Genomic DNA, 57,671 nt, shown 5'->3' with positions numbered 1-57,671 from the left:
TTGTTTGAGTTTTATACTCAGTAAACCATTTTGATCAACAACCGCATCGAGCTCAGTCCCACCTAATAATGCCTCTAGAGCATCTAGCTGAGTATAAAATCCATAAACTGAATTTGCGTCATACTGCTTTGCCAACTCATAAGAAAACACCACGGTTTGCTCTGTTTGTTTAGCATATTCAATTAAGGCTTTGTCTGCTCGCTGCGCTTTTATATCAAATTGCACCATTTGCCCAGTGGTTTGTGTTGCTGCTTGTACACTTAAACTAAAAATAGCCGGTGCAAGCACACTAAATCCACTCAATAAATGCGTTTGGTTACTGCGCAACTTATATAAACAGCTGACAAACAAAAATCCTCTATGGTTTCGTTTCTTTTTTTTAATGTTTTTTTTACGTTCAATCTTTATTGATGCAACTTTATCTAACATTAGTTTGATTTGCATAACGTCTACTTATGATTCTGTATGGTGTTTTAGCGTTACTACATGCTCACCTAAACGCTCATGATCAATCGAAAAGTTAGTTTGTAAACTTTCTAGTAAACCTTCAACGTCACCGGCTTTGAATACTCCAGCCACTTTAATACTGGCAAGCTCAGCTGATGAAAGCTCAAAACGTGTGGCTGTATAGCGGCTTACTTCATTTAAAGCATCGCTTAGCTCTTCTCCATTAAAAATAAGCATCCCGTTTTGCCATGCCAAATCGCGTTGTACGTCGTTCATTGAAAGCTGCGTAATTGGCTTTGTAACACTTTGCTCAATAACTGCTTTTTCGCCTGAGGTAACAATATTGGCATTAATTTGACGAATTTTTTTCGTGCTATTATCTGCAAGTTGATAATCTTTAAAGTCATTAGCATCAACCGCTACACTTGGATCGGTGATCATCACTTTGCCTTCAGTAACCACCAGTTCTAAATCTGATGAAGTATTGCGTTGTACATTAAATACCGTGCCTAACGCGGTAAAACTTTTATCACCGGCCATAACACTAAATGGACGCGTGGCATCTTTTGCTACATTAAAGCGCCCTTCTCCACGACTAAGTAATAACTGCCTGCGACCTTTGCTATAAGCAACTTCTAGTAAGCTATTAGTATTAAGCTGCACTATGGTGCCATCTGGCAACACATACGTTGCTTGCTCGCCTACTTTTGTTTTGTAAATTTTAGTGTAATTAACTTTTGCAAGCTCTTGGTTGTAGCCATTTTCTAAGTTAATTAATAAGTAGCTGCATACCATTAACGCTGCAAACAAACTCGCTGCAATTGAGTAAGAAAACATCCACTTGTTTTTTGATGTTTTAGTATTGTTGCGCTGAGGAAATAAATGACTTAATTCGTTTAATACTGAAAGCTCATCCCAAAGCTGAGCAAGCTCGTATATAGACTCTTGATGTGCGGTGCTTTGCATCATCCATAATTTAAATTGCTCTTTTTCATCATCAGTTAAACCACGATCAATCGCGCTTATCCAATCACATGACTTTTCTAAGATTAAATCTTTTGAATTAAATTGATGAACATTACTCATTCTGCGACCCTCTTAACTGATATAGGATGTGCCTGAGCTTTAGGGTTCGTTTGAGGGCTTTGCTCATGTTCACGCATGTACAACATGGTTTGTAACAATCCTTTGGCAATGTGTTTTTCAACAGTGCTTTGGCTTAACTGCATTTGGTCTGCTATCTCTTTTTGGCTCATACCGTAAACTTTTTTTAATATAAAGCATTTACGAATCGATGAGCTTAGTTGCTCAGTAGCTCTACAAAAAAGTAAAAAACGCTCTTTAGATGTGTATTCGTCTTCGAGCTTCATTGATTTGAGTAATACGGGCAATTCGTTATCATCTTCTAACGAATCATTAAATTTATTGTCCCACTTAGCTATATGGTTGAGTGCTAGATGTTTTGCTGTTTTTAGCATATAACTGCGGGTAAACTGGATGTCTTGTTTTAAATCAGCTTCATAGCTTTTTACAAAAGTTTCTTGCACAATATCTTCTACATCGTCGGGTTGAACAATGCGCGATACAAAACGTTTGAGCTGTTTAGAAATATCAACAAATGTTGACGTGAACTTTACTTTTTTCGTCATCCTTAACATCCACCTGTTGTTATTTTTATTATTAGGGCGTGTTGGCCTTTCGTGGTTGAATTTGCAGCAGTACGTTTGATATTTAGGCAAGGCAGAGCCTATGTAGTGTGGTTATTCCCCATAAATAGGTGATAACGCAGCATAAATACCATACATGCGCTGCCCTTTGGGTTCAATCCTCAAAGGTTAACACGCCCCAATAGATTACGAGTTTTTGACATAAAAACAAGCTCAAATGTTAATTCTGGGTTATTTAAATGCATAGGAAGATAAATGAGTAAACTTTTAGATTATATACGACTTAGTTTCTTTGCATTCGGTTTACTACTTGGAGTGCAAATACCTGCATTTGTAAGTGACTTTGGCCAAGCATTATCAGCCCAGTTAATTGAAGCTAATAATGCCGTTGCGCCTTTTAAAAGCGATGCAGCTAAGTATTTCAATAATGATTTAAATAAGCTAATAAAACACTATCAAAATATTGATGATGAAATTGTGAACAAAGGGGCAAGTAATATCAGTACTCTTTACGAGCGGCAGCAAGATTTACAGATAGCCGTAAATAGGTTTGAGAAATCTCCGTATATATTTACTATGATCAGTGGCATGAGCGATATAAAGCAACAAGTATGGCAACGCTTTGAAGGTCAAATCATTTTGAAAAAAGACTCTATTATAGCCGCCATTGTTGCAGCCATAATTGTTGCCTTGCTTGCAGAGCTTACTGGTTATTTGTTTTTAACTGGAGTAAAACGCTCATTTAAACGCTTATTCGCAGCTCAAAAATAGTGATTTCATAAAATCATAAAATACATCGGTTTTGCGGGTTGTTAAACTATTTTGCGGACGTAAAAACCAAACCGGTGCATCATTTTGTGCCATTACCCCAGGCATAACTTCAACCAAAATACCGTTTTTAAGATCTTCATTAATCGCTATTTTTGACTTAATAGCAATACCATGACCTGCAATAGCAGCTTGTGTCATATTATCGGAGTTTGAAATAGTAAAACGAGTTTTAGCATTAAAAGTATGTATTTTTTTTTGTTCGTCAAAAAGCTTTAACTGGCGTTGCCACGGCAGGCAAACCCAATAATGCTCACTCAATTGCGTTAAATTTTCAGGCATACCGTACTTTTCTATATAGCTAGGGGCTGCACACAGTATGCGACTATTGTTTACGATTTTACGAGAAAGTAATCCTGAGTCATTTAATTTTCCCACCCTAATTGCAACATCTTGCGCATCATCAACCACATTTACAAAATGATCCGTTATTAAAAAATCAAGCTTTAGTTCAGGGTAAGCTTGCTCAAACTCATTGAGTTTAGGCATTACGTATTTTGAAAAAACCCAAGGCGGCATGGTCACGCGTAGTAAACCACTCACCGATGAGCTGCGCGCGCCAATACTATGTTCAGCATCGTGAAGGGCTTCTATTATAGCCCCCACACGCGTATAAAATATTTCACCTGCGGGAGATAACCGTACTCGCCTGCTATCTCTGAAAACAAGTACTGTAGCAAGCTCACGCTCTAGTTTACTTAAGCGATGGCTCACCGTTGCAGGCGATAAACGCTGCTCGCGGGCAGCAGCAAGCACGCCCTTATTTTCAACTACAGCTATAAATGTTTCTAGGTCGCTTAAATTATACATAAAGATGCCATTGTGCACTTTTCAATGTTTAATATTTTCGAATGAAGCTTTCAGTATTGCAATGTTTATTTAAATATCTAAAACACTATAATTGCAAATAGTCTAATTATTGAGGTTCAATCATGAGTTTAAAAGCGCAAATAGATGCCTATAACGTACAAAAAGATGCCAAATTACCGGCTGACGTTTTGGCACTAATGAACACTACAAACGAAGAGCTAATTGCACAGCATATTAAAGATAATGCATTGCAAATTGGTCAAAAAGTAGAAATCTTTAGCTTAGCCAACCATAACGGCGAAAACATTGAGCTTGCAGATTTATTAAAAAAAGGCCCGGTAATCATTAGCTTTTACCGTGGTGGCTGGTGCCCATATTGTAATTTAGAACTAAAAGCACTTAACGACTACTTACCACAATTTAAAACTCAAAGTGCTCAGTTAATCGCAATATCACCACAACTACCTGATGAAACTCTCTCAACTGCACAAAAAAACGACCTTGAATTTGACGTGCTTTGCGATATGAGCAATAAAGTAGCTGAGCAATTTGGTTTATTGTTTACACTTGATGAGCGTATTCAAGCGTTATACACACAATTTGGTATTGATTTTGAACACTACTACGGCGATAAAAGCTTTAAATTACCGCTACCGGCCACCTATGTGATAAACCAAGAAGGTGTTATCACATACGCATTTTTAAGCGAAGATTACACCCTACGCGCAGAACCTATTGATGTTATGACAGCACTTGAATCGGAGAATAATTAATGTCTATTTTAAAATCGTTAAAAACACTTACTCTTTCGCTACTTGTGGGCACAAGCCTTGTATCTGGTTATGCAGTCGCTGATGAAACAAAAGAACAAGCAAAACCTAAAGTGCTTATTTTTGATGTAAACGAAACCCTACTTGATTTAACGTCAATGCGTACCTCTATTGGTAAAGCGCTAGGCGGACGTGAAGATTTATTACCACTGTGGTTTTCGACTATGCTGCACCATTCATTAGTAGGTACTGTAAGCGGTAGTTATCACGACTTTGGGCAAATCGGTGTGGCGTCACTCCTTATGGTTGCTCAAAACAACAACATTAATATTACAAGTGAACAAGCTAAAACAGCTATCGTTACGCCTCTTTTAACGCTTCCTCCACACAGCGATGTTAAAGAAGGACTGGCAAAACTCAAAGCACAGGGCTATAAGTTAGTAAGCCTTACAAATTCTTCAAACAAAGGTGTAAAGGCACAGTTTGAAAGCGCTGGTTTAATGTCTTACTTTGATGCGCGTTACAGCATTGAAGATATAAAAATTTACAAACCAGACTTACGTGCGTATGAGTGGGTACTTAAAAAGCTAAACGTAGCACCAAATGAAGCAATGATGGTTGCAGCCCATGGTTGGGATGTTGCTGGTGCAAAAGAAGCTGGCTTACAAACCACTTTTATAGCACGCCCAGGTAAGGCACTTTACCCACTAGCTAAAAAACCAGATCACGTTGTGAAAGATTTACATGAATTAGCCGCTCTACTTAAATAAGTACACGCTGATGAATCAATACCCAAGCGGCCAATGTTAGGATGACATTGGCCGCTTTTTTATAACTAACCCTAAATATGTCTTAGTGTATTTATTTTCATAATTAGTATGTTAAAAATTGAATGTAAACAAAGCATTTAGCCCGCTATGCGTTATTTTATCTGCTAGCAATTTAGTACTCACAACGCTACTATTAAATAAATACGTGGTGGAGAACATAATGAATAGTGAAAGATTAGGTGAGTTTGAGCAGTACTTTCAAATTAATGAAAGTATAAGAGTAAATTTATTCCCCGTATCAACCGGACAAGTTCCTAAATCGCAGCTTGAGCTTGAAGACGACATTCCCCCACTATTTAGATTAGCAAATGAAGTAAGTGAGCTTGAGCAAAGCTCGTTACGCCCACTGCGTAACTTAGGCGATATAGCACAAGAGCTAGCTACATTTTTACAAGCGCAGTCACGTAAAATAGATTTAATAATGAGCCATATTTTGGCCTCAGAACAAGCCCAAGATAACGCAATACAATGTGATAGCTACGGCGGTGGCGGTATTCGTTTTACATCACCTGAAGTACACTCAATTGGCCAAGCATTTAGAACCAAACTATTTTTGCACCACGAGGCCTCTGCGGTTTATTGTTACACCGAAGTTGTAGCAGTAGAAAAACAAGATAGCGAACACTACCAATACACTATGCTCTTTACCGCAATTAGAACTACTGACCAAGAACTTATTGTTAGAGCGAGTTTACATGCTCAAACCCGCCAACTTAAAAAACGTCAAGAACTTGATCAAAACCAAGGCGACCTAAACAGTGATAATTAGCTGACATCTTTATGTAAAATGCTAAACTAGCGCCATCTTAATTAGTATATAGAATTCATGAACTTTAGACTTTTACCAGAATGGGCCGAGCAAGACGCTGTTATGCTTACATGGCCTCACAAAGACACCGATTGGGCCGACAACTTAGCGCGTGTAGAACCTGTATATATTGAACTTGCTAAACACATAACAACGCAGCAACAGCTTGTTATTGTGGCGCATAACAGTGCCTTAAAAGTGCATATTACAGCATTACTAAATAGTGCTAACGTCTCTCTTAATCGTGTTCATTTTGTAATAACGCCTACTAACGATACATGGGCGCGCGATCATGGTCCGCTTACTTGCGCCGCTATTGATTCACCAAAGCAATTAAAAGTATATGATTTTACTTTTAATGGTTGGGGCAATAAGTTTGAAAGCGCATTAGACAATCAAATTAATCGCACTTTGGTAAAAGAGCTAAGTAGTACAAACAACCAATATCAAGCGCTCGATATGGTACTTGAAGGTGGCGGTATTGAAATAAACGAGCACGGTGTGTTGCTAACAACCAGCGAATGTTTGCTTAATAAAAACCGTAACCCTGATTTAAACCCAAATGATATTGAAGCACTTTTAAAAGAGCACTTAGGCGCGACGAGTTTTTTATGGGTTGAACATGGCTATTTAGCGGGCGATGACACCGACAGCCACATTGATACTTTAGTGCGTTTTGCTCCAAATAATACCCTTGTATATGTGCAGTGTGACGATAAAACTGATGAGCACTTTAGCGCACTTGATGCGATGGAAAAACAACTAAAAACCTTTAAAACTGCCGATAACACCCCATATAACTTAATTGAGTTACCGTGGCCAAAAGCCGCTTATGACGATGAGCAAACACGCTTACCGGCTACCTACGCTAACTACTTAATTATTAATAATGCTGTGCTTGTGCCAACGTATAATGATGCCAATGATGAGCGTGCTCTTGCGCAAGTTCAAAAAGCATACCCACAACACACTATTATTGGCGTAAATTGCCAACCAATTATTGAACAATTTGGCAGCCTGCACTGTATTACAATGCAATTACCTCGTGGATTTTTAGCTGGAGCAGCACAATGACAAGCCCTGCAAAATTAACCGTTGCGTTAGTGCAACAAAGCAATACCGATAACGCTCAGGACAATATGGCAAAATCAATGAGTGCCATTCGTGAAGCCGCTCAAAAAGGTGCAAAACTGGTTGTACTCCAAGAGCTACACCGAAGCCTCTATTTTTGCCAAACCGAAAATGTTGACGTATTTGATTTAGCCGAAACCATTCCAGGCCCTAGCAGTAATGCCTTAGGTGAGCTTGCTAAAGAGCTAAGCATTGTTATTGTCGCGTCTTTATTTGAAAAGCGCGCTACGGGCCTTTATCACAATACTGCAGTTGTATTAGAGCAAGACGGCAGTATTGCAGGTAAATACCGCAAAATGCATATTCCTGATGATCCAGGTTTTTACGAAAAATTTTACTTTACCCCAGGTGATATCGGTTTTGAGCCTATTCAAACCTCGGTGGGTAAATTAGGCGTGCTAGTATGTTGGGATCAATGGTTTCCTGAAGCTGCACGTTTAATGGCAATGGCTGGCGCTGAGGTATTAATTTACCCAACCGCTATCGGTTGGGATCCTAACGACGACATTGCTGAGCAAACTCGTCAAAAAGATGCGTGGGTTATTAGCCAGCGTGCCCATGCTGTTGCCAATGGCGTACCGGTAATTAGCTGTAACCGCGTTGGCCATGAAAGTGACCCAAGCGGGCAAAGCGATGGTATTTCATTTTGGGGAAATTCGTTCATTGCAGGCCCACAAGGTGAACTATTAGCAGAGGCGAATAATACTGATGAGCAAATTTTAGTAGTAGAAATTGATCAAAAACGCTCAGAAAACGTAAGACGTATCTGGCCTTTCTTACGTGACCGAAGAATTGATCACTATAAAGACCTAACAAAAATATACCGAGACTAAGTAACCTTAACTCAAGATGGCTCTTACTTGCTAAGAGCCAACTATAAATGGAGTAATAAATGGCGTTTGAGCAATGGGCAGCCTTGCCTTGGGTAAAATCTCATAAAGATAAAATTCAATGGGGCCAGCTAAGCGGAAGTGGTTTAAGTATTGCTATTGCTGAAGGCGTTAAACAACAAGATAACTTAGTCTTAATTGTTACGCCTGATACACCAAGTGCACTGCGCCTTGAAACAGAATTAGAATATTTATTACCCGATAACCCAGTCATGGTATTTCCTGATTGGGAAACTCTGCCATACGATCATTTTTCTCCCCATCAAGATATTATTTCAGCCCGTTTGGCCACTTTAAACACCTTAAAAAAAGAACAACAAAGTGTGTTAATTGTTCCTGTATCTACTTTAATGTTGCGCACAGCCCCGGCCTCATTTATTTACGGTTCAACAATAAACTTTAAAGTAGGCGACAAACTAGACACACATAACTTTCGTGACAACTTAGAGCAAGCTGGTTATTTAAATGTTCAACAAGTAATGGAGCACGGCGAATACGCTATACGCGGCTCTATCGTTGACTTATACCCAATGGGTAGCCCACACCCATTTAGACTCGACTTTTTTGATGACGAACTCGATAGCATTCGCTTATTTGATGTAGAAACACAGCGCTCTGATGAAAAAGTAGATAAAATTGAGCTACTTCCAGCGCATGAATTTCCTACTAACGACGCTGATATTGAACGTTTTAGAATAAGCTACCGTGAAAAGTTTGGCGCAAGCTCGCAGCAAGATTCAGTATACATGCAAGTAAGCAAAGGTAACTGGCCTGCAGGTATTGAATACTACATGCCGTTGTTTTTTGAAAAGCTCGCGACTATTTTTGACTACCTGCCAGATACAACAACCGTTATGCAGCTGGGTGATTTAGAGCACGCGGCAGATAACTTTTGGCACGATGTAAATGTACGCTATGAAAACCGCAGAGTTGACCCACTTCGTCCATTACTTGAACCTAATGCGCTTTATCAGCCAATTGAAGAGCTGTTTTCTAATTTAGGCAATTTTGCACGTATTAGATTATCCCTTGCAAAGCTTGGCACTAAAGCGGGTAATAAAAACTTAAGCGTTAGCGAGTTGCCAGCCATTCGAATTGATCATAAACAGCATGAACCTTATGGCGCGTTTATAAATTATGTAGCAGAGCAAAAAAAGAAAAAAGGCCGCATATTACTCAGTGTTGAATCGGACGGTCGTCGCGAATCATTGCTGAGCATTTTAAAGCCAAGCGGTTTAAAATTTAAAGAATTTGAAACACTCGAACAATTTATAAAAAGTGCAAGTGACGTAGGCTTAATAGTAAGTCCGCTCGAGCAAAGTGTCGTACTTGGCACTAAACCAAGCCTTTCTATTATTACCGAGCAAGAACTGCTTGGTATAAAAGTATCTCAGCGCAGACGCCGCAAGCACAAGTACGAAGCCAGCCAAGATGCACTAATCCGTAACTTAGCCGAACTTAAAGAAGGTCAACCTGTCGTGCATCTCGATCACGGTGTTGGCCGTTATCAAGGTTTGCAAACCATTGATGCTGCAGGTGTAGTTACAGAGTTTGTGACAATTACTTACGCAAGTGAAGCTAAATTATACGTGCCAGTGTCTGCATTGCATATGCTTAGTCGTTACTCTGGTGGTGAAGAAGCCAGCGCCCCACTGCATAAGCTTGGCTCAGATGCATGGGAAAAAGCAAAAAAACGTGCGGCTGAAAAAGTTCGCGATGTCGCCGCTGAATTACTCGACATTTATGCTCAGCGCCAAGCAAAGCCTGGTAATAAATTTACTCTAGATGCCCCCGCATATCGTCAATTTAGCGATAGCTTTCCGTTTGAAGAAACTGACGATCAGCGTAACGCCATAGAAGCCGTATTAGGTGATATGCAATCAAAACAAGCCATGGATCGCTTAGTGTGTGGTGACGTAGGCTTTGGTAAAACAGAAGTGGCCATGCGCGCTGCTTTTGTAGCAGTTAACGATGATAAACAGGTAGCCATTTTAGTACCAACTACCCTGCTGGCTCAACAACACTATGAAAACTTTAAAGACCGTTTTGCTGATTTTCCTATTGAAGTAGGTGTGCTTTCGCGCTTTAACTCCACTAAAGAGCAAAAAGACACACTTGAAAAAATGGCCAACGGTAAGCTCGATATAGTTATTGGCACGCATAAACTTATTCAACAAGACATTAAATTTAACGATTTAGGCTTGCTCATTGTTGATGAAGAACATCGCTTTGGTGTTCGCCAAAAAGAGAAAATTAAAGCACTGCGCGCCGATGTAGACATACTCACACTGACTGCAACGCCAATACCTCGTACACTCAACATGGCCATGAGCGGCATGCGCGATTTATCGATAATCGCAACGCCACCGGCGAAACGTTTAGCGGTAAAAACCTTTGTACGCCAACGCGATGTAGAACTTGTACGCGAAGCAGTACTGCGAGAAATTAAACGCGGTGGCCAAGTTTACTTTTTACATAACAACGTAGAAACTATTGAGCGTGTTGCACAAGAAATTAGTGAATGGGTACCTGAAGCTAGTGTGACTACAGCCCATGGCCAAATGCGCGAGCAAGAGCTTGAGCAGATAATGACTGACTTTTATCATCAAAAATACAACGTACTGGTATGTACCACGATTATCGAAACCGGTATTGATGTGCCTACGGCTAACACCATTATCATGGACAGAGCAGATAAACTCGGCCTTGCCCAGTTACACCAATTACGTGGACGAGTTGGTCGAAGCCACCATCAAGCGTATGCCTATTTACTAACAGGTGACCCTAAAGCCCTTTCTAAAGATGCGAGTAAACGCTTACAAGCAATTGAATCATTAGAGGACTTAGGTGCAGGTTTTGCCCTCGCTACACACGACTTAGAAATTCGTGGTGCGGGTGAGCTACTTGGCGATGATCAATCAGGCCAAATGCAAACCATCGGCTTTAGTTTGTATATGGAAATGCTCGAACAAGCCGTAAATGCGCTGCGCGAGGGTAAAGAGCCAACGCTTGAAAACCTACTTCAAAAACAAACCGAAGTAGATTTAAAGCTAGCTGCATTACTACCTGATGACTACATACACGATGTTAATGCACGCTTGGGTATGTATAAGCGAATTGCAAGTTGTGCTAACCTTGATGATATAGATGAACTACAGGTGGAACTAATAGACCGCTTTGGTTTACTACCTGATGCTGCTAAAAACCTATTTAGCCTACAATTATTAAAAATGAAAGCTAGTAGTTTAGGTATAACTAAAATTGAGGCAAACCCAAAAGGTGGTTACTTTGAGTTTAGCCAAGATACCAAGGTTAACCCTAGCTTCATCATTGGCTTGATACAAAGTGCGCCTAAGGTGTACAAAATGGATGGCGCAAATAAACTGCGCTTTGCAATTAGTGAGGCAAATGCCCGCGAACGCTTAAAAATGGTCACTGCAATGATTGCAGATTTCGAAAAAAAGGTTAGCCATTAATGTTGCTAAAAAAATCGCTTATTGTTTTATGCTGCTTATTTAGCAGCACTGCATTTGCAGAACGCTGGTTTGAGGTTGAGGTGCTTGTATTTAAACAGCGCCCTGCCCCGTATTTACAAGAAGACTTTAGCCTTAAGCACAAAGCTATTGAAGATAAAAATACGCTAGACTTACTGACCCCTCTTTACACTGAACAAGCAATGCAGGCCTGCATAGATGGCGATGAGCGTTTTCAAAAACGCACTTTTACTGATTCATTAGTTAATTCAAACCCGCAATCGGGTGTATGTGACAACAGTATTAACTACCTACAAAGCTACGATGAGCTACCTGTAACGCCTTTAGCACCCGCTAAAGATGATATGCAGCAAACCTATTTATTAGCGCCGCAACAGCTGCAATTTAAAGCGCAATATAGGCAACTAGACCGCAAAGGCTTAACACCTATTCTACATACTGGCTGGCGCTTTGAAGGCGCAAGCAAGTCACGCGCCCCAAGCATGCATTTAATAGCGGGTAAGCATCTTAAAAATGAACCCAATGTAACACCTAGCTATTCAAACCCTGATTTTGTAAGTTTATTGAATTCACAACCGGCGCTATTTAACGACCCAGATCAATCAAAAGCAGAATGGGAACTAGACGGTTTATTTAAAATACATTTACGACATTATTTATACATAACAGCTAATTTTGATATTAGCCAAAAGCTAGAAAACGGCGATATAGAGTCAGCCCGTTTCTCTCAGTTTAGACGTGTAATTAGTGGTGAAGTACATTACTTTGACCATCCACGAATGGGCATGATTGTCCAGATCAGAAAATTCAAACATTAATATTAAGTAGGATATAACAATGAAAAAACTCCTTATCATCGCAGCTACATTAAGCCTTGCGGCTTGTTCTAAGGTAAGTCTTGAAAATTATGAAAAAATTAAAGTAGGCATGGATAAGACTGAAGTTGAAACTATTTTAGGCAGTGCTGATAACTGTGTTGAAAAAACACTACATACTAACTGCGTATGGGGCGATGAAGCAAAAAATATCGAGATCACGCTAGTATCGGACAAAGTAACTTTGTATAGCAAACATGGCTTGGCTAATAAATAAAGTGACCAAATATTAGGGGCTGATTGTATCAGCCCCTTTTAAAATTAATTAAACTCATTTTTTGGAGTAGATAAGCTCAATATTAACGATTTTACTGCGATTTAACGTTATTTTATAGCGTTGATAAAGTGTTTTATCTTCCTCAGTTAGAACAAGTACCATGTTTAATTGATAACGCCTTTCTACAGCCTGCTTAGAAATTTTATTACTGTCTAAATGATATAGCTTCCCTTCACCACGTTTTAAATAACGTGCAAATGGTGCAAGATTAAATTGTAGCGTGTGCTGTAGTGTATCGTAGCCGGGCAAAAATTCTTTCGCACTAACACGTGTCTCACTTGCAAAGTGTAACCACTGCGCAGCTTGTTTATTTTGTTGACGACGTTTTGAAAAAATAGATTTCACTTCTTTAGGTATTTTCTTAAAGCGCATGTATTCGAGCCAAATTAGCTGACTCGCTACTTTGTCTTTGGTAATACTATTTTTAAAACTAAATCGCCACTTAGGTCGCCCTTGTACAATGGCTCGCCAAATCATACGTGTAATATCCTCTTTAAATATTTCACGTAGCCCGTAAATAACCCCTAAAATTAAAATAAGCGTCGCGGTGACTTCAGTAAACGTTGAGCGAGCATTGAGTATTACAACCATCACAAATGCCATGATAACGGCTGTAACAGTGCCTTTAACTAATCGCTTAAGGTAGCTGTTAAGAAACCGCGTTTGACGCTGTAATATTACGCCGTGCTCAATTAAGCGTTGTAACAAGCGCATTTTATTTGTTATTCGATTTGCGTCTTGCATGGTTGTTTCAGAGTTGTAGCTTTTCTCTGCTCGATACGTATTTTCGCTTTTACAAAACTGCAGTAAATCGTTACGCTCTTTTGCATAATCGCTACTACGTGGGCCTTCATCTAAAAGCTTTAAAAAAGATTGCTCAACATGCCAACTTAAATAGTTATCAGCATTGGTAAAAAATGGCAGTAGTTTTTCGTCATCTGGTGTGTAGCGACGCAGCTTTTTTAAAAGCCCTTCGCTTTGCTCATATACCTCGTTAGCACGTTTATAAAAATCTTCTGCCTCATCAATTTTTAACGCGTCTTTTATATCGGCATCAAGGGCTAAACGTACTTGATAACAAAATAAATTAAGATTTTGCCGGTAATCTTGTTGCTCACCTTTGTTTTTACTAACAAAACGGCTTCTCACTAAAGGCAAATGTATATTGTTAGCGTTATACGCTAGGTGTGATTTAAAGTGGTTATTAAAGTAAGATTCTTCGGTAAGTGTTTGCGGATTAATCCCCATTTCATTAGGGATAGAAAAATACAGATCTATGCGCTGTTCAGAACGAGGAGTTAGTTCTGGTTCAATGACAAAAGATAAGTTTTCATCTTGTTTTAACAATCAGTTCTCCTTCTAAGATATCGTTTTAGTGTACTTGTCTCCTTTATTTTGTTCAATAAAAAAGGCTCAGTAAATACTGAGCCTTAATAAGATTAATGTGCTAGTTAAAATTTAACGTTTACACCAGCAAATACACGACGGCCAAGTACATCATATGTGTACGGGTCAGTATTAGAATCGTTGTTACCTGAGTAGTATGGTGGTTGCTTATCGAATAAGTTATTTACACCTGCAGTTAACGAAACCATGTCACTAATAAAGTAAGAACCGCTCACATCATGGTAAACAACAGATGGTGTTGTTGGTGCATAACATGTAGATTCTTTACCTAAACAGCTGTAGCTATCCATTCCTGCAATGTAACGTGCTTTGTAGTTAGCAGACCAAGCATCACCTTTAACATCTAGCTCAAAGTTTGCTTTTACGTCAGCATAACCACCTATACCAGAAGTAATTAAACCAGCGTAATCAATGCTTGATTCAATAACATCAACAGTGTACTCGTCAAGGTAAGTAACATCTAATGACGTATTCCAAGCAAGGCCAGCTAAATCAAATTTGTAATTTAAGTTTAAGTCATAACCTTTTGTTTGCTCATAACCTACATTTTGTAGTTGGTTATTAAACGCGATACGACCTGTGCTTTGGTTAAAATCGATATTTGCTGAACTACAAAGTGCTGTTGATTGATTCGCTAAAGAGCCATCTGTTGCAAGACATGAATCAACAATGTATTGGTTGTTTACTGTAGCAATAGCGTTTTCGATTTCAATGTCGTAGTAATCTAACGTCATTGAGAAACCTTCGAACCATTCTGGTTCGTAAACTACACCAACGGTAACTGTATCAGCTAATTCAGGTGTTAATTGGTCATTACCACCAACGGTTACTTCAGCCTGATCTTGTGCACCGGTGAAGCTAACTTGCTCATAAGATGGAGAATCACCTGAGTATAGCTCAGCAACTGTAGGAGCACGGAAAGCTGTAGAACGAACACCACGAAGCATTAATTCGTCGTTTACACGCCAAGTTAAACCAAGTTTCCACGTTTCATCAGAACCAAATGTGCTGTAATCAAAAGCACGGATCGCAGCGCTTAATTCTACATTTTGTGCAAGATAAGCATCTGCAACTAAAGGAATAGCCAGCTCAAGGTATGCTTCGTTTACATCAAAACGACCGCTTGTTGCATCAACGCGTGGATCATTTGCAAGACCTTGTGAAGTGATCGAATCTGGTGTGTACCACGCTTTTTCTTCACGGCGTTCAAGACCTGCAGCAAAACCTACAAAGCCCGCAGGTACTTCCATTAACTCACCAGAAAGCGCAGCTGTAATCATAAATAATTGACTGCCGCCTGAGTTTTGCTCAGTGTAAACATAATCACTAAAGCTACTGCTTGACCATGAAGCTTGTGAAAGTGGGTTAAAGTTACCAGCTTCAATTTCGCTTTGAATTGAACCCATATTGTGAAGGTTGCTTAAGCGATCTACTGAGTCATTACGACCAAAAATTACTGATGTATCCCACTCTAAACCGTTATCTAAATAACCTGCAGCACCGATAACAGAACGAACTGTATCAACTACTTGAGATGAATCACGTGTACCAGTGTCAACCATACGACGGCCGTAAGAAACTTCATCACCGTAATTAATATTTTGGTCGATTAAAGAATCACCCATCCACTCAGCGTAGTCAAAGTCGAACCATACTGGTTGAGGTGCTAATTGCTGCTCTGACCAACGTTTTGAGTATGTAAATTCAGAGTATAAACGCGTGTCATCAGTTAAATCAAAACTACCAATACCTGTAAGGTTTAAACGACGCATTGGCGTGTATAAGTAGCTAGATTGCGAATAGTTGTAAGCATCACTAGTACCAAAGTCGTGCCAACCATTATCAGCTTGACCTTGTAAAGATTCATCACCTGACCAAACATGGCCATTAGGAGTATAAGAAGAACCAGAACAGTACGGAGCACTGCCATCGCCATCTTCAGTTAATGGACAATCAGAAAAGCTACGATCAGCCTGAGAAGCATCGCCACGGTCTGTGTACTGCAAACCGATTACAACGTTACCACGACCGAAGTTACCACCCATTGTAATATCAAAAGACGTTTCATCTGCGTCACCTTCAGTAGTGATTGCTGATTTAACATTAAGGTCTAGGCCTTCAAAGTTATCTTTTAAGATAATATTTACAACACCCGCAACAGCATCAGTACCATAAACAGCAGATGCGCCATCTTTAAGTACTTCAATATGCTTGATCATAGATACTGGGATAGTATTTAAATCAACTGTAGAAGCTGCGCCTGTACCTGAGTTGATCATACGGCGGCCGTTTACAAGTACTAAAGTACGTTGTGAACCTAAACCACGTAAATCAATTGATGCATTACCACCAGAACCATTATTGATACCTGGGTTTGTCATTGCGCCGCCTGTAGCGGTCATTTTTTGTAGTACAGAATCTACTGATACTGCGCCTGAAGCAGCAATATCATCAGCACCGATAATAGTAACTGGGCTAGCGGTTTCCATATCTGCGCGCTTAATGCGAGAACCCGTTACTTGAATTTTTTCGATTGCTTGTGCTGAGTCTTCAGCAGCAAGAACTTGCACACTTGAGAACATTGGAAATGCTGCGATTACAGCTAAACCAAGAGTTGATTTTTTCATGAAAGAACCCTACTTGTTGGAAATTTACCTTTATTGGTAATGCTCACTTTTTATTAGAATAGTGAGTCAGGTGGGCAACTTAGGCGCCTTTAACTGAACGAAAACTTAACGACAGCTCAATTTATATCAAGAAATAAAATGGAATAACTATAGTAGGTACATAGGTTACATTATGTTTCAGTGTTAATTAATAAATACACTTTAAAAACAATGCCTTGAGAAAACAGGGAAACATTAGAAACACACCTGAAACCAAAGTGATTCACTTTGTAATCAAATGTAATTAACTGAGCTACGTACCAAAAACAGACAAATTAACAACTTAATCACAGCAAATTATTAAAACCGCAAAACTAAATGTTAATTAATAACCATATTTATGCATACTTGGTGCTTAAACAGTCTTATTTAGCCCCTTTGGAAGGTTTTTTGATTAGATTTTTTATTCAGTCGTAATTAAAGTTGAACTTTTAGAGAGCACTTATTCACTATTGAAGTTTTGTCAGTATTAAAACCTAAAAAGGTAATTTTATTGATCTTGTCACTCAAATAATCGTATGTATAAGAAAACGAACTCACATCAAAAATGTAAGCTGTATACAAGAGCTTGTAGTCGCGACTTTAATACGTTACGTAAAAAGAGTAATTGAGTGTTTGTATTACAGAGGTGGCATTATCTTTAACGGTTAGTTCTAAATTCCAAAGCATATTTTGCTCTGAACAAATACCAACCATAGTATTACTTTGCCAAAGATCATTATTTTTTTTAAAATTTTGGGGAATGTACCCCATGTACATAGTGATGGCTTTAAGCTTGGCATCTTCAATTGTAACGTTTGCAGGTAAGTCACTAAAGATAGTAAATGGGGTTTCGGGGGAAAGGGTTTTCTCGCTTAACCATACTTTAACATCATTTGAAAAAGTACAAGGCAAATTGGCTTCGCACTGGGCATTCTTAAGAAATTTTTCATCTGTATTTTTAGAAAAATCACACGCTGTTAATAAAAAAAACACCACAGTGAATAAACTTAACCTATATATAAGCATAACAATTTCGCACTAAAGAAAAGCAAATACTAATAATCGTGACTGTAAATAACAAGTGCGAGTGTTACTATTAGGCCAAATTAGGCACAAACTGTATCAAAAAATAAACAACAAGCTCACAAAGTTTGATTGATGTCATAATTTTATGTAATTGACCTATCTTTTTTAGGCCAAAAAATTTATCATTTCACCCGCAAAAAATAAGGGTTTCTCAAGTTTTTTTTCTGAAGTTTTCATGTATTGAAAGTTTTAGGTAACACGCTTGAGAAAAATAGTAGGCCCCACTTTTAATAGTGGGTAATTCATTTCTAAACGCATTTATTGCAGCGGAAGCCAGAAAATGAGCCAAACAGTAGCATCACAAACTGAGTATAACTATAAGGTTGTACGCCAATTCGCTATTATGACAGTGATTTGGGGCATCGTTGGCATGAGTATTGGGGTTCTGATTGCTGCCCAATTAGCTTGGCCAGCACTTAACTTTGATACACCATGGTTAACTTACTCTCGACTACGTCCGTTACACACGAACGCAGTAATTTTCGCATTTGGTACTAGTGCACTGTTTGCGACGTCTTATTACGTCGTACAACGTACTTGTCAAACGCGTCTTTTCTCAGACAAACTCGCCGCCTTTTCATTTTGGGGCTGGCAGCTAGTTATTGTATTAGCAGTAATTACATTACCACTTGGTATTACTAGCTCAAAAGAATACGCAGAACTTGAATGGCCAATCGATATTTTAATCGCTGTGGTTTGGATTGTTTACGCTATTGTATTCTTTGGTACTTTAATCAAGCGTAAAGTGTCGCACATTTATGTTGCTAACTGGTTCTATGCTGGTTTTATTATTACTGTTGCAGTACTACACATTGTAAACAGCATGGCAGTGCCTGTGTCGTTAACTAAATCATACTCAATCTACGCAGGCGCAGTAGATGCTATGGTTCAGTGGTGGTACGGTCATAACGCTGTAGGTTTCCTATTAACTGCAGGTTTCTTGGGTATGATGTATTACTTTGTACCAAAACAAGCAGGTCGCCCAGTTTACTCATACCGTTTATCGGTAGTTCACTTTTGGGCATTAATTTCATTATATATTTGGGCTGGTCCTCACCACCTTCACTACACTGCGCTTCCTGATTGGACGCAAAGTTTAGGTATGGTTATGTCTATTATCCTATTCGTACCGTCTTGGGGTGGTATGATTAACGGTATTATGACCCTATCAGGCGCATGGCATAAACTACGTACTGATCCAGTACTACGCTTCTTAGTTGTTTCATTGTCTTTCTACGGTATGTCTACGTTCGAAGGCCCTATGATGGCAATTAAATCTGTAAATGCGTTATCTCACTACACAGATTGGACAATCGGCCACGTACACTCAGGTGCACTAGGTTGGGTTGCTATGATTTCAATTGGTGCTATTTACCACTTAATTCCTGCGTTATTTGCGCAAGGTCGTATGTATAGCGTTAAATTGGTTAACACCCACTTCTGGTTACACACTGTAGGTGTTGTTTTATACATTGTTGCAATGTGGATCTCTGGTGTAATGCAAGGTCTAATGTGGCGTGCGGTAAATGCCGACGGTACATTAATGTACAGCTTTGTGCAGTCTTTAGAAGCATCGCATCCTTTCTACATTATGCGTTTTGTAGGCGGTGTATTCATCGTAACAGGCATGTTAGTTATGGCTTATAACGTTTTCCGTACAATTTCAGCTGAGAAAGAATCTCTGAAGTTAGACGCGCAAGCACAATTAGCATAACGGAGTGAGATGATGAGCAATAAAAATTCACAAAACAAACATGAAATAGTAGAAAAGAACGTTGGCCTTATGGCTATTCTGACTGTTTTTGCTATCAGCTTTGGTGCATTAGTTGAAATTACTCCGCTAATGTTCCAAGACGACACAACTAAACCAGTAGAAGGCCTACGCCCTCTTAATGCTTTAGAAATGGAAGGCCGTGACATATATGTACGTGAAGGTTGTTATAACTGTCACTCACAAATGATCCGCCCTTTTCGTGATGAAGTTGAGCGTTACGGTCACTACTCTGTAGCAGGCGAATCAGTATGGGATCACCCTTTCCAATGGGGTTCTAAACGTACTGGTCCTGATCTTGCTCGCGTTGGTAAACGTTACTCGGACGACTGGCATTATGCTCACTTAGTTGACCCACGTGCTGTGGTTCCTGAGTCGAATATGCCAGGTTTTCCTTGGTTAGCAGAGGATAAGGTAGATACAAGCCTGACTCTGAAAAAACTACAAATTTTCCGTGATACTTTTGCTATTAACCCAGAAAACCCTAAACACCCGGGCCTAGGTTATGGCAGCGACGAAGAACTTAAAGCTGATGTTGAAAAAGTTAACGCTATGAATAACGGCGAAGGCGCAACAGAAATCCAAGCTCTAATCGCGTATTTACAGCAACTTGGTACCCACTTGAAGTAAATTATTATGGATTACGGAACATACAGAGGCATTTTGACTCTGGTAATTTTAGTATTGTTTATTGTGATTGTTGTATGGGCATACAGCAAGCGTAGCAAAAATCGTTTTGATAGCGCTGCTAATGCCATTTTCGAAGATGAAAAAAAACATAACAACACACTCTCTAACGAGGAAAAGGAGTCTGAAAAATGACTAGCTTTTGGAGTATTTGGGTTATTGTATTAACCCTTGCATGCTTATGCATCATCTTTGGCCTATTAGTTTGGAACTTAAAAAACTATGCTGGCGTAAAAGAAGGTGAAAGCTGTGGACATGAATTTGACGGCATTGAAGAGCTAAATAATCCACTACCAAAATGGTGGACTTACATGTTTTTCGCAACTTTTATTTGGTCAGTATATTATCTTGCAGCTTACCCAGGTTTAGGCAACTGGGAAGGTTTAGGTAAATGGACTAGCTCTAATCAAGGTATTACGTCTTTAGCTGAATCTAAAAAAGCAGTTGCAGATGCAAAAGCAGAAGGTCGCTTTGTTAAACTTGATAAAGAGTATGAAGCTGCAGAAGAACGCTTTGGTCCTATTTTTAATCGACTTGCACAAGTGCCGGTTTTAGATTTAGTTAATTCTAAGTTTGAAGGTGACGCAGCGCAGCAAGTTGCTCTTGAAAATGGTGACAAACATGAACAAACAGATGGTCAATTAGCCATCGAAATTGGTCAGCGTTTATTCTCACAAAACTGTGCGCAATGTCACGGCTCTGATGCACGTGGTGGAACAGGCTTCCCTAACCTAACTGATAAAGATTGGTTATATGGCGGTACACCAGACAAAATTAGAGAAACACTGCTTAATGGTCGTATAGCTGCAATGCCAGCTTGGGGCGATGCTCTTGGTGAGCAAGGCGTTAAAGAAATGACAGCACATGTGTTGAGCCTTTCTGGTCGTACTGTTAACCAAAAAGATGCAGCCGCAGGTAAAGCTAAGTTTGCTATGTGTGCCGCATGTCACGGTGCTGACGGTAAAGGGTCGGTTGCACATAACCTACCATTTGGCGCGCCTAACCTGACTGATAACATTTGGTTATACGGTGGTTCTCAACGTGCTGTTGAAGAAACGCTTAACCATGGCCGTGCTGGTGTAATGCCTGCTTGGAAAGACATTTTAGGTGAAGATAAAATTCACTTATTAACAGCCTACGTTTACAGTTTATCGCAAGATAAATAAGCACGCGGTTAATAAAATGTTTATAAATTAATTTATTTAATTCAATAGATTAATCCAGATCAAAAAAGCCTCCAGTCGGAGGCTTTTTTTTAGTCTTTTACGTATAATTCCTATAAAATAACGCTTCCTAAACTAATTTTAGAGACACTATGCAACCTACTCCGTGGTATAAAAATTTTTGGCCTTGGTTTTTAATCTTTTTTCCGTTAGTTGCCATTATTGGCTGTATTAGCTTATTTATTACGGCAATAGGTAACGGCCCAGATATGGTTGTTGACGACTACTACAAAAAAGGCAAAGCAATAAACTTAGAACTGACTAAGTTTGAAAAAGCAAAAGCACTTTACTTACATGGCGAATTAAATGTAACCAACGAGCGTGTAAGCTTTAAGTTTACAAAAGGTGACAGTAGCAACGTACATGTTTTAAAACTTTCGTTTTACCACCGTACTATTAAAGCGCATGACTTTGAGGCCACACTTACACCTAATGCCAATCAAGAATTTACTGCATTACTTGATAAGTATACGCCAGGTGCATATTCTGTATTTATTGAGCCAATTGATGGCAGCTGGAAACTAAAAGAAAACATTGTTCTACCGACGGCTGAAACCGTTTTAGTTACTCCTAACTATAAGTAATCATCACTATGTCTCACTCTTGCTTTCATTGCCTTGAAAGTGTGCCAAACGGATTTAGCGCAAACGTTATAATTGACGATATAGCCCAGCCAATGTGTTGCATTGGCTGCCAAGCAGTTGCGCAAAATATTGTTGAACAAGGTATGACTGATTATTATAAATACCGAACTGTTCGCGCAGGCAAGGTTGAGCAACTGGTACCTGAGCAACTCGCATTTATAAAAAGTTATGACAACGAAGACATTCAAGACGAATTTATAGCTACTAACGATAATATCTCAGAGGTATTGTTGAGTGTTGAAGGTATAACCTGCGCAGCGTGTGCATGGCTTATCGAAAAACAACTCTTAAACTTAAATACTGTAAAACGGGTTGATGTAAATACTTCCACCAACCGCGCGATGATCCAATGGGATAAAACCAGCACCCCATTGAGTGAAATTATTACTTCCTTAGCCAAAATTGGTTATAAAGCCTACCCATTTCAATCAGATATTGAAGCTCAACAAAAGCAACAAACTGCCAAAGCCTATATTCGCCGCTTAGGTGTTGCAGGCTTAATGACCATGCAAGTTATGATGTTTGCGTTTGCCATGTACTTTGGCATGTTTTCAGGCATGGATAGTAATTTTGAGCAGTATTTTAGATGGATCAGCTTAGTACTTGCCTCTCCGGTTATTTTATATAGCGCACTGCCTTTTTTAACCAACGCCATAAATGGCTTAAAAGCAAAACAGCTCAATATGGACTTACCCGTATCGCTGGCTATTTTTGGTGCGTTTGGCGCAAGTTGTTACGCCACATTTATGCAAGTCGGCGAAGTATATTTTGAATCTGTGTGCATGTTTACCTTTTTACTTTTATTAGGTAAGTATCTTGAATTTAGAGCGCGTTTAAAAGCGAGCGAATTTACTGCCAACTTACAAAAATTATTGCCATTAACAGCCCGCACCATTAACGACAGTGGTGAAGAACTTATAATTGCAGCCAAAAAACTAAAACTTCATGACGTAGTACTCATTAAAGCGGGTGAAACAATCCCTGCCGACGGCGAGCTTATTAGGGGTAAAACTACGGTTGATGAATCAATGATGACGGGCGAACACCAACCCGTTACAAAATTTATCGGTCACAATGTCTACGCCGGTTGCGTTAACCACGACGGTGTTATTGAAATAAAAATCAATAAAATTGGCCAAAATACCCTTTTAAATCAAATTATCCGCTTGCAACACAACGCATTAACTAAACGCCCTAAACTGGTTGAAATTACAGATAAAGTTGCGCAATGGTTTATAGCGTGCCTGCTTATATTTGCTTCACTTACAGCTATTGGCTGGTACCAAATTGACCCTGAACACGCATTTTGGATCACCATTTCGGTTTTAGTTGCTACCTGCCCATGTGCCCTGAGTTTAGCCATACCAACCGCACTTACATGCGCGGTTGCAACCTTGACCCGTAAAGGCGTATTAATAAAACAAGCGCATGTGCTCGAAACACTCTCACAAATTACGTTATTTGCGTTTGATAAAACAGGCACACTCACCCAAGGTAAATTTAGCCTTGATGAAGTAGATATACTCGATAAGCAATACACAAAAGCGCAAGTGCTAGATATAGCAGCTATGTTAGAGCGTTATTCTGAACACCCTATAGCCAGCGCATTTGATGAAATTACTCCTGCTCACCACAATCTTAATAACGTTGAAGTGCATCCAGGTCTGGGAATTAGCGCACAAGATGCAACTAATCATTATGCAATTGGTAAAAGTGGTTGGTTTAATAGCAAAAAATCAAATGCACAAGCAAGCTTGTATATAAATAAGCAGGTTGTTGCACGTTTTTACTTTATTGATAAAGTAAAAAACGATGCTAAAAAGCTTATAGACTCACTTCAATCGCAAAATTTAACGTGCCATATGTTAACCGGTGACGCATCAGATGCAGGGCAAAAAGTAGCTAAACAACTCAACCTTGAAAGTGTGCAATCTGGGTGTTCGCCACAAGATAAACAAACAGCCGTTGAACAATGGGCGTCACAAAACGAAGTTGTAGCAATGGTCGGCGATGGCGTAAACGACAGCCCTGTATTTGCCAGTGCGCATTTATCCATTGCAATGGAAACCGGTGCTGACATATCAAAAAATAGCGCCGATGTAGTGCTCCTTAATAGCGATTTAGCGTCAATTGATCATTTACTCAATGTGGCAAAACAAACCAGACGTATTATTAAGCAAAACCTTGCGCTGTCTTTATTGTATAATGCGTCCATATTACCATTGGCAGCACTGGGCTTAGTTGCTCCGTGGATGGCTGTTATTGGCATGTCTGCCAGCTCAATTATTGTGATTAGTAATTCACTAAGGCTATTAAAGTTATGAGCATAATTTACATTTTGATCCCCATTGCCATTTTGTTTGTCATTATTGCTATAGGCGTTTTCTTTTGGGCCGTAAAGAGTGAGCAGTTTTCTGATTTAAATAAGCAAGGTCATAGTATTTTGTTTGAAGATGACAAAGAGCAACATAACAAAAGTAATGATTGATCCTCTTTACACCAGCGCATTTTTAATGGGGCTAATAGGTAGCGGTCATTGCATTGCCATGTGCGGCGGTATTGCAAGCTCATTACAACTGGCAAGTGATAAACGCAAAACATTCACCTATTCATTTGCCTATAATACCGGGCGTGCACTGAGCTACATGGCAGCAGGTGCACTTGTTGCTGGTATTAGCAGCCAATTTGCTAGGCAAAACACATCTTTTTCTTTAGCACTTTCATTCATTGCAGCTATTTTTATGCTCCTAGTCGGCGTGTATATAATGCGCTTGGGTCCTACGTTGCAATGGTTAGAGAAAATAGGTAAAACCTTAGTGTGGCAACACATTGTTAAGCTAAATAAATACTTAATGCCTATTAACTCGCCTTTTAAAGCTCTAGGTTACGGTGCTTTGTGGGGATGGCTTCCATGTGGACTTGTTTACTCAGCACTTACATGGGCGATGACTAGCCCAAGTGCCCTAGACGGTGCTTTAGTGATGCTTTGTTTTGCTTTGGGTACTTTTCCCGCAATGATCACGTTAGGCGTTACCGCACAAAAACTAAATAGTATTATTAACCACCCTTGGACCCGAATTGGATTGGGCAATGTTACAATCTGGTATGGTATCTACTTATTGATAATTGCAACTGACAAGCTGATACAATAACCTATTCGCAGTATTAACCTTTTATGGTTATTTTGCAGTCGTGTGTATAAAAATTTAAACGGATTAAATTATGGATTTCTCTCAAAGTCGCGCTAAAAGTAATTGTGCTATTAGCTGTAATAACTGCAGTATTAGTCAATTGTGCTTGCCATTTTCACTCAATGGCCAAGAAATGGATAAGCTAGACGAAATTATTGAGCGAAAAAAACCACTCCATAAAGGCGATTATCTATTTGAATCAGGCGCGCCTTTACAGGCTATTTATGCTGTACGTTCTGGCTCATTTAAATCGTACACATTATCAGAGCAAGGTGATGAGCAAATAACCGGGTTTCATTTAGCGGGTGACTTAGTAGGCTTTGACGCAATAAGCAAAATGGCGCACCAGAGTTTTTCGCAAGCACTCGAAACGTCAATGGTATGCGAAATTCCATTTGATACCCTTGACGAACTTGCTGGTAAATTACCAAAACTTCGTCAACAAATAATGCGCTTGATGAGCAGCGAAATTACATACGATCAAGAAATGCTGTTATTACTTAATAAAAAATCAGCAGAAGAACGCTTAGCTAGTTTTATTTATAACTTATCAGAGCGTTTTGGTGAACGTGGTTTTTCGCGTAAAGAATTTAGATTTACCATGACTCGCGGTGAAATAGGTAACTACTTAGGCCTTACCGTAGAGACCATTAGCCGTTTATTAAGCCGTTTTCAAAAAGCGCACTTAATTAAAGTAGAAGGTAAATTTATTACTATTTTAGATAACGATGCCTTAGCTAAAACGGCAGCAATCGTTAAGCCTCGCTAAATTAAATAGTTTGATTTAGAACAACAATTTATATGCTACCCCTTTAACTGTTTTATATTTGCGTTACACTAATTGTACACCCGTTAGGCAAATGGAGTAGCATATGAACACTATTAAACGCATTATTGCGGTTATTGACCCTACCAAAGACGATCAACACGGTTTATCACGTTCAATAGACTTAGCCAAAAAATCTGGCGCAAGTATTACCGCCTTTATGACGGTTTACGACTTCTCTTATGAAATGACAACGATGCTATCTGGTGATGAACGCGAAGCAATGCGTGATGCCGTACTAAAAGATCGCCAGCTATGGCTAAACGATTTAGTTTCCCCTTACAAAGATATAAATATTGAAACCCAAGTGGTTTGGCATAACCGTCCTTATGAAGCCATAATCGATACTGTAATTGATCAAAAGTACGATTTAGTAATTAAAGGCACACATCAACATGGTGCACTTAAATCCGTTATTTTCACCCCTACCGACTGGCATTTAGTACGAAAATGCCCTGCCCCGGTGTTGTTTGTTAAAGAAATGGCATGGCCAGAAAACGGTAATATTTTAGCTGCTGTGAATGCGGTTAGTGAAAACGAAGAACATGTAGCACTTAATAAACGGGTAATTAAAGACGCACAATTTTTATGTGAACTTGCCAACGCAAAACTTAATTTAGTTAATGCTTATCCTGCAACGCCCATAAATATAGCAATTGAAATTCCTGAGTTTAACCCTGGACTTTATAACGAATCAGTTAAAAAACACCACATTGAATCAACCAATGCACTTGCTGCTGAGTTTAATTTAAGCCAAGAGCAATGTTTTATTGAAGAAGGCCTACCAGAGGATGTAATCCCTGATGTAGCTAAGCGGTTAAATAGCGAATTAGTTGTTATTGGTACCGTTGGTCGTACAGGCTTAAGTGCCGCTTTAGTAGGTAATACAGCAGAGCATGTAATTGATAGCCTTGACTGCGATGTACTGGCACTCAAGCCCGATGGTTACGTAAGCCCGATGGCAAAGAAACTAGATTAATTAAAAATTTAGCAAGTAACAAACTGGATATTACTTGCTAAAAATACCGTGTTTAATTACATCCTAAACTCGCATATTCAGGTGGTTTGGGTATAATACGCCCCTTTATTTTTAGCAAATAACTTTGCTGTATTGTTTTACTAGGGGGCGTAATTGTCACACTCAGATCAAGCTAAAGCTCAATTTAACTTAAATAAGCTACAAAAGCGTTTACGTCGCCAAACTGGTCAAGCCGTTATGGACTTCAATATGATTGAAGAAGGTGACCGTATAATGGTGTGTTTATCAGGTGGCAAAGACAGCTACACAATGCTTGAAATGCTTCAACATTTAAAACGTGTAGCACCTATAAAGTTTGATCTCGTTGTTGTAAACCTAGATCAAAAACAACCAGGGTTTCCTGAGCACGTTTTACCCCAGTATCTTGATAAATTAAATGTAGAATACAAAATTGTAGAAGAAGATACCTACAGCATTGTTACTGACATTATTCCTGAAGGTAAAACAACCTGTTCACTTTGCTCACGACTGCGTCGTGGTATTTTATACCGCACAGCAAATGAGTTAGGCGCAACTAAAATAGCCCTTGGCCACCATCGTGACGACATGATTGAAACGTTGTTTTTAAATATGTTTTACGGTGGAAAACTAAAAAGTATGCCGGCTAAATTAATGAGTGATAACGGCGAGCATATGGTTATTCGCCCACTTGCATACTGCAAAGAAAGCGATATAAGCCAATACGCATTTGCACAAGGTTATCCAATTATTCCGTGTAACCTATGTGGTTCGCAAGAAAACCTACAGCGTAAACATACAAAAGCAATGCTCGCTAAATGGGATGCTGAGCACCCAGGCCGTATTGAGAGTATTTTTACAGCAATGCAAAACGTCGTGCCTTCACACTTAGCCGATGCTGATTTGTTTGATTTTAAAAACTTACAAACCGGTGAAGTCATTGATGGTGGCGATATAGCTCTTGATAAGCCAGACATTCCTAAAGTGCCTGTTACAAATGAGCTTGATGAACAAGAAGCGCCAAGTGTAGTTACTATAAATCTAAGCTAACATATCTAGGCTAACAAATTTAAGGGGGGTTGTATTTATGTACAACCCCCTTGAATTTACCAATTCAGCCTTACGTTGTCTTTTTAACTCTCAGCTAGGCCTTGTAAAAACTCTAAACTTAACTTTTCTTGTGCATTAGTCTGATACGGCAACTGCTGTAAACTGTCGTACGAGAAATCGTTTATATCAAAATGGCTTATTTCACTATTCCCAAAGCTGTTACGCTCACCTGGGCTTGGCGACATTCTTTCTATTACAAAGTCACTTAAGCGCATATCGTTAACGCCCTTAGGTAATACTGACCAATGAGCTTTTAAGTCTACGGTTTGGCTCCCTTGTGTTAAGCTTTCCTTAGATACCAAATGAGCAAGTGGTGTATCACCACTATATAAATTCGCCCTAACACGATACAAACCACTTTTTATCACCGTTAAATTAGCTGGCATAATCATGTTTTCATTTTGAGCATAAGCAATTTCAAAACCTGTCAAAGTAGCACTTGGCGGCATATATTGAATTTGCGCAACTACGGGTACTTTTTTGCCGTCAACATCGCCCTGCACATACACTTGCAAACTACGAGGGTAATCTTCATCTTCTTTAAATGTAATAATTGCCTCACCTTCACGCGCATTGCCCGTATGGGTATTAAATACTTCCTTTGTATCAGTATTTGCAAGTTCAACGACCACTTTACCAAGCCCTTGAGCGCTTACCTTTATTGTTATTTCTTCTGGGTATACAAAACGATATTGTTTAAGACTTACCGTTAAAGCATCGCCGCTTTCACCTATGGGGCTCGACACAGGATAAAATTGATTTGGCTTTAATCGATCTTCATCTAAAGGACTCAAAGGTTGGGAATAAGGAGGAAACTTAAGTGCACTTTCGTATTGCATCACCACTTGCTGCGCTGCTTTTGTTAGGTCTTCATTAAACGCAATTTGCTTTTTTGATTGTGGTTTTTTAGCTTTAGGCACATCTATAGGGATCACTTTTACAGGCGATAAGTCAGGTGCGTTCGCGCTGTGTTTAATCTGTGGTTTTATTGGCTCAGCAACTTTATGAGCATCATTTTTACCAGTAAACCATAGCGAGAATAAAATAGTGCTAATAATTAAAGCAACGACATAAAATTTTTTCATTTTTATATTTCAATCTTTTATAAGGCGTATAGTTTTTAACTACACGCCTTCTATGTTATGGAATCACATTATAAATAAGTGCTGATGCACTTAAATTATTTGAATCCCTAATATAACGATATTGTTTTTTCCAAAACCAACTACCTGTAGTTTTATCAAACGTATTAAACCCTACGTTATTACCTTCAACATTTACGTTATTCATGGCTATTGTGACATTACCTTTACGCTGCGCGTTATGTATTTCGTTATGGCTATAACTGTCACTCATCATCATTGGATAATGATTTGGCATAAAGCTACTAACAGCATCACCTTGCGATTTTAAATGGCCATCTGTATCAATACTGCTGCTACAACTTCCAAACGAGCCAGCCGAACTTGCACCACATGAAGAGTGCGATGCTACAACCGAATCATCATTACCTTTTAAAAATCCACCTGTTAAGCCTAAATACGCATTACCATCTGCCACAAAGCGTAAACGAGGTGTACGTGCATCAGGAAATGGCGATATTTTACGGGCATTATTCACTTTTAAATCGTGTAATACACCAACAGCTTCGGTTACATCGCTCCCTAGCCACCATTTGAGTGCTGCATCGACCGCAAAGTTCCATGATGCGCCAGTTAAAGCACTAACTGCTACATCTGCAAGCTCACTTCCACCACCCGCGCCTGCTAAATCAAACGTCGCAACAATATTAAGCGGCTGTAAGCCTGCGTTTTCTAACCAGTTTTCTTGGTTATCAATAATATGGCGTGCAACTAAGTCGCCTGTTGAATGTGTTACAAATACACAGCCATCACTGCATAAATTAGAGCGTGAAATTTGCTTTAACTTTGGCCACACCCAATCGGTAGCAATTTTATCTTCAATTCGCTCATAAGCAGGCCAATCAATTCGCTCATCTGCACGATTATTCCAGTACGATTGCCAATATGTTTCACCGTCATTAATTACATCACTACCCGACTTATTGGTTATTTGCGAAGTTTGTAACCCGTGAATTAATATAATTTTGTAGTCTTTACTCGCAGCAGAAAAGCTCATTAGCATAGCAAGCCCAGCACCAATTAGGTGACTTGGTTTAATTAATGTGTGTGTGCGCTTAGTGTTGTTCATACAATTCCTTAATGTTGTGTACGTAATATTTTATTATCATTTAAGGTATTCATACTAGGGCTTGTCAGCCTTGGCGTTCATCAGTATTAGGAACAAAGAACAAAAATGCAACAATTTATTATCATTTATAGGGATGAAGAAACTTATTACTTGTTATTTAATGGGTTAATAAAGAATAGTTGTTAAATTTAAAATTATCAGGGATGTTTCGAGAGTAATATTGAGGGGGGTTAGGTTGAGCGGGTACCGGTAAAGGTGCCCGCTTTAGAATAAGGACGTAACTAATCTAGCCGTTAGCTTTGAGTTCACTGGTAAATTGCCCAATCGCATTTACAACTTCTTGTGCGCCTTGCTGAATTTCCTGCATCACATCACCCGACTCTTTAGATAGTGCTAAACCTTGCTCTGCTTTTTCTTTACCTTTTTCTATTACAGCCACCGTATTTTGGGTTTGTGATTGGTTACGCTGTACTACTTCTACTATTTCTTCTGTTGCTTTTGATGTACGAGATGCAAGCAATCGAACCTCGTCTGCAACCACAGCAAAGCCTCGCCCTTGCTCGCCAGCTCTAGCCGCTTCAATTGCGGCATTTAGTGCTAATAAATTGGTTTGCTCTGCAATACTACTAATACTTTGTACAATACTCGATATTTGTTGCGACTGCTGATCAAGCGCTGAAATTTCACTTGCAGCTTGCTCCATGTTAATAGCCAGCTCGGTCATTACTGCAACTGTATCTTGTATAACGCTCGCGCCTTGCTCTGCTTTTTTATCAGTTTGGGTTGAGGTGCTATAAGCAATTTCGGCAGCCTTAGATATCGCAATTTCTTGATTTACTTGCTCTGTAATAACTGTTGCAAACTTCATTACTTTATAAAGCTCATTCACGTCATTTGAGATTGGGTTATATGACGCTTCTAACCATACAACATTGCCGTATTTATCAACACGCTTAAAGCGCTCCGCTATAAACTGTCCTTCTCTTAATTTAGTCCAAAACTGTTGATACTCTTGGGAATTATACTCTGAAGCTTCACAAAATGTGCGATGGTGTTTTCCTATTAATTCACTTTCTTGATAACCCATTGCTGATAAAAACTGCTCATTTGCTTTTAAAACATGGCCTTCTAAATCAAATTCAATTACTGCCATAGAGCGATATATCGCTTTGATAGTGTCGCTTTGCTCGCGGGAAGCCGTAATTGTTTTTGTAAGCACACTCCCGAATATAGAAAAATAGAGCAACTGATCTTGCTCCCCTTTTACAGGATGTACTATTAAACGTAACCATTCAGCTTTACCATCACCGCGCGCAATTTGTAATGCACCGCCCCAATGTCCTTCTTTTTTTATAGCTTGCTGTAGGCTTTTAAATTCTGAAGATTGACGAGATGACTCAGTAATAAAATCATCAAAAGAGTTATTAGTAAGATCGTCTTCGTTGTAGCCTAAGTTTTCTAAAAACCTATCATTGGCGTGCGAAATTCTGCCATCATAGAGAATGTTCAGTACTAACATCTCTCGGTAAAGCCCTTCCCACACTTGTTGTAACGGATAGAGTTCTGCTTTTAAAGAGGCTATTTCATTTTGCTTATTTTTAGAAAAAAACATTAATATCCTTACTAGGGCGTGTTGACCTTTGTGGATTGAAATTTGTTCAATCTAGGGACGATTAAACCACGGCGCGAGGTTTGTAACCTAGTGGGCTCGATAACTGCTCCTGCGTTATTCTAATGGCTTACATCCATGTAAGAATAAGTAAAACCGAGCAAAGCTTCCGCGTCCTGCTCACGCCCCTTACCTACATCCATGTAGGCAACAAAGAGTTAATCGTCCCTAGAAAGAACCCAAAGGGCAGCGTATGTTTGGTATTTATACTACGTTATCGCCTATTTATGGGGAATACCACACTACATAGGCTCTGCCTTGACTAAAAACCAAACACACTACTGCAAATTCACCCACCAAAGATCAACACGCCCGAACACATTCAATATAAAATTAACTTTAGTATAGAAGACATTTATAATAACGCGATAAATAACAAGCAGTTTGAAGCTAAATTATTAATAAAAAATTCAAATTAAGCTTAAAATTGTAACCTTTCATATAAACCAGATGCTCTTGATACGCTTTTATTCATTGCTAGTTGCAGTACTTTTTTGTCAGCCACCAGCTCAAACTTATTTTTAGCGCGGGTTATTCCCGTATACACTAATTGCCTGTTAATACCCATGCGCGCTTGTTTTAGCGGTGGCAGTACCATAGCGGTGTAACTAAACTCTGAACCTTGTGACTTATGAATAGTCATTACGTATACTTTATCGTGTGCAGGGAGTCGTGCTGGCGAAAATGCTCGTTGATTACCTTGCTCATCAATAAATATGGCTTTGAGCTGATTACTTTCATCGGGCATTAAAATACCAATATCGCCGTTAAATAACTTAAGCTGGTAATCGTTTTGGCTCACCATAATGGGCATACCTGTATAATGATGAGTATTAGGGCTAACTGTTATTAAACCTTGCTGTTGCAATACGCGCTCTATTCGCTGATTTAAGCTATGCACGCCGTAATCGCCCTCTCGTACCGCAGCTAAAAGCTGATAACTAGCAAAAGCAGCATGCACCTGTGCAACATCTGCACCTTGGGCAATTAAGTTAAGGTATTTTGCATAATGACTTGCTGCACTTTTAACAAGCTTTTCAATTGGTTTTGCTACAAAGTCGTAATCTAAAATTACATCGTTAAAACGCCCTTCAATACTTTCTTGCTCAACGTAATTTAAAATACCGGTGTTATTTGTGTTTACCGCAAGTGCGAGTTGGCCAATGCCGCTTTGTGCATCAAATCGATAACTGTGCTGTAAAAAGGCAACGCAATCTGCGAGTTTAAATTCACTCGTACTTTGCGCTACGAGCTTAGGTTCATTATTAAAACATAAGCTATTTAGCTCATCACAGCGTGCTTGCGAGTAGCGTGGCGTTTGCCCAAGTGTTAAACCTTGGCATAAATCGCTCATTACGCTGCCGGTATCTACCGAGGCAAGCTGATCTTTATCACCTAGGAGTATTAATCTCGCATGCGTAGGCAATGCTTCTATTAATTTAGCCATCAGCGATAAATCAACCATACTGGCTTCGTCAATAATCAGCACATCTAAATGCAGCGGATTGCTTTTGTTATGACTGAATTTATTAGTAAACGGTTTTACGCCCAATAAGCGATGAATAGTTTGAGCGCTTTGCGGTATCAGCGTTTTTATATCATCAGGAATCGTTGTGAGCTTATTTTTAGCGCCCAAAATAGACTCACTTAAACGTGCAGCGGCTTTACCAGTCGGTGCCACCAGCTTAATGCTAAGGGGCGCGGTTTTATAAAGTGACTGTAAAATAGCCAGTAACTTAGTCACTGTGGTAGTTTTACCTGTGCCAGGACCACCCGTGATCACGCTAAAGCCTTTGGTGGCAGCAATCGCACACGCCACTTTTTGCCAATCAGTTTCAATTGCAGAATCAGCAGGAAAATAGGTATTTAAAAGTTCTGCCAATATTTCATTATTAATATTGAGCTTTCGCTCGCTCATACTTAGTAATCTATCTGCGAGTGTTTGCTCATAACCGGCAAGGCGCGCAAAATAAAGTCGCTCTTTAAACAGTTGCAGTGGTTTATTTTCGCCCACGCTTTCATGGTTTTGTAAATAACTGAGCGCTGTATGTACATTAAAGTCATCACTAAACGGGCTTAGCGTACTGGGTACATTGCCATCGAGTTTATTAAAGTCGCTTTTGCGCAAGTTAAAAGGATTACTCCAATCAACCTCATTTAAAGTTAGGCAGCTATGCTGACTTTGCTGCGATAAGCACAGCAATAAAATAATATAAAACAGCTCATTGTGAGTTTGCTCAATGTCATTAGCACACAGTAATTCTGCGAGTTTAACATCAACCACACGTAGTCGATTTTGCGCTAATAAATACTCAAGTAACGGGACTTCGATAATCGTATTATTTAACACAATGTCCTCTAATGGGGCATCTTGTGCTACATTTTTTGAAGTAAGAGGCTCTGCGGCTTCATTATTAAGTGTCTCGTCTATATCGTCAAACAAGCCAGGTTGCTCATTTAAATCGCTCATAGCATGGCTCCTTGGCTAAATAAGCCATCTAAAATAATCACTTGCTCTACAGTTAGCTTTTTAAAGTACACGCCTTGCCCTGCGGGCATCCCACGTAAAAACGTGTAATACACGCCGCCTAAATGAGTTTCTACCGAGTAATCAGCTATACGTTGTTTTAATAAACGATGCAGCGCTACCGTGTAGATTAAATACTGTAAATGATACTGATGACTGCTCATCGCTTGCTCAAGCATGTCGCTCTCGTAATCAGCTGGCGTGCTACCTAAATAATTAGACTTATAATCTAAAATATAATATTTGCCTTGGTAGCAAAATATTAAATCGACAAAGCCTTTTAACAAGCCCTTTACGTGCGAAAATTCAAGCTTACTTTGCGTAAAGCCAAAATGTTTCACCAGCGTTTCGTTTAGCTTAGGTGCACTTAAGCTCTCAAGAGGTAAATTAAATTCCATTTCGACTAGGCAGTCATTGGGTGTAAGCACACCCAATGAAAGAAGGCTGTTATCTAGGGGACACGCAAGAACATCAAGCACCCATTTTTCAGCCACTTCTCGCCATTGCTCACCTATGTGGTACTTTTCAAGGCTGCGCTTAACTACCTCAGATAAGTTTTGCTCAGTATTAGTTGGGTGAACTATTGGGCTAGTAAAATCTATTTGTTCAAATATTTCGTGTAAACAGCTACCAGGCTTTGCCCCTTTAGGAAAACTATAAGGTGATGGTAGTTCGTCCTCTTGCACTGCAAACTCGTCTTTTTCGTGATCTTCATCACTTCGCCCTGGGGCTAATTGGTCGCTGTGCTTTTTAAAGCTCAACGCACTAAAGCTGGTTGCTCGCCAGTTACGCTCAATATTTGCCGTTACTTTATTAACACTTAACGTTTGCTGCGCACTTTCACTGTTATTAAAACAAAGTGTTCCCTGCTCTAATAATGTGTGTGAGGTAAACTGCTGATAGCTCATCGCGCTGTTAGCGTCGCAAAACTCACTTAAATGCGTGCGCCATGTTTGGCTACTGGCAAGTTCAAGCCCTGCAAATAAAACATGCCCAAGTGCACTGCTTTGCATAGCCAAGCGGCTACTTTGTCCTTGCCCTATGTTATAAACACCAAGCGCACAAAAATGTACGGCGCGAGTAAGTGCTACATAAAGCAGGCGTAAATCTTCAGCTAGGCGTTCTTGCTCTGCTTTTTGAAGGGCATCTTCGTCTTTACTTAAATCGTAAACTAGCTTGCCATTATTATGATAAAGCGCTTCTTTTGTTTCGCGATAGCCACTGGCAAACGGCATAAATACCAGTGGATATTCAAGCCCTTTTGAGGCATGCATAGTGACAATTTTAACTAAGTTGGCGTCACTTTCTAGGCGTACTTGTACTGTTTCACCGTCTTGTTGGCTTACCTTTTGTGCAAACCATCGCAGTAAACGCAGCGTACCTTCAAGCTCTATTTGTTTTTGCTGAAGTATTTCGCCCAAGTGCCTAAAGTCCGTCAGCCAACGCTCAACGTTATATCCTAACCCTTGCCATTTAGCGCTAAGTTGGTTATGGCTCATTAAGCGCTCAAGCATTGCCATAGCGCCTTGCTTGTTCCAAATGTGGCTAAGTTGTGCAAAAAAGTTTAAGTAGTCTTGCCATTTATTTTCATCATCAGCGAGTGCATGTATTTCGTTATAACTTAAACAAAATAGCGGACCAGCTAAAACACCGCGCAGCAATGACTCATCATATTGTCCATGCAGCGCTGTTAAAAAGTTAAGTAGGTGATGGCTAAGCTCTTGGCTAAAAACGCTCTCGCGCGATAAATACACGCTGGAAATTTTGGCATCATCTAGCGCTTTTTTCATTATTTGCGCTTCAACACGGTCGCGCACTAATATACAAATATCGGCAGCGCTTACAGGGTTACTGCCAATACACGCATCCCCTTGTTTTGCTTTTTCAAGCAAGGTTACTATTTTATTAGCAAAGTAAGTGGCTAAATGCGCTTGCCCTACACCTTTGTTGGTTGGTTTGTTTTTTTCGTCTGCGGCTTCATCCACAAATACATTAAATTCGAATGCGGTCGCGGGTTTGCCATCAATTAAAAAAGAGTCATCCGCTTTTTTGCCTTTAGCAGCTACTGCGTTAAACGGTATGGCGTCGTTATAAATAAAGCTGTTAGCGTGTTTGCCAAATAAACTATTAACGCTATTTACTATATCGGTGCTTGAGCGAAAGTTAGTCCCCAGCGTAAATTGCTGATCAGCCTGTACAGCTTCTTTTGCGCCGATATACGTAAAAATATCTGCGCCCCTAAAGCCATAAATAGCTTGTTTAGGGTCGCCTATCATGGCAAGCGTGGTATTTTGTTGCCCATAAATTTTACTAAAAATACCGTACTGAATCGGATCGGTATCTTGGAATTCATCAATCATGGCAACCGGAAACAACTGCGCAATTTTTTGCGCCAGTACGTCGCCTTGCTCGTTATTAAGCGCACTGTGTAAATTGGTCAGTAAGTCATCTGGGGTGATCACGCTTTGCTCTTGCTTGCGCTTAACTATTGCAGCTTTTACCCAGCGTGCTGCATGTTGTATAACTGCTATTTTGAGCCCTTGGTTTATGGTGTTATTAAGTGCGGCAAGCTCGTCAAACTGACTCAGTAATGGATGCACAAATAATGGCTGATTTTTTTTATAATTAGCTACATCGCTTAAGTTTTCTGTACTCCATACTTCAAACGAATACTTGCTAGTGCCAAATTCAAAAAACAAATCACCCCCTAAACAAAATGCCTCAAGCGCACTAAGGCTGCCTTTTCGTGCTGGCGTTTTAGACCCGCTTAAACCCGAGCCTTTAATAGCACCTATAAACTCTTGCTCTAACACCGCTTTTTTAAATGCAGGCACACGGGTTATGTACTCGTCACGGGCTTTCCATACATCATCTAAATTTATTTGTGGCGTAATGTGCGCATTAGCTTTGTTTAAAATGCTCGCCACTTGAGCGAATAAAGACTCTGGTGCGGCAAATACATCTAAAATAGCATCGGTGCGTTCTTTATTAAGTGGGTATACAAACGCACGCCAAAAATCTTTAATGGTTTCGAGTAATATGTCGCGCTCATCTAAAATAAATTCGAGATTAAACGCCACTCCCGACTCAAACGCATGTTGTTTTAGCATCCGCTGACAAAAGCCATGAATAGTAAAAATAGCGGCTTCGTCCATTGATTTAGCAGCTGCATCGAGCAAATTAAACGCGCGGTGCTTATCATCAATTTTGGCAATTACGCCTTCAATGAGTTCGTCGTTTGGGTCTTGCCCAAGCAATGCGTCGCGCGCAGCAATAATTCGGCTGCGTACGCGGTCTTTAATTTCTTGGGTGGCGGCGTCGGTAAAGGTTACAACCAAAATTTGCTCAACACTGAGCGGCGTACTTAACTCACCTTCTATTTGCATACCTAGTAAGTAACGTAAATACAGCCCCGTAATGGTATAAGTTTTACCAGTACCCGCACTGGCTTCTATTAAACTTTGACCAATGAGCGGCATAGTAAGAGGATTAAGCGCTTGCATGGTCACTCTCCTTTGCGTGTTCAAATAAAGGCGTGAGCAATTTATCACTCCATTTTATAAATTCTTCTTGGCAGTCGTTTAGCGATTGCACCGTTAAGCGAATATACGGGTTTTCGCCCTCGCCTCGCCCTATGTATTGCGGGCTAAATTTGCTCATTGCTTTTGTTATATCGCCGCCGCTTTTAACGTATTCATAACCACTTACCGGAAAAAATGGCACTGGCTCTGCGCGCAGCGCTTTGTATAACTCAAACCAATCAAGTAGCAATGCATCAGCATCTACTTTATTAATTGGCGCAAAGGTAATTTGCTTATCAAGCCCAAGTAACAATGTTTCTACTTGTTGATCCATACTTTGCGCTGCGAGGTGATAAATAAAGCCTTTAATTAAATCTTTCGCTTTAATACTCGCACTGCGGTAAAACACTTGTTTTTGCAAATACACATGATTGAGCCAGCCCTCTATTTTAGTGCCTTCAATAGTAAGTAAAACTTCTATCGGCTCACTTTTCCCGCCTTTAATGTGCTCTTTTACTTGCCCTGCAAGCGCGTCAACTCGGTGCTCCATACTCTCAAATATGAGACTGCCTACATTGGCTTGAGGTAACTCACCTCGCTGCAGTATTTGCTCGGTACTTAGTGGTTGCTCGTTTATATTGGCTTTAAGTATTTCATCAAGGTAAAAGTAACGGCGCAGTGCATCTAGGCTAAAGGGTTCTTCGTCTTTTGCTACTTCATTAAATTGTGGCAGGCGTAAGCCTAGTGTTTGTTGATAAAAGCTCTCTTGTGCGCTGCACACACTTCTAATAAACACATCGAGATCTAGCTGATCTGGCACAGTCACATCAAGCGCAATACCTGGCTCTGGTTTAATTGACTCACTTGGCAGCCAAATTGGATTGTAACTGTGGTTACTCAGCACAGTATTAGCTTGCTCATCGGCTAAATAGTAATGGCTATTAAAGGGCTGTAAATGCTGCTGATTAATTAGACATGCGGGCAGCGTTTTTTCACTCTTTTCGTTTAATACAAAACTACGCCCAATATATTCTAACAACTCACTTACAAGGGTTGATGGCATGCGCGGTTGGTTATCAAAACACGAGCGACCAATGTAACTCATGTATAGGTTGTCGCGGGCACTCAGTAGCGCTTCTAAAAATAAGTAGCGGTCATCTAATTTACGTGATCGGTCACCTTTTTGCTTTTTAGAATAAGGCACTAAGTCAAAACCAATGGGCTGTACGTTACGCGGGTAGTCGGCATCGTTTAAACCCAGCATACATACCACTTTAAATGGCACGGCGCGCATGGGCATAAGCGTACAAAAATTGACTTGCCCGACCAAAAATCGCTGCCCTACGCCTTTTTCTTGAATGCCTTGTTTAACTAAGTAACTAACAATACGCTGCGAAACCGCTTTACTGTAATCGCCGTTGTCGTGGTGTTTTTGTAACTCTTCGAGCACGTTTTGCAGTACTAATAAATCCCAGCTGTCGTCGCTTTCACTTTCGTATATAGCGTTTAATAGCTCGCTTAAAATATGTGCTTTATTAGTGAGCGTGTCATCCGGCGTTAGCAGCTCTTTAAAGCTTTGCAGTACATCAATAAAGTGCACGAGCTTGTTAAGTGTATCAAGCGCCATGCCTTCTACTTCATCAGCGCTGTAAATACCGTTAAACGGGCATTGTTCGTCGCGCATGGCAATACCAAGCAGTAAACGGTTGAGCCCATGTTGCCAGGTATTTAACTCGATAGCGGGTAAATCAAAGCTGCTTTTATGCGCTGCGTTTATACCCCATTTAACGCCTACACGTTCAAGCCAGTATTGAATTTGCTCGTATTCGTGCGCTTCAAGCCCAAATTTTTCGGCTATTTGCGTCACTTGTAATAAATCGAGAATATCCGATACACCAAAGCGCGAAAACGGTAAGTTAGCTAAACTCGCAAATGAACTAAGGACAGGCTTTTCTTGCTCTATGGCTAAATCGGCCAATGCGTAAGGAATGAAGCGGCTGCCTTGTGCCCCGCCAAATACAGCTTCAATATAAGGGCTGTAAGTGCCTACATCGGGCATCATGACAATTATGTCTTTGGGGGTAAGCGCTGGGTTTTGATTAAATAAGTTAAGTAAGTAGTCGTGCAAACGCTCAACTTCTCTGAGCGGTGTATGGCAATCGCTGAGCGTAATGCTGGTGTCGGTTGCGCTGATTGGTAACTTACCTTCGTCGTTTATAAACCACTCTTTGTTATCGGTAAGAGACTCCCCCTTAAACGCAAGCTGATAAATCTCGCTTTGTACTTGCCCTAGTAAGGTGTCGTCAAACACATCAATAAAACCATCAATCCAACGGGCATCTAACTGTACAAGTTGTTCAAAATAGTCGCGGCCTAATTTACCCCACGACGATAACAACGGATTACCAATAAAGTAGTATTCTTCATCTGGATTGGTTTGTTTTTTTTGTTGCGCTTCCACCAGCGGCATTTTGGCGTATTTAGCGCTTATTTTAGCTGCTGTTTTTTCATCTATGATATCGCCCCAGTAGTGCTCACTTGGGTTAAAAAAGAATAATATAACCTCTGTTTTTTTACTCAGTGCTTCAAACACCTCAAGCTGGGAGCTGGCAATCGCCGATATACCAAATAAACTAATGCGTTGTGGCAGTAAGCTATTGTCCATGGTCTCAAGTGCTGCAAGTAATTGCCCTTGCATGTTAGCGCGATGAAATTGGCTTTGCCCAAGTTCTTGGCTTAGCTTTACAATGCGTCGCCATAAATCAGGTTGCCATGGGGCAATGGCTACATCTACGTCATCAAGCTCATCTTTGCCGCTATCCCATGTGGCTATCCAGTGCGGTCGGTACATTAAATATTGGTCGTACACATCGGCTATTTTTTCGCATAGCGCAAAGGTTTTTTGCCCGTCAATATCGCCCTCTAAATAGGTTTTTAGCGGCAAATAAAGCGGTTCATCAATGCAGGTTGGTAAAATTGCAAACAGTTTCCAAGCAAGGTTGGGCTTATTAAATGCCGACTCTTTAGGGACATTTGGCAGTAATTGCTGATACAACTGCCAAATAAAGCTCGACGGCAGCGGAAAATCTACCTGCGCTGCGACACCTAAGTTTTCGCTCAAACCTATTTTTAACCACTGCGACATACCCGGCGATTGCACTAGCACCACTTCTTTGTCGAACGGGCTTTGCAATGGGTTTATTTTTAACAGCTGGTGGAACTGCGCTTGCAGGGCTTCCATCCGGTTTGATTGAATAATATTTAGCATATAACACTGGCCTTGCTTGAGATAAAACCAGTGTAAGATATTTTCAATATTAGGGGTAGTTATTCACTAAAATTGGTTCTAATAAATCAATAAGTTAGTCATTAAACAATCAAAGCCCATCGGTGATGGGCTTTGCTTTAATTTAAAAGTCAGCGGTAAATGTAACTGCAGCGGTGCGAGGCGCACCAATGTAATAAGTAGCGCCGTTACCAGTACCACCTGCTAAGTAACTTTTGTCAGTAACGTTATAAACAACAAACGATACGTCAATGGCTTTAAACGGGCCGGCATCTACGTCAGTTGAATAACCTGCATTAAAATCAAGTACGGTGTAGCCGTCTACTTTATTGCGCGTGCGAGTGTCTTCGTCTTGCCATGCGCCTAAGCGCTCACCGGTGTATTTAGCCGATAAACCAACACGAAAGCCATCGCTAAAGTAATCGGTAGATACCACAAATAAATCCTCTGATGAATCTATTATGCTGTCGCCTTTTCTAAAGCTCGGTGCTACCTCATTCCCACTTCCATCTCTTAATATTACACCCTGTGAATCGTATGCATTTGGATCATCCGACGAATACTCAGAACTGCTATTTGTATACGACGAGTACACGCTCCAGCTTGGTGTTAACATATAGCTTGCTGCAAGCTCAAGCCCATTTGAGTCAATACCCCCTACATTTACGTACGAGCCATTTGTACCAATGGTGTAATCAATGCCGTCTGTGCCACTACCAGGGGCAATAAAGGTAATGCGGTTATCAAACTTAACACTGTAAGCCGTTGCTGTAAGGGTTAATCTGTCGGCTTGGTAACGTACACCAAAGTCGATGTTGTCGGCAGTTTCTGGCTCTATGTTTGTAAGTGTTGAGCTATCTCGCTCAAGTACACCGTCTTTTATTGCGGAAAAATTCTCGCTGTAACTAGCAAATAATTCTGTGCTGTTATTTAGCTGATACAATACGCCACCGCTAAATAACACGTCTGAGTCGCTATCTACTTTATCTGATCTTTCGTTAGCAAAGTGGTCGTACTTTTGTAATTCAACTAAATACTGTTTTGCACCAATATTTAATGTTAAGTCACCAAAATTAATCGAGTCTTGTAGGTACCATTTGAATGTATCAGTATCAAAGGTGTTTTTGTATTGTGTCCAGTAAGGCGTGCTATCAAAGTGATGATAAATACGCGCATCAATTACTTTGTGCCAATCACGCGACTCGTCACGCTCGCTTTGCTCATACCAAAAGCCCGCTTCTATATCGTGATCACCAAATGTAGCTTGGTAATTTGCCGTTACGCCTAAACGATCTTTGTTGTAATGCGTATGGCGGTAAGACATAACCGGCGTTGCTGTTGCATCGTAACACGCAGGATTTAAACCAGGACCCGACTCCCATGGCCAGCTCAAACTTTGCGTACAATCGGCATTGGGTGCAAGCGGGTTGCCTTCACTATCAGCAAAACCATAAGAGCCTGCATTAGTGCCACCCTCGGTTGTTGGGTCACCATTTTCATCAACAGGCGTTGTTAAATAAGGTGGGATCCAATCGCCGCGACCTGAATTTTTATGATAATAAGGGCTAACAGTTAATAATGAAGTTGGTGAAATAGCGTATTCAAATTTTAAATAGCCTAAGGTATTTTCACGAAGCGTTCCCCAACCTTCTGCAAACATTTGGTCAAAGTGCGGTACTCCTGTCCAATTCCATGTTAGCTGATCCCAATCGGGTGTTTGTTCAAACTGCTCAAGGCTTACGCTGTTATAGTTTGTCTCGCTTACATCATCGTAAGATAAACGACCAGTAAGTGTTAAATCGTCAAAATTAGATACAAACTTAAGCTCTGCGTGTTGGTTGTCTTTGCCCCCATTACTGCCTGAACCAATCCAGCGGCTTGTATCGGTTTGCGAGTAACTTACGTACGCTTGGGTGTTATTAAAAACAGTGCCTGTTTCGTGTTTAATATAATAACGCGTGGCATCGTGGCTGCCTGATGTATAAGCAAAGGTAGTGCCTTTTTCAAGGCTTGGGTCTTTACTTACAAAGTTAAATGTCCCGCCTAGTGCTTCAAGTGAAGCCGACTTAATATCAGAGGTACCTTGACCTACTTCTACCGTTGCTAAATTTTCACTCTCCAAGTAACGGTTAGCTTTAGCACCACCGCCGTAATTAGAGCCACCATTGGGAATGCCATCAACGGTCATACCTAATTGTTGTTGGTTTCCATCAATACTAAAACCACGCATAGTGATTGTAGTAGACCAATCGTCGCCACCAAATGCATCACCTTCGTTTATGCTAATACCTGGTAAGTTATCAATAACCGATAATATGCTCGATACCGAACTTTGCTGCTCAAGCATTGCAGGCTCAATAACATTGTTAGCGTAGCTCGTTGGTTTAGCTACAACGGTTACTTCTTCTATGGTGTTGTAGTTAGCATAAGTAGATGTTGATACCGCCATGGCAATAGCCATGCTCAATAGCGATTTGTTTTTTAAAGCGTACATTGTTGTCCCGTTTAGTTTTAATTATGAAATATGAAAACGAGCACAGTATGAATTTTAAATATGACAACGAGGATGAACTTTATTTACATAAAGGTTAAACAAATATGGAAGATTTATGGCGGGAATATGTACAAAAAAAGACACCCAAAGGTTTAACTTTGGGTGCCTTAATCACTAAATATAATATTTAGCTGTTACTTTAATTCAGCTAGCATTTCATCGCTGTATGGTACTAGTTCTTCACCGTTTGCAATTTTGCTAATGTAATCTGGGTTTGCGATAAGTGGGCGACCAATAGCGATTAAATCAAACTTAGCATCGTTAATTGCCTCTTTTGCTGACTCAAAAGTATAGCTGCCAACGCCTACTAATGTACCTTTGTAGCCTGCACGTAAAAATTCAGACGTTGTTTTACCTTCAAGCGAATCAAACGTTGTACTGTCGTCAAAAATACCGCCATGTAAATATGCTAAATCTCTCTTCTCAAGCTCTGGTAATAAGTAATCAAATACCGCTTTATCACGGTTATCTTCGCTCATATTAAAATAAGCACCCGGTGTAACACGTAAAGCAGTACGCTCATTACCTACAGCGGCGATAACTGCATCGGTTACTTCTAGTGCAAAACGCGACATATTTTCAGGCGTTTGACCGTATTCGTCGCTGCGTGTATTTGCAGCGTAATGTAAAAACTGGTCAATCAAATACCCGTTAGCACCGTGAATTTCTACTCCGTCAAAACCCGCTTCAATCGCATTTTCTGCCGCTTTTGCGTAGTCAGCTACAAGGCCCTTAATGTCATCTATAGTCGCTGCTTTTGGTGTGATGTATGTAAGCTCACGCATACGAGGGACAGAGCCTTCAACGCCAATTGCCGATGGTGCCAGTACATCACCATCAAAAAAGTGAGGATGTGCAACACGGCCAACATGCCAAAGCTGTGCGAACATTTTGCCGCCATTAGCGTGCACTGCGTCTGTTACTTTTTTCCAACCTTGAATTTGCTCACTGGTAAATAAACCCGGTGTATTTGGGTAACCTTGCGCATCTGGACGAATAATAGTTGCTTCGCTAATAATTAAACCGGTTTCGGCACGGCGAGCATAATATTCAACCATATCTTGTGTTGGCACTAAGTTATCGTCAGCCATACAACGCGTTAATGGTGCCATAAGTACGCGGTTTTTAAGCTCAATCGTGTTATTTAGTTTAAACGGAGCAAGTAGATCAGTAGTCATTTTTCAATCCTTCATTAAGTATATGCTTACTACAATGTGGCCTTTTTACAAACATTCAAGCTTATTTTGAATGAACGCTCAAATTAGTTGTGACCTATACTGCTCAATATACAAATTAGATCTGCATTGCTGAAATTAAATATCAACTTTTCAACACTCTGTCATATAACTCGATATACTTGTGTGCATATAATTTAGATATAGTAATTAAGAGTGAGCTAATTATGACAACGCCAAATTTAAGCGAAGAACAAGCAGTAATTTTAGGGCTTGGGGCAAAAAAACGCCTAGCCTATATGTTCGAAACCGTACAACAATTTAAACAAGTATGGATTTTAAACGACGATGATGGCTGCGTTATGCTTGCCAACGAAGATGACGACTGCGTACCAGTTTGGCCAACTCGTGAATTTGCAGAAGCATGGGCAACCGGCGAATGGGCTGGCTGCAGCGCTAAAGCAATCCCGCTTGCTGACTGGTTTAGTCGCTGGACACCAGGCCTTGAAGAAGATGACTTACTTATTGCTGCTTTCCCTACAGAGGAAGACGACGGCACGATATTGTTTTCAGACGAGTTTGAAAAACAATTAAAAGCACCAAAGAAAAAATATTAAGGTTCAAAGCCTAAATGCTCAGAGTTATTAATTTATAAACGCGGCACTTAATTTAGTGCCGCGTTTTTATTGGCAATTTCTAAAATCCAAATAAGCCTGCGTAATAGCATCTGGACTTTCTACTTGCGGATAATGCCCAAGCTCTACAAACTCTTGTACGCGCGCATTGGGGGTAAGCTTTTTATAATGCTCAATCATGTGCTTACCAGAGATGGGATCTTCTGCGCCTGCTATAAACGTAAGTGGTATATTGCTATTTATGATGGCACCAACCCAGCGTTCTCGGTTTTGCTGCCTCTGCTTTATATAACTAATGAGTTTAGGCATAACGGCTAAACCATCTTTATAAATTAGCAACTCCCAAAGTGTGTCTACCACTTGTTTTGAAGGCGGTGTACTTTTACTAAAAATAGTCACTAAATTATTGGCAAATTTTTGTTTATTCATTAATTTTGGCACTATCCAACCTAGCTTTGAAAGTAAAAGCTTTTGTATAAATAATGGTTTATGCACCTCAGGAAATAACCCACCATTTAAAAAACACACGCTGTTTATTTTAAAGTCACTTTGGCTAACCACTTGCCTTGCTAATAACTCTTGAGCCACAGTATCGCCATAGTCATGAGCTAAAATATGTACATCATTAATATTTAACGTTTTTAAAAATTGGGTATATAAGTCGGATTGTTCGGTAATTTTATAAGTAGCGTTTATTGGTTTATCTGACAAACCAAAACCTAGCATATCGAGTGTAATTACAAAATAATGTTCACTAAGGGTTTGCCACATACCTTCCCAATCCCAACTAGCACTTGGAAAGCCATGTATTAAAAGCAGCGCAGGCTTAGTTATATCACCAGCTGTTTTAGTAAAAATTTGATGGCCAGAAATATGAGTGAATTGACCCTGTGATTGCCACTGTTGAAGAGAAAACATATATTAGCTTTATTTTTATTATCTATTTGTTAGTTTTATCATAGTGGTAATTAATAAAGGAAATAAAACCAATGTATAAATTTGCATTGGCTTATTAAACGTTTTTAAAATTTAATAGTGTAATCTACATAAACTCGATGGTCGGCTCTGTCGCCTTTAACACCATCAACACTGCCTGATTTTTCGGTTGTATAATCTACAAATAACCAACGTAAGCTTAAGCCTTTTATTTTCTCAACTTTATAGCGAGTATCTACAGCCCAATATTTTTCGTCGGCTGTACCAGCTAACTTACCCAATGCAGAGTTTTCAGCATCGCTGCCGTCTGTGTAGTAAAATTTAGTTGTTAAACCTGGCGATACTGCTTTTAAATCAATGCCAAAACGTGCCTGCCACGTTGCCTCGTTTTGATTTGTTAAATCGGCACCAATCAATGAGCGAGTTGGAAATGGGTTTGTACCATGATCGCCACTAAAGTTATCTTCAATCCAAGCATCACTTACTTTAGTAAATGCCGCACCTACACTCCAAATATCTTTTTTCCAATCAGCATCTAAGTAATAGGCAAATCCATCGTTTTCACTTTTAGTTAAACCTGTTAATGCACCAGGTGCATCTTCATCATCTAAATCGCCGCCCTCTGCGCCTGTTACAAATAAATCACCATCATCTTGTGAGGTAAATATGCCAGTTGAAAGGGTTAACTTACTTTGCTCAAGTTTAATGTCGTAACTGATTTTTAATCCCATTTTACTTAGATAACTGTGGGAATTTAAATATTCAGCCTCTAATGTTATGTCGTCTTTTTTATGCGTAGCACCTACGCCCCAAATTACGCTAATGGCGCCAGGTGCCGATTGGTCGGTAGAAAAATCTTCCCATCTATCATCATGTCGACGGCTCCATTTATCGTATACGTAACCATATAATTTAGTGTTGCCAATTTTGTAATCGCCAAAAACGCCTCTAAAAGTATTAGGAATAGCACGGCTGCCTGAGCTTTTTAAAAGCATACTTTTGGTTTTTTGCCCACCTACTTTAACGTGACCGTTTTTGCCCAATTTAAAATCTAAAAAATATTGACCAAATTTAGAAAAGCTATCGTCTACTCCACCACTCTCATTACCTGCTGGTAAAATATTACCTGCGGCTGAACCTGTAGAGTTAATATTCATTACGGTGTAAGTCGATACACCCACACTCAATAAATCGTTTATATAACCCGATGTGTAATTGAGCTCTATACCTTGAGCAAAAGTTGAATCGTCACTTGCGTCGTTATCGTAGTCACGGTCGAAATAAATTGATCTAAGTTTTATATTAAATTCATCTTGTTCTGTCAGCCCATTAACAGCAGCATACGTAGGGATAGAAATACATGTTAATACTGCGCCTGTTGCCGCAAGTAATTTAGATACTCGGTGAGCCATAGTTATCTCCGTTACCTTGTTTTTGAAGTTTTTACCGTGCAGCACATAGGGATGTGTATGCTTTTTGACCTACACGGCAAACATGTCATAAGGGAATTACATTTCTTTCATGCTAATAAATATAGAACAATATAAATTTATAATGTTTTAATTTTTATATTATAAAATAGTAAGAGTTTGTTTTATTACGGATGAATTGTAAAAACTGGTAAAGATCACCTCTTGCTCACTCGTATCTAAGTCGCTAATTTTATTTAAAAAAGTATCACAATATCAATTGAATTTTACTTGATTTAAACTTACCTAAGTAAAGTTATGAGCAGCTGATTTCTTCTAAAAATCAATAAGCACAAAAACCAGCACCTTTTGCTACTACTTTTGTTGGTATCTATAAAGTGATGCAAAATTTATAAATTATTATATTTATATGCACTTTAATTTTATCTTGAGGCTTAAAATCAACTTTTTAGACTTCCCCTACTCTAAACCTCTATAAAATATATACATTCCAATTAATAACAAAGTTGTGTCTTGAATAATAGGTGCTATATTTATCACGTTATTAAAATAGAAACACACTTACTGCGACTCATGAAAAAGGATTAATTAATGATTCAAGCACGACCGGTTAATAAAGGGTTATTAATCTCACTGCTTCCTCATGTCATTTTATTAGTTGCGGGCATTATACTTACCTACTTTGCTCATATTAAACACCAAGAAGCCATAAAAAATAAAATAAACAATGCGCTTGATAACCGCCTATCATCGCTTTCTACAGGTATTAACAGTAGGCTCGATTTGTATCAATATGGGCTATTTGGTTTAAAGGGCTTTGTACATGGGATAGGTGCAAATAACTTAAACTATCAAGCCATAACTAACTACTCTGGGAGCCGTAACTACGCTAAAGAATTTCCTGGAGCTAATGGTATTGGCTATATAAAAAAAGTTGGCGTTGAGCAATTAAATAAATTTTTGAATGATGCAAAAAACGATAGACCCGATCAGACATTTAATTTGAATACACTCGTAGCGACTAGTGATGAGCATTTTATAATTCAATATATTTTTCCTGAGCAAAAAAACTTACAAGCAATTGGATTAGATATTGGATCTGAGAGCATGCGCAAACAGGCAGCACTAAATGCTGCCATAAATAATACAACCCAATTAACGGCGCCACTGACTTTAGTACAAGCGAATAAACTCTCGCAACAAGGCTTTTTAATATTAATGCCAATATATAAAACCATTACTATTTCTGATAATAAAAAACAGCGCCTTAATGATCTTTTAGGTTGGGCATATTCGCCGTTGTTAATTGATAAAATTTTAGACTCACTTTCACACCTTGATGAAAATCAACTAACGATAAGTGATATCAATAACAATACTGAGACTGATTTTTTTAGTTATGGCATAAAAAGCAAAACTAACGATTATCAATTAACTAAAATTATAAAATTAATGGGTAGAACGTGGAAAATTACCATTGATGCCTCAGACGCCTTTATTTATAACCTTCATCTTCCTAGTCGGTATCAAGCCATTGTTAATGGCTCTTTCGCCACTATTGGCTGTATGTTTGTAGTTTTTTTAATGCAATTGTTTATTTTTAGAAGAAACCAAAGAATTAAGAGAAAAACACTTCAGGCTAAAAAAAATAAACTCGCATTACAGCAAACAAATTTAAAATTAGAAAAAGAAGTAAAATTACGCACTAAAGAAATTGCCGATATAAATATGCTCCAACAAAGTATTTTAAACAGTGCGAGTTATTCAATTATTGCGACCGACACAAACGGCTTAATTACCCTATTTAATCCCGCTTCTGAAAAGTTATTAGGCTACAAAGCACAAGATGTTATTGGCATTAAAAACCCAAGCATATTTCACTTAAAAGAAGAAATTATAACAAAGGCTAAACTACTAAGTGCTGAATTGAATAAACCTGTCATCCCTGGTTTTGAAGTATTTATCTTAAAAGCAACAGCAACAGAGCCTGATATTAATCAATGGACATACATTTCTTCTACAGGCGAGCAAATACAAGTTAATTTAAGTGTCACCTCATTATTAAATAACGAAGGAGACACCGTTGGCTACCTCGGTATTGCTTACGATTTAACAGAACAAATTGACCACGAGCAAGCCCTTGGTCACTCAAAAGAACTTGCTGAGCAAGCATCGCAGGCTAAGTCTGAATTTTTAGCAAATATGAGCCACGAAATACGAACCCCGATGAACGGTATACTTGGCACATTACAACTATTACAAGAACAGCCGCTTAATGAAAAATCAAAAGAATATTTAAAAAAATCACTGTATTCAACTCGAGCACTCACCACCATTATTAACGATATTCTTGATTTTTCTAAAATAGAGGCCGGCAAGCTTTCATTAGAGCATAAGCCTTTTGATTTTTTTGAACTTATTCATCACTTAGAGTCAGACTTAGGTGTGCAAGCAACAGATAAAAACATTTACCTTAAATTTGTGATTGATATTGAGCACAAGCATTGGGTGGGCGACCCAGTTAGACTCAGACAGGTATTTTTAAACTTAATATCTAACGCGATTAAGTTTACATCTCAAGGTGGCGTTACAGTAACCTTTAGGCTAACCGACGAAAAAAAAATATGTTGTTGTATATCAGACACGGGGATTGGAATTTCTGAGCAAGCAATTGATCGATTGTTTGAGCGCTTTGAACAAGCTGAGCAATCAACCACGCGTGAATATGGTGGTACGGGCCTCGGCTTACCCATCACTAAATCATTGATAGGCCTGATGAATGGCGAAATTAAAGTAACAAGCCAGTTAGGTTCAGGGAGTCAGTTTTATGTGTACTTACCATTAAAACAAGCGCAGGTGGATGACAGCACATTAACAACCAAAAATATTGAGTTTCCTGACCTATCTGGAAAAATTATTTTATTAGCTGAAGATAATAAAATAAATCAGCTCGTTGCAGCTGCGATGCTTGAACCAACTAAAGCCACCATTATTATTGCCAACAATGGTTTAGAAGCGATTTCATTATACGAGTTACACAAACCAGACATTATTTTTATGGACATTCAAATGCCAAAAATGGATGGTCTTCAGGCATGTAAAAAAATTAAGGCGCTTAATAGCGAACAAATTGTTATTGCATTAACTGCTAATGTTTTTACAGAACAAAAAGAAATATACAGGCAGTTATTTGATGGTTACGTTTCAAAACCAATCGAAAAACATGAACTTGTCGGCATGTTATCGACACTTAGCTTAGTAAGTAATTAGTCATTCTGAAGGCATTAAAAAACCCAGTTATTGTTACCTTTCGATATTAATAACTGGGCTCTAAGAATAATGGTGGAGGAAGAGGGATTCGAACCCTCGTTAGGGATAAACCTAAACACACTTTCCAGGCGTGCGCCTTCAGCCACTCAGCCATCCCTCCACGGTGCTGCAATTGTGTAATGCAACAGCGCGCTATAGTATGAAATAGACCCTTAAGGTGCAAGGCATTTTTAAATTTGGGCCTTTAAATGCTTACTAATCAAGCAACACATACCTATAGGCACAAAAAAACGGCTAAATCTAAGACTTAACCGTTTTTAATTTATACCTTAGAAGTTACTTAGCCATGCTCGCAGTAAACTCAAGCATGCGATTTAAGGATTTAAGTGCGCCTTCGCGTAAATCCATATCAACGAATACTTCTTTACCTTTAGGGCTTATGAGGGCTTCCTCAATCGCTTTTAAGCCATTCATTGCCATCCAAGGGCAATGTGCGCAACTTTTACATGAAGCGCCCTCACCTGCCGTAGGAGCCGCAAAAAACTCTTTATCTGGACATAGTTGCTGCATTTTATAAAAGATGCCGCGATCAGTTGCTACAATAAACTTTTTATTGTCCATTGTTTGCGCTGCTTTGATTAATTGGCTCGTAGATCCAACCGAATCGGCAAGAGCAACTATTTCTGCTGGTGACTCAGGATGAACTAATACGCCTGCATCTGGGTGCAGCGCTTTCATGTCTTTAAGTGCTTTTGTTTTAAACTCGTCATGTACAATACATGCGCCATTCCACATAAGCATATCAGCACCGGTATTTTTTTGAATATAACTACCAAGGTGCTTATCTGGGCCCCAAATGATTTTTTCGCCTTGCTCATCGAGGTGCTCTACTATTTCAAGTGCACATGATGAAGTTACAATCCAATCTGCACGTGCTTTAACAGCCGTAGAGGTGTTTGCATATACAACTACTTTACGATCTGGGTGCTGATCGCAAAACGCAGAGAACTCGTCTATCGGGCAACCAATATCTAACGAACATGTTGCTTCAAGCGTTGGCATAACAACCGTTTTATTTGGCGTTAAAATTTTGGCTGTTTCGCCCATAAATTTTACGCCCGCAACAATAATCATATCTGCATCGTGACGTGCGCCAAAACGCGCCATTTCTAGCGAGTCGGCAACACAGCCGCCGGTCTCTTCAGCAAGTGCTTGAATTTCAGGATCGGTATAATAATGGGCAACAAGTACTGCATTTTTATCTTTTAGTAATTGTTTTATACGCGCTTTATATTCGCCTTGCTCGTCTTGTGTTAACGGTGCTGGCTTAGGGGGAAAAATATAACCTTCAGGCATAATAGTTTGAGCTAGACTCATGTTCTCGACCACTTATCTACAGTGCATTAATTAGGGCGAATTATACGAGAATATGAAAGCAAATAACAGCAAACTAGTAAGGCTGTTTATAAAAAATAAAGTGGGAAATTAAAAAAGAATATAAAGGAAAGTATTAGAGAGTGGTGGGTCATGATGGATTTGAACCATCGACCAATTGATTAAAAGTCAACTGCTCTACCAACTGAGCTAATGACCCGCTCTAATATAAATCTGCTTTGTAAAAAGCTGCGTAAATCCGCCGATTAAACTGTCATAGAATGGTGGGTTATGATGGATTTGAACCATCGACCAATTGATTAAAAGTCAACTGCTCTACCAACTGAGCTAATAACCCAATCTATGCGCTTATTCAATTATGAATGAAGCTTACGTATATCCGCCGACTGATGCCAAACACTATTCATAAGGAATAAAGAATGGTGGGTCATGATGGATTTGAACCATCGACCAATTGATTAAAAGTCAACTGCTCTACCAACTGAGCTAATGACCCGCTCTTATATAACTTTTCATAGAATGGTGGGTTATGATGGATTTGAACCATCGACCAATTGATTAAAAGTCAACTGCTCTACCAACTGAGCTAATAACCCGTTCTATGCACTTATTCAATTATGAATGAAGCTTACGTAAATCCGCCGATTGATGCCAAACCGTATTCACAAGGAATAAAGAATGGTGGGTCATGATGGATTTGAACCATCGACCAATTGATTAAAAGTCAACTGCTCTACCAACTGAGCTAATGACCCGCTCTATTGTTACGTTTAAATGCAACTTACTACTTTGCGTAAATCCGCCGATTGGAACCAATCATTATTCACAAGGAATAAAGAATGGTGGGTTATGATGGATTTGAACCATCGACCAATTGATTAAAAGTCAACTGCTCTACCAACTGAGCTAATAACCCATTCCAGATGCTAACTTATTACTAAGTTAAAGCTTACGTAAATCCGCCGATTGATGCCAAACCGTATTCACGAGGAATAAAGAATGGTGGGTCATGATGGATTTGAACCATCGACCAATTGATTAAAAGTCAACTGCTCTACCAACTGAGCTAATGACCCGCTCTGACGTTGCGTTTTATAACAACTTAGTATTGTACGTAAATCCGCCGATAAAAGACCATTCAAAGAATGGTGGGTTATGATGGATTTGAACCATCGACCAATTGATTAAAAGTCAACTGCTCTACCAACTGAGCTAATAACCCGCTCTTTTTGTCGCATTTCGAGTGGGGTAACCATTCGTTTGCTGCGGGCGCTTATAATACTTATTTATAAAATGAGTGCAACCGAAATTGTCTCTTTTTTTAAGTTTTTATGTCTAGATGCACAAAATTAAACCGTTTGTGCTCAAACTACATGCAAATCCAAGATTCTTCGAGAGTTTCCATGTAGTTTGCTCGCCTTAACTAGAAATTTAATCGCTGGTGAACTTTAGTTTCCCAAACGATCAGTTGCTAGTTTTGCAGCGGTAGTACTTGGATATTGATTGATAAGATCGCTCAATATTTTTTGTGCTTGCGCCGCTGAACCTTGATCTTGTAAAAGTGTGCCTAACTTTAGCATTGCATCGGGGCGTTTATTAGAATTTGGAAATTCGTTAACAACCACTTTAAAATGCTCTACCGCTTTTACGCCATCATTTTTAATAGTAAGCAACTGCCCTAACCAATAATGCGCGTTAGACGCATATACAGAGTTTGGATAGGTAGTTAAAAACGTTTGAAATTCAGGAATCGCTTGATCATAACGTTTATCTTTCATTATTAATGCAACAGCACGCTCGTACGCTTCATTTTCAGATAAGTCACTGCTGTAGCTCTGTGCATCGTTTGGCTGCGCCTGATCGACTACTGGAGCTGCTGTTGGCTGTGTATAAGCCTGGCTCACGCGGTTTTCAATCTCTTGATACAACTCACGCTGACGCTGCAGTACTTTTTCAAGTTTGTAGCTTTGCTCTTCAGTTACACCGCGAATTTGACTTACTTCGTCTTGTAACAAGTTAAGTTGTTGCTGTAACTCTACTTGTAAAAAGTTACGCGACTGCATCATATTCTCAAGCGACGCTAATCGCTTCTCAATACTTGATTGTGAACTTGCAGCTTCTGAAACAGGAGCGGGAGCAGCCATTAACTGGGTGCTCCCGCTCAATATCATGGCTGCCAAAATAATTTTCGGCTTCATAATATCTCTTATCTTAGTAAACTAGTACCGCACGGCGGTTTTTAGCGAAAGCTGATTCAGTGCGAGATTTAACCATTGGCTTCTCTTCACCGTAGCTTACCACTGACATTTGGCTAGCTGAAACACCTAAGCTTAATAGGTATTTTTCAACTGCTTGGCCACGGTGCTCACCTAGTGCAATGTTGTACTCTGGAGTACCGCGCTCATCTGCGTGGCCTTCAATTAGTACTTTAACTGATGGGTTTTGAACTAAAAACTCAGCATGTGCACGAAGTAAATCTGCGTACTTACCTTCAACAGTTGCTTTATCAAAGTCAAAGTAAATTACTTGCTCTTGACGAAGTGCTTCGTACTTTTGACGAAGTTGCTCTTCTGCTTGTTGCTCAGGAGAGATTGTAGCTACTTCAACTGTATCAGTGTTAGTTGATTGCTCAACAACGCCTTGATTTGATTGGTTTGCAGCACCTTCATCAATATCAGAAGATGAGCTACAAGCTGCTAATGTCATTACTGGCACAGCAATTAGCAGGCCTTTAAGTATTTTGTTAAGTTGCATTGAGTAGATTCCTATTTTGAGTAAACCAGTAATATTACTGTAAGTACGGCGACCAAGCTGGTGCCTTTACTTGTCCGTCTAGCACAGGTAACCGTGCTTTAAAGCGGCCGTCCATCGATACTAGCGCAAGTACCTGTTTATTATTATGGAGCGTGCTGTATATAATCATCGAACCATTTGGCGCTATGCTCGGTGATTCATCTAGGCGTGTTCTCGTTAATACTTGAAACGCACCTGTAGCCAGCTCTTTCTTAGCAAGATGGTACTGCCCGTTGGTACGGTTAACCATCACTAATTCTTTTCCATCTGGTGTTATAGAACCAGCAAGGTTCATATCACCATCAAAGGTGAGTCGTTGTGACCTACCTGTTTTTAAATTTAACTTATAAATCTGAGCATTACCACCCCTTTCAGATGTAAACACAATATCTTGGCCATTAGGGTACCAAGATGGCTCAGTATCTATGCTACGATGATTTGTTAAGCGTGTTTCTTTACGTGTAGCAAGGTCAAGCATGTAAACTTCTGTCGCACCCGTCTTATCCTTAGAAAGCACTAATAATAGCTTTTTGCCATCTGGCGAAAACTGCGGTGCACCATTAATACCACGGTAGCTTGCTATTATTTCACGCTTACCTGTGTATATATCTTGAATGTAAATTTGGCTTTGACGGTTTTCAAACGTTACATACGCTAGTTTAGTACCATTTGGTGACCATGCTGGCGACATTAATGGTTCTTTTGAACGAAGTAATACCTGTTCGTTAAAACCATCGTAATCAGCAACGACTAGCTGATAAGGTTTAGGCTCGTTATCACGTACTATTACATATGCAATTTTAGTTAAAAACGCGCCCTTTTCACCCGTTAGCTTTTCATAAATAACATCACTAATGCGGTGTGAATAACGACGAAAACCACTCTCGCCAATAACACTTTCACGCGCTTCTAAAATATGATCTTGGCTTTTAACTAACTTACCGTTACTCATCATTTGCGTATTGCCACCGGTAATTTGGCCGCGAATCACATCAACTAACTCATAACGAACTAAATAACGCCCATCAGTTTGTTGCTCAACCTCACCAACAAGAACAGCTTCAACACCTTTATTAACCCAAGACGCATAATCAATTTCGCCATCTTTACTTGGCTGTTGCGGCATTTGCGCCACATCAACAGGTTTAAACTTACCACTGCGCATTAAATCGGCAGCAATAACACCACTTAGCTTTTCAGGAATTGGACCAACACCTTGGTATTTAAAAGGTACAATGGCAATAGGCCTTGCACCGTCTACACCTTCTGTTATTACAATTTCAAGCGCTGCATTAGCAACACCCGTAATCCCAAACAGTAAAACTAAACAGGCTATTTTTATTTTGTTGAACATATCATTCCTTTAAAATTCTGGCTTGATTGTTAAATTAATATTCTTAAGTTTTTCGAATACGTCTTTATCTTTAGATACCGGTAATGTGTCAGCCATTCGCACTGCTCTTAATGCAGCTTCACATACTAACTTGTCTCCACCTAATGATTTAACTTGCGTTACTAAACCATTAAAGCCCAAACGAATATTAACTCGGCACTGTTGGTTTTTCATTTTTTCATCAATCAGTAAGTTTTGCTGAATACGCGCCATAATTAATGCACGGTACTTATCAACTTCGCTCACCACTTGTTGCTGACGTATTTTACTACGGGCAGCCTGCTCTTTGGCAAGTTGCTCTTGTAACATTTGCTCTTGCATTGCTTGCTGGCGTTTACGTTCGGCCTCAGCAGCACGCTCTTTTGCTTCCTCTTCACGCTTTTTGCGCTCAGCTTCTGCTTTTTTAAGCGCTTCTTCTTCAGCTTTGCGTTTGTCAGCTGCTGCTTTTGCTGCGTTTTC

Annotated in this window: 44 protein-coding genes and 9 tRNA genes (1 of these 53 running past the window's edge); 22 read left to right on the top strand and 31 right to left on the bottom strand. The window is 39.6% G+C overall.

Annotated features, from left to right (window positions below; all coding sequences use genetic code 11):
* The 3 genes in view from H5115_RS13585 to H5115_RS13575 are tightly spaced (at most 9 nt apart) and all read right to left on the bottom strand, a layout consistent with a single transcriptional unit that may run on beyond the window.
* Positions 1 to 444: the 5' portion of a TonB-dependent siderophore receptor gene (locus H5115_RS13585; protein WP_182755772.1), read on the bottom strand. 2,592 nt of this gene lie to the left of the window's left edge; 444 of the gene's 3,036 nt are visible here — the first part of the coding sequence; it begins with the start codon at positions 442 to 444; its stop codon lies off the left edge, out of view.
* 9 nt (positions 445 to 453) lie between these two features.
* Entirely contained in the window at positions 454 to 1,533 is a 1,080-nt protein-coding gene (locus tag H5115_RS13580; protein WP_182755770.1) for a FecR family protein, read from the bottom strand.
* Positions 1,530 to 2,096 carry an RNA polymerase sigma factor gene (locus H5115_RS13575; RefSeq protein WP_182755768.1) on the bottom strand — a complete coding sequence of 189 codons (567 nt, stop codon included), beginning with the start codon at positions 2,094 to 2,096 and terminating at the stop codon, positions 1,530 to 1,532. The genes H5115_RS13580 and H5115_RS13575 overlap by 4 nt, the downstream gene beginning before the upstream one ends.
* Positions 2,097 to 2,369: 273 nt before the next feature.
* Between H5115_RS13575 and H5115_RS13570 the strand changes: the two genes are divergently transcribed.
* On the top strand, positions 2,370 to 2,885 hold the full coding sequence (locus H5115_RS13570; RefSeq protein ID WP_182682652.1) for a DUF2937 family protein: 516 nt from the start codon (positions 2,370 to 2,372) through the stop codon (positions 2,883 to 2,885).
* On the opposite strand, the gene H5115_RS13565 is transcribed toward H5115_RS13570, so the two are convergent.
* Positions 2,865 to 3,752, bottom strand: coding sequence for a LysR family transcriptional regulator (locus tag H5115_RS13565; protein ID WP_182755766.1), 888 nt, complete (start codon positions 3,750 to 3,752; stop codon positions 2,865 to 2,867). The two genes, H5115_RS13570 and H5115_RS13565, sit on opposite strands and share 21 nt — an antisense overlap.
* Before the next feature lie 122 nt (positions 3,753 to 3,874).
* On the opposite strand from H5115_RS13565, the gene H5115_RS13560 reads away from it, so the two are divergent.
* The 8 genes from H5115_RS13560 to H5115_RS13525 all read left to right on the top strand — a co-directional run bounded on the left by H5115_RS13560 (position 3,875) and on the right by H5115_RS13525 (position 12,767).
* Positions 3,875 to 4,525: a peroxiredoxin-like family protein gene (locus H5115_RS13560; protein ID WP_182755764.1), complete on the top strand. Its 651-nt coding sequence runs from the start codon at positions 3,875 to 3,877 to the stop codon at positions 4,523 to 4,525.
* A complete protein-coding gene (locus H5115_RS13555) occupies positions 4,525 to 5,292 on the top strand; it encodes a haloacid dehalogenase type II (RefSeq protein WP_182755763.1) in 768 nt (255 codons plus the stop codon). The genes H5115_RS13560 and H5115_RS13555 overlap by 1 nt, the downstream gene beginning before the upstream one ends.
* A gap of 220 nt (positions 5,293 to 5,512) precedes the next feature.
* Positions 5,513 to 6,121 (top strand): PilZ domain-containing protein, encoded by a 609-nt coding sequence (locus tag H5115_RS13550; protein WP_182675369.1) that lies wholly within the window; start codon positions 5,513 to 5,515, stop codon positions 6,119 to 6,121.
* A gap of 57 nt (positions 6,122 to 6,178) precedes the next feature.
* Entirely contained in the window at positions 6,179 to 7,234 is a 1,056-nt protein-coding gene (locus H5115_RS13545; protein WP_182755761.1) for an agmatine/peptidylarginine deiminase, read from the top strand.
* Complete coding sequence (locus H5115_RS13540; protein ID WP_182755759.1) at positions 7,231 to 8,124, top strand: carbon-nitrogen hydrolase; 894 nt, start codon at positions 7,231 to 7,233, stop codon at positions 8,122 to 8,124. The genes H5115_RS13545 and H5115_RS13540 overlap by 4 nt, the downstream gene beginning before the upstream one ends.
* 59 nt (positions 8,125 to 8,183) lie before the next feature.
* On the top strand, positions 8,184 to 11,657 hold the full coding sequence (gene mfd / locus H5115_RS13535; RefSeq protein ID WP_182755757.1) for a transcription-repair coupling factor: 3,474 nt from the start codon (positions 8,184 to 8,186) through the stop codon (positions 11,655 to 11,657).
* Positions 11,657 to 12,493 carry a peptidoglycan binding protein CsiV gene (locus H5115_RS13530; protein WP_182755755.1) on the top strand — a complete coding sequence of 279 codons (837 nt, stop codon included), beginning with the start codon at positions 11,657 to 11,659 and terminating at the stop codon, positions 12,491 to 12,493. The genes mfd and H5115_RS13530 overlap by 1 nt, the downstream gene beginning before the upstream one ends.
* Positions 12,494 to 12,512: 19 nt before the next feature.
* Complete coding sequence (locus H5115_RS13525) at positions 12,513 to 12,767, top strand: lipoprotein (RefSeq protein ID WP_024597375.1); 255 nt, start codon at positions 12,513 to 12,515, stop codon at positions 12,765 to 12,767.
* Positions 12,768 to 12,821: 54 nt separating this feature from the next.
* On the opposite strand, the gene H5115_RS13520 is transcribed toward H5115_RS13525, so the two are convergent.
* The 3 genes from H5115_RS13520 to H5115_RS13510 all read right to left on the bottom strand — a co-directional run bounded on the left by H5115_RS13520 (position 12,822) and on the right by H5115_RS13510 (position 17,908).
* The gene (locus H5115_RS13520; RefSeq protein WP_024597376.1) at positions 12,822 to 14,174 is read right to left on the bottom strand and encodes a hypothetical protein; all 1,353 of its coding nucleotides are present in this window, start codon (positions 14,172 to 14,174) and stop codon (positions 12,822 to 12,824) included.
* A 104-nt stretch (positions 14,175 to 14,278) separates the two neighbouring features.
* Positions 14,279 to 16,861, bottom strand: a complete 2,583-nt coding sequence (locus H5115_RS13515) for a TonB-dependent receptor (RefSeq protein WP_182671753.1) — start codon at positions 16,859 to 16,861, stop codon at positions 14,279 to 14,281.
* Between the two features lie 621 nt (positions 16,862 to 17,482).
* On the bottom strand, positions 17,483 to 17,908 hold the full coding sequence (locus H5115_RS13510) for a hypothetical protein (RefSeq protein ID WP_182755754.1): 426 nt from the start codon (positions 17,906 to 17,908) through the stop codon (positions 17,483 to 17,485).
* A gap of 340 nt (positions 17,909 to 18,248) precedes the next feature.
* Between H5115_RS13510 and ccoN the strand changes: the two genes are divergently transcribed.
* The 11 genes from ccoN (at position 18,249) to ttcA (ending at position 28,357) form a co-directional block, all read left to right on the top strand.
* Positions 18,249 to 19,682, top strand: coding sequence for a cytochrome-c oxidase, cbb3-type subunit I (gene ccoN / locus H5115_RS13505; RefSeq protein WP_002961515.1), 1,434 nt, complete (start codon positions 18,249 to 18,251; stop codon positions 19,680 to 19,682).
* Between the two features lie 12 nt (positions 19,683 to 19,694).
* Entirely contained in the window at positions 19,695 to 20,369 is a 675-nt protein-coding gene (gene ccoO / locus H5115_RS13500; protein WP_024597379.1) for a cytochrome-c oxidase, cbb3-type subunit II, read from the top strand.
* A gap of 6 nt (positions 20,370 to 20,375) precedes the next feature.
* The gene (locus H5115_RS13495) at positions 20,376 to 20,561 is read left to right on the top strand and encodes a CcoQ/FixQ family Cbb3-type cytochrome c oxidase assembly chaperone (RefSeq protein ID WP_024597380.1); all 186 of its coding nucleotides are present in this window, start codon (positions 20,376 to 20,378) and stop codon (positions 20,559 to 20,561) included.
* Positions 20,558 to 21,592, top strand: coding sequence for a cytochrome-c oxidase, cbb3-type subunit III (gene ccoP, locus H5115_RS13490; RefSeq protein ID WP_182682646.1), 1,035 nt, complete (start codon positions 20,558 to 20,560; stop codon positions 21,590 to 21,592). The genes H5115_RS13495 and ccoP overlap by 4 nt, the downstream gene beginning before the upstream one ends.
* Positions 21,593 to 21,741: 149 nt before the next feature.
* Positions 21,742 to 22,233 (top strand): FixH family protein, encoded by a 492-nt coding sequence (locus H5115_RS13485; protein ID WP_002963075.1) that lies wholly within the window; start codon positions 21,742 to 21,744, stop codon positions 22,231 to 22,233.
* 8 nt (positions 22,234 to 22,241) lie between these two features.
* On the top strand, positions 22,242 to 24,617 hold the full coding sequence (locus H5115_RS13480; RefSeq protein WP_182755752.1) for a heavy metal translocating P-type ATPase: 2,376 nt from the start codon (positions 22,242 to 22,244) through the stop codon (positions 24,615 to 24,617).
* Positions 24,614 to 24,781, top strand: a complete 168-nt coding sequence (gene ccoS / locus H5115_RS13475; protein WP_002963071.1) for a cbb3-type cytochrome oxidase assembly protein CcoS — start codon at positions 24,614 to 24,616, stop codon at positions 24,779 to 24,781. The genes H5115_RS13480 and ccoS overlap by 4 nt, the downstream gene beginning before the upstream one ends.
* Positions 24,774 to 25,445 carry a sulfite exporter TauE/SafE family protein gene (locus H5115_RS13470; RefSeq protein WP_182755750.1) on the top strand — a complete coding sequence of 224 codons (672 nt, stop codon included), beginning with the start codon at positions 24,774 to 24,776 and terminating at the stop codon, positions 25,443 to 25,445. The genes ccoS and H5115_RS13470 overlap by 8 nt, the downstream gene beginning before the upstream one ends.
* A gap of 70 nt (positions 25,446 to 25,515) precedes the next feature.
* Positions 25,516 to 26,253 (top strand): FNR family transcription factor, encoded by a 738-nt coding sequence (locus H5115_RS13465; protein ID WP_182755748.1) that lies wholly within the window; start codon positions 25,516 to 25,518, stop codon positions 26,251 to 26,253.
* 103 nt (positions 26,254 to 26,356) lie between these two features.
* Entirely contained in the window at positions 26,357 to 27,289 is a 933-nt protein-coding gene (uspE, locus tag H5115_RS13460; RefSeq protein ID WP_182755746.1) for a universal stress protein UspE, read from the top strand.
* A 153-nt stretch (positions 27,290 to 27,442) separates the two neighbouring features.
* Positions 27,443 to 28,357, top strand: a complete 915-nt coding sequence (ttcA, locus tag H5115_RS13455; RefSeq protein ID WP_002963067.1) for a tRNA 2-thiocytidine(32) synthetase TtcA — start codon at positions 27,443 to 27,445, stop codon at positions 28,355 to 28,357.
* 83 nt (positions 28,358 to 28,440) lie between these two features.
* Here the strand turns inward: ttcA and H5115_RS13450 are convergent, their stop codons facing one another.
* The 8 genes from H5115_RS13450 to H5115_RS13415 form a co-directional block, all read right to left on the bottom strand.
* Positions 28,441 to 29,502 (bottom strand): hypothetical protein, encoded by a 1,062-nt coding sequence (locus tag H5115_RS13450; protein WP_182755745.1) that lies wholly within the window; start codon positions 29,500 to 29,502, stop codon positions 28,441 to 28,443.
* A 55-nt stretch (positions 29,503 to 29,557) separates the two neighbouring features.
* A complete protein-coding gene (locus H5115_RS13445) occupies positions 29,558 to 30,628 on the bottom strand; it encodes a hypothetical protein (RefSeq protein ID WP_182755743.1) in 1,071 nt (356 codons plus the stop codon).
* A 286-nt stretch (positions 30,629 to 30,914) separates the two neighbouring features.
* The gene (locus tag H5115_RS13440) at positions 30,915 to 32,240 is read right to left on the bottom strand and encodes a PAS domain-containing methyl-accepting chemotaxis protein (protein WP_182755741.1); all 1,326 of its coding nucleotides are present in this window, start codon (positions 32,238 to 32,240) and stop codon (positions 30,915 to 30,917) included.
* Positions 32,241 to 32,718: 478 nt separating this feature from the next.
* Positions 32,719 to 34,767, bottom strand: a complete 2,049-nt coding sequence (gene recD, locus H5115_RS13435; protein ID WP_182755738.1) for an exodeoxyribonuclease V subunit alpha — start codon at positions 34,765 to 34,767, stop codon at positions 32,719 to 32,721.
* Positions 34,764 to 38,327 carry an exodeoxyribonuclease V subunit beta gene (gene recB, locus H5115_RS13430; protein ID WP_182755736.1) on the bottom strand — a complete coding sequence of 1,188 codons (3,564 nt, stop codon included), beginning with the start codon at positions 38,325 to 38,327 and terminating at the stop codon, positions 34,764 to 34,766. Before recB ends, recD begins: the two co-directional genes overlap by 4 nt.
* On the bottom strand, positions 38,314 to 41,613 hold the full coding sequence (gene recC / locus H5115_RS13425) for an exodeoxyribonuclease V subunit gamma (protein WP_182755734.1): 3,300 nt from the start codon (positions 41,611 to 41,613) through the stop codon (positions 38,314 to 38,316). Before recC ends, recB begins: the two co-directional genes overlap by 14 nt.
* A 142-nt stretch (positions 41,614 to 41,755) precedes the next feature.
* Positions 41,756 to 44,125 carry a TonB-dependent receptor domain-containing protein gene (locus tag H5115_RS13420; RefSeq protein WP_182755732.1) on the bottom strand — a complete coding sequence of 790 codons (2,370 nt, stop codon included), beginning with the start codon at positions 44,123 to 44,125 and terminating at the stop codon, positions 41,756 to 41,758.
* Positions 44,126 to 44,319: 194 nt separating this feature from the next.
* The gene (locus H5115_RS13415; RefSeq protein ID WP_182675388.1) at positions 44,320 to 45,363 is read right to left on the bottom strand and encodes an alkene reductase; all 1,044 of its coding nucleotides are present in this window, start codon (positions 45,361 to 45,363) and stop codon (positions 44,320 to 44,322) included.
* Between the two features lie 224 nt (positions 45,364 to 45,587).
* Here H5115_RS13415 and H5115_RS13410 point away from each other — a divergent pair, with 224 nt between their 5' ends.
* On the top strand, positions 45,588 to 45,977 hold the full coding sequence (locus H5115_RS13410) for a DUF2750 domain-containing protein (RefSeq protein ID WP_002962412.1): 390 nt from the start codon (positions 45,588 to 45,590) through the stop codon (positions 45,975 to 45,977).
* A 66-nt stretch (positions 45,978 to 46,043) separates the two neighbouring features.
* On the opposite strand, the gene H5115_RS13405 is transcribed toward H5115_RS13410, so the two are convergent.
* The gene (locus H5115_RS13405; RefSeq protein WP_182755730.1) at positions 46,044 to 46,913 is read right to left on the bottom strand and encodes an alpha/beta fold hydrolase; all 870 of its coding nucleotides are present in this window, start codon (positions 46,911 to 46,913) and stop codon (positions 46,044 to 46,046) included.
* A 104-nt stretch (positions 46,914 to 47,017) separates the two neighbouring features.
* The gene (locus tag H5115_RS13400) at positions 47,018 to 48,343 is read right to left on the bottom strand and encodes an OprD family outer membrane porin (protein WP_182755729.1); all 1,326 of its coding nucleotides are present in this window, start codon (positions 48,341 to 48,343) and stop codon (positions 47,018 to 47,020) included.
* A gap of 609 nt (positions 48,344 to 48,952) precedes the next feature.
* Here H5115_RS13400 and H5115_RS13395 point away from each other — a divergent pair.
* Positions 48,953 to 51,631 carry a CHASE domain-containing protein gene (locus H5115_RS13395; RefSeq protein WP_182755727.1) on the top strand — a complete coding sequence of 893 codons (2,679 nt, stop codon included), beginning with the start codon at positions 48,953 to 48,955 and terminating at the stop codon, positions 51,629 to 51,631.
* A 70-nt stretch (positions 51,632 to 51,701) separates the two neighbouring features.
* Here the strand turns inward: H5115_RS13395 and H5115_RS13390 are convergent.
* From H5115_RS13390 to tolA, 14 genes are all read right to left on the bottom strand, one after another.
* Positions 51,702 to 51,791: transfer RNA gene (locus H5115_RS13390), tRNA-Ser, on the bottom strand.
* Positions 51,792 to 51,967: 176 nt separating this feature from the next.
* Complete coding sequence (gene nadA / locus H5115_RS13385) at positions 51,968 to 53,008, bottom strand: quinolinate synthase NadA (protein WP_002962419.1); 1,041 nt, start codon at positions 53,006 to 53,008, stop codon at positions 51,968 to 51,970.
* A gap of 141 nt (positions 53,009 to 53,149) precedes the next feature.
* Positions 53,150 to 53,225: transfer RNA gene (locus H5115_RS13380), tRNA-Lys, on the bottom strand.
* Positions 53,226 to 53,287: 62 nt separating this feature from the next.
* A tRNA-Lys gene (locus H5115_RS13375) sits at positions 53,288 to 53,363 on the bottom strand.
* An 83-nt stretch (positions 53,364 to 53,446) separates the two neighbouring features.
* Positions 53,447 to 53,522: transfer RNA gene (locus H5115_RS13370), tRNA-Lys, on the bottom strand.
* Between the two features lie 24 nt (positions 53,523 to 53,546).
* Positions 53,547 to 53,622: transfer RNA gene (locus tag H5115_RS13365), tRNA-Lys, on the bottom strand.
* An 83-nt stretch (positions 53,623 to 53,705) separates the two neighbouring features.
* Positions 53,706 to 53,781 (bottom strand) — tRNA-Lys (locus H5115_RS13360).
* Positions 53,782 to 53,866: 85 nt separating this feature from the next.
* Positions 53,867 to 53,942: transfer RNA gene (locus H5115_RS13355), tRNA-Lys, on the bottom strand.
* A gap of 84 nt (positions 53,943 to 54,026) precedes the next feature.
* Positions 54,027 to 54,102, bottom strand: a tRNA-Lys gene (locus H5115_RS13350).
* A 70-nt stretch (positions 54,103 to 54,172) separates the two neighbouring features.
* Positions 54,173 to 54,248 (bottom strand) — tRNA-Lys (locus H5115_RS13345).
* A 226-nt stretch (positions 54,249 to 54,474) separates the two neighbouring features.
* The gene (gene ybgF, locus H5115_RS13340; RefSeq protein ID WP_033021320.1) at positions 54,475 to 55,224 is read right to left on the bottom strand and encodes a tol-pal system protein YbgF; all 750 of its coding nucleotides are present in this window, start codon (positions 55,222 to 55,224) and stop codon (positions 54,475 to 54,477) included.
* A gap of 13 nt (positions 55,225 to 55,237) precedes the next feature.
* On the bottom strand, positions 55,238 to 55,780 hold the full coding sequence (gene pal, locus H5115_RS13335; protein ID WP_002960636.1) for a peptidoglycan-associated lipoprotein Pal: 543 nt from the start codon (positions 55,778 to 55,780) through the stop codon (positions 55,238 to 55,240).
* A gap of 34 nt (positions 55,781 to 55,814) precedes the next feature.
* Positions 55,815 to 57,173, bottom strand: a complete 1,359-nt coding sequence (tolB, locus tag H5115_RS13330; protein WP_182755725.1) for a Tol-Pal system beta propeller repeat protein TolB — start codon at positions 57,171 to 57,173, stop codon at positions 55,815 to 55,817.
* 9 nt (positions 57,174 to 57,182) lie between these two features.
* A partial coding sequence (tolA, locus tag H5115_RS13325) for a cell envelope integrity protein TolA (RefSeq protein ID WP_182715258.1) occupies positions 57,183 to 57,671 on the bottom strand: 489 nt, incomplete at its 5' end.

The sequence above is a fragment of the Pseudoalteromonas sp. SR44-2 genome (assembly GCF_014163745.1).
Taxonomy (GTDB): Bacteria; Pseudomonadota; Gammaproteobacteria; order Enterobacterales; family Alteromonadaceae; genus Pseudoalteromonas; species Pseudoalteromonas distincta.
Note: the sequence above shows the minus strand (reverse complement) of the source record. Positions and strands in the feature narration are given on the sequence as shown.

Bases quoted from the DNA above. Each gene is read 5' to 3' on its own strand.
- H5115_RS13580 (WP_182755770.1), bottom strand. From the start codon at position 1,533: ATGAGTAATGTTCATCAATTTAATTCAAAAGATTTAATCTTAGAAAAG.
- H5115_RS13575 (WP_182755768.1), bottom strand. From the start codon at position 2,096: ATGACGAAAAAAGTAAAGTTCACGTCAACATTTGTTGATATTTCTAAA.
- H5115_RS13570 (WP_182682652.1), top strand. From the start codon at position 2,370: ATGAGTAAACTTTTAGATTATATACGACTTAGTTTCTTTGCATTCGGT.
- H5115_RS13565 (WP_182755766.1), bottom strand. From the start codon at position 3,752: ATGTATAATTTAAGCGACCTAGAAACATTTATAGCTGTAGTTGAAAAT.
- H5115_RS13560 (WP_182755764.1), top strand. From the start codon at position 3,875: ATGAGTTTAAAAGCGCAAATAGATGCCTATAACGTACAAAAAGATGCC.
- H5115_RS13555 (WP_182755763.1), top strand. From the start codon at position 4,525: ATGTCTATTTTAAAATCGTTAAAAACACTTACTCTTTCGCTACTTGTG.
- H5115_RS13550 (WP_182675369.1), top strand. From the start codon at position 5,513: ATGAATAGTGAAAGATTAGGTGAGTTTGAGCAGTACTTTCAAATTAAT.
- H5115_RS13545 (WP_182755761.1), top strand. From the start codon at position 6,179: ATGAACTTTAGACTTTTACCAGAATGGGCCGAGCAAGACGCTGTTATG.
- H5115_RS13540 (WP_182755759.1), top strand. From the start codon at position 7,231: ATGACAAGCCCTGCAAAATTAACCGTTGCGTTAGTGCAACAAAGCAAT.
- mfd (WP_182755757.1), top strand. From the start codon at position 8,184: ATGGCGTTTGAGCAATGGGCAGCCTTGCCTTGGGTAAAATCTCATAAA.
- H5115_RS13530 (WP_182755755.1), top strand. From the start codon at position 11,657: ATGTTGCTAAAAAAATCGCTTATTGTTTTATGCTGCTTATTTAGCAGC.
- H5115_RS13525 (WP_024597375.1), top strand. From the start codon at position 12,513: ATGAAAAAACTCCTTATCATCGCAGCTACATTAAGCCTTGCGGCTTGT.
- H5115_RS13515 (WP_182671753.1), bottom strand. From the start codon at position 16,861: ATGAAAAAATCAACTCTTGGTTTAGCTGTAATCGCAGCATTTCCAATG.
- H5115_RS13510 (WP_182755754.1), bottom strand. From the start codon at position 17,908: ATGCTTATATATAGGTTAAGTTTATTCACTGTGGTGTTTTTTTTATTA.
- ccoN (WP_002961515.1), top strand. From the start codon at position 18,249: ATGAGCCAAACAGTAGCATCACAAACTGAGTATAACTATAAGGTTGTA.
- ccoO (WP_024597379.1), top strand. From the start codon at position 19,695: ATGAGCAATAAAAATTCACAAAACAAACATGAAATAGTAGAAAAGAAC.
- H5115_RS13495 (WP_024597380.1), top strand. From the start codon at position 20,376: ATGGATTACGGAACATACAGAGGCATTTTGACTCTGGTAATTTTAGTA.
- ccoP (WP_182682646.1), top strand. From the start codon at position 20,558: ATGACTAGCTTTTGGAGTATTTGGGTTATTGTATTAACCCTTGCATGC.
- H5115_RS13485 (WP_002963075.1), top strand. From the start codon at position 21,742: ATGCAACCTACTCCGTGGTATAAAAATTTTTGGCCTTGGTTTTTAATC.
- H5115_RS13480 (WP_182755752.1), top strand. From the start codon at position 22,242: ATGTCTCACTCTTGCTTTCATTGCCTTGAAAGTGTGCCAAACGGATTT.
- ccoS (WP_002963071.1), top strand. From the start codon at position 24,614: ATGAGCATAATTTACATTTTGATCCCCATTGCCATTTTGTTTGTCATT.
- H5115_RS13470 (WP_182755750.1), top strand. From the start codon at position 24,774: ATGATTGATCCTCTTTACACCAGCGCATTTTTAATGGGGCTAATAGGT.
- H5115_RS13465 (WP_182755748.1), top strand. From the start codon at position 25,516: ATGGATTTCTCTCAAAGTCGCGCTAAAAGTAATTGTGCTATTAGCTGT.
- uspE (WP_182755746.1), top strand. From the start codon at position 26,357: ATGAACACTATTAAACGCATTATTGCGGTTATTGACCCTACCAAAGAC.
- H5115_RS13450 (WP_182755745.1), bottom strand. From the start codon at position 29,502: ATGAAAAAATTTTATGTCGTTGCTTTAATTATTAGCACTATTTTATTC.
- H5115_RS13445 (WP_182755743.1), bottom strand. From the start codon at position 30,628: ATGAACAACACTAAGCGCACACACACATTAATTAAACCAAGTCACCTA.
- H5115_RS13440 (WP_182755741.1), bottom strand. From the start codon at position 32,240: ATGTTTTTTTCTAAAAATAAGCAAAATGAAATAGCCTCTTTAAAAGCA.
- recD (WP_182755738.1), bottom strand. From the start codon at position 34,767: ATGAGCGATTTAAATGAGCAACCTGGCTTGTTTGACGATATAGACGAG.
- recB (WP_182755736.1), bottom strand. From the start codon at position 38,327: ATGCAAGCGCTTAATCCTCTTACTATGCCGCTCATTGGTCAAAGTTTA.
- recC (WP_182755734.1), bottom strand. From the start codon at position 41,613: ATGCTAAATATTATTCAATCAAACCGGATGGAAGCCCTGCAAGCGCAG.
- H5115_RS13420 (WP_182755732.1), bottom strand. From the start codon at position 44,125: ATGTACGCTTTAAAAAACAAATCGCTATTGAGCATGGCTATTGCCATG.
- H5115_RS13415 (WP_182675388.1), bottom strand. From the start codon at position 45,363: ATGACTACTGATCTACTTGCTCCGTTTAAACTAAATAACACGATTGAG.
- H5115_RS13410 (WP_002962412.1), top strand. From the start codon at position 45,588: ATGACAACGCCAAATTTAAGCGAAGAACAAGCAGTAATTTTAGGGCTT.
- H5115_RS13405 (WP_182755730.1), bottom strand. From the start codon at position 46,913: ATGTTTTCTCTTCAACAGTGGCAATCACAGGGTCAATTCACTCATATT.
- H5115_RS13400 (WP_182755729.1), bottom strand. From the start codon at position 48,343: ATGGCTCACCGAGTATCTAAATTACTTGCGGCAACAGGCGCAGTATTA.
- H5115_RS13395 (WP_182755727.1), top strand. From the start codon at position 48,953: ATGATTCAAGCACGACCGGTTAATAAAGGGTTATTAATCTCACTGCTT.
- nadA (WP_002962419.1), bottom strand. From the start codon at position 53,008: ATGAGTCTAGCTCAAACTATTATGCCTGAAGGTTATATTTTTCCCCCT.
- ybgF (WP_033021320.1), bottom strand. From the start codon at position 55,224: ATGAAGCCGAAAATTATTTTGGCAGCCATGATATTGAGCGGGAGCACC.
- pal (WP_002960636.1), bottom strand. From the start codon at position 55,780: ATGCAACTTAACAAAATACTTAAAGGCCTGCTAATTGCTGTGCCAGTA.
- tolB (WP_182755725.1), bottom strand. From the start codon at position 57,173: ATGTTCAACAAAATAAAAATAGCCTGTTTAGTTTTACTGTTTGGGATT.